32 protein-coding genes are annotated in these 41,282 nt (G+C 40.8%); 24 read left to right on the top strand and 8 right to left on the bottom strand.

The features are described from left to right. The first annotated feature begins 58 nt into the window (after positions 1-58). The 4 genes from H5158_RS16615 (at position 59) to H5158_RS16600 (ending at position 6,705) form a co-directional block, all read left to right on the top strand. On the top strand, positions 59-427 hold the full coding sequence (locus H5158_RS16615; protein ID WP_182740453.1) for a hypothetical protein: 369 nt from the start codon (positions 59-61) through the stop codon (positions 425-427). 86 nt (positions 428-513) lie between these two features. Beyond that, positions 514-1,839, top strand: coding sequence for a TolC family protein (locus H5158_RS16610; RefSeq protein ID WP_182740452.1), 1,326 nt, complete (start codon positions 514-516; stop codon positions 1,837-1,839). Then, a complete protein-coding gene (locus H5158_RS16605) occupies positions 1,829-3,574 on the top strand; it encodes an efflux RND transporter periplasmic adaptor subunit (protein WP_182740451.1) in 1,746 nt (581 codons plus the stop codon). The genes H5158_RS16610 and H5158_RS16605 overlap by 11 nt, the downstream gene beginning before the upstream one ends. Positions 3,575-3,582: 8 nt before the next feature. Then, positions 3,583-6,705, top strand: coding sequence for an efflux RND transporter permease subunit (locus H5158_RS16600; protein WP_182740450.1), 3,123 nt, complete (start codon positions 3,583-3,585; stop codon positions 6,703-6,705). A gap of 134 nt (positions 6,706-6,839) precedes the next feature. Here the strand turns inward: H5158_RS16600 and H5158_RS16595 are convergent, their stop codons facing one another. Both H5158_RS16595 and H5158_RS16590 read right to left on the bottom strand, forming a co-directional pair. After that, the gene (locus H5158_RS16595; protein WP_182719196.1) at positions 6,840-7,895 is read right to left on the bottom strand and encodes a porin; all 1,056 of its coding nucleotides are present in this window, start codon (positions 7,893-7,895) and stop codon (positions 6,840-6,842) included. A 114-nt stretch (positions 7,896-8,009) separates the two neighbouring features. Further along, positions 8,010-9,830: a methyl-accepting chemotaxis protein gene (locus H5158_RS16590; RefSeq protein WP_259399454.1), complete on the bottom strand. Its 1,821-nt coding sequence runs from the start codon at positions 9,828-9,830 to the stop codon at positions 8,010-8,012. A 531-nt stretch (positions 9,831-10,361) separates the two neighbouring features. Between H5158_RS16590 and H5158_RS16585 the strand changes: the two genes are divergently transcribed. Continuing rightward, positions 10,362-10,817 (top strand): hypothetical protein, encoded by a 456-nt coding sequence (locus tag H5158_RS16585; RefSeq protein WP_182740449.1) that lies wholly within the window; start codon positions 10,362-10,364, stop codon positions 10,815-10,817. A gap of 54 nt (positions 10,818-10,871) precedes the next feature. Here the strand turns inward: H5158_RS16585 and H5158_RS16580 are convergent, their stop codons facing one another. The 3 genes from H5158_RS16580 to H5158_RS16570 all read right to left on the bottom strand — a co-directional run bounded on the left by H5158_RS16580 (position 10,872) and on the right by H5158_RS16570 (position 15,066). Then, on the bottom strand, positions 10,872-12,359 hold the full coding sequence (locus tag H5158_RS16580) for an exopolyphosphatase (RefSeq protein WP_182719198.1): 1,488 nt from the start codon (positions 12,357-12,359) through the stop codon (positions 10,872-10,874). Next, a complete protein-coding gene (ppk1, locus tag H5158_RS16575; protein WP_182740448.1) occupies positions 12,352-14,439 on the bottom strand; it encodes a polyphosphate kinase 1 in 2,088 nt (695 codons plus the stop codon). The genes H5158_RS16580 and ppk1 overlap by 8 nt, the downstream gene beginning before the upstream one ends. 120 nt (positions 14,440-14,559) lie before the next feature. Beyond that, positions 14,560-15,066: a glycine cleavage system protein R gene (locus tag H5158_RS16570; protein WP_149980525.1), complete on the bottom strand. Its 507-nt coding sequence runs from the start codon at positions 15,064-15,066 to the stop codon at positions 14,560-14,562. Positions 15,067-15,425: 359 nt separating this feature from the next. Between H5158_RS16570 and H5158_RS16565 the strand changes: the two genes are divergently transcribed. From H5158_RS16565 to H5158_RS16520, 10 genes are all read left to right on the top strand, one after another. Further along, positions 15,426-17,660 carry an ABC transporter permease subunit gene (locus tag H5158_RS16565; protein ID WP_149980526.1) on the top strand — a complete coding sequence of 745 codons (2,235 nt, stop codon included), beginning with the start codon at positions 15,426-15,428 and terminating at the stop codon, positions 17,658-17,660. A gap of 14 nt (positions 17,661-17,674) precedes the next feature. Beyond that, positions 17,675-19,324, top strand: coding sequence for a phosphate ABC transporter permease PstA (gene pstA, locus H5158_RS16560; protein WP_149980527.1), 1,650 nt, complete (start codon positions 17,675-17,677; stop codon positions 19,322-19,324). A 27-nt stretch (positions 19,325-19,351) separates the two neighbouring features. Beyond that, positions 19,352-20,179 carry a phosphate ABC transporter ATP-binding protein PstB gene (pstB, locus tag H5158_RS16555; RefSeq protein WP_145238219.1) on the top strand — a complete coding sequence of 276 codons (828 nt, stop codon included), beginning with the start codon at positions 19,352-19,354 and terminating at the stop codon, positions 20,177-20,179. Between the two features lie 54 nt (positions 20,180-20,233). Continuing rightward, positions 20,234-20,935: a phosphate signaling complex protein PhoU gene (phoU, locus tag H5158_RS16550; protein WP_064668157.1), complete on the top strand. Its 702-nt coding sequence runs from the start codon at positions 20,234-20,236 to the stop codon at positions 20,933-20,935. A gap of 171 nt (positions 20,936-21,106) precedes the next feature. After that, positions 21,107-21,784, top strand: a complete 678-nt coding sequence (locus H5158_RS16545) for a TIGR00153 family protein (RefSeq protein ID WP_145238222.1) — start codon at positions 21,107-21,109, stop codon at positions 21,782-21,784. Between the two features lie 39 nt (positions 21,785-21,823). Further along, complete coding sequence (locus H5158_RS16540) at positions 21,824-23,092, top strand: inorganic phosphate transporter (protein WP_182719201.1); 1,269 nt, start codon at positions 21,824-21,826, stop codon at positions 23,090-23,092. A 92-nt stretch (positions 23,093-23,184) separates the two neighbouring features. Further along, on the top strand, positions 23,185-24,105 hold the full coding sequence (locus tag H5158_RS16535; protein ID WP_182719202.1) for a hydrogen peroxide-inducible genes activator: 921 nt from the start codon (positions 23,185-23,187) through the stop codon (positions 24,103-24,105). A 111-nt stretch (positions 24,106-24,216) separates the two neighbouring features. Continuing rightward, positions 24,217-24,759 (top strand): RNA polymerase sigma factor, encoded by a 543-nt coding sequence (locus H5158_RS16530; RefSeq protein ID WP_182719203.1) that lies wholly within the window; start codon positions 24,217-24,219, stop codon positions 24,757-24,759. Next, the gene (locus H5158_RS16525) at positions 24,752-25,342 is read left to right on the top strand and encodes a hypothetical protein (RefSeq protein ID WP_182719204.1); all 591 of its coding nucleotides are present in this window, start codon (positions 24,752-24,754) and stop codon (positions 25,340-25,342) included. The genes H5158_RS16530 and H5158_RS16525 overlap by 8 nt, the downstream gene beginning before the upstream one ends. 11 nt (positions 25,343-25,353) lie before the next feature. Then, a complete protein-coding gene (locus H5158_RS16520; RefSeq protein ID WP_182719205.1) occupies positions 25,354-26,265 on the top strand; it encodes a hypothetical protein in 912 nt (303 codons plus the stop codon). Positions 26,266-26,328: 63 nt separating this feature from the next. Here the strand turns inward: H5158_RS16520 and H5158_RS16515 are convergent, their stop codons facing one another. Next, positions 26,329-26,553: a hypothetical protein gene (locus H5158_RS16515; RefSeq protein WP_145238241.1), complete on the bottom strand. Its 225-nt coding sequence runs from the start codon at positions 26,551-26,553 to the stop codon at positions 26,329-26,331. A 203-nt stretch (positions 26,554-26,756) separates the two neighbouring features. Next, the gene (locus H5158_RS16510; protein ID WP_182719206.1) at positions 26,757-29,282 is read right to left on the bottom strand and encodes an EAL domain-containing protein; all 2,526 of its coding nucleotides are present in this window, start codon (positions 29,280-29,282) and stop codon (positions 26,757-26,759) included. 168 nt (positions 29,283-29,450) lie between these two features. On the opposite strand from H5158_RS16510, the gene queA reads away from it, so the two are divergent. From queA to H5158_RS16470, 8 genes are all read left to right on the top strand, one after another. Beyond that, positions 29,451-30,482 (top strand): tRNA preQ1(34) S-adenosylmethionine ribosyltransferase-isomerase QueA, encoded by a 1,032-nt coding sequence (queA, locus tag H5158_RS16505; protein WP_182719211.1) that lies wholly within the window; start codon positions 29,451-29,453, stop codon positions 30,480-30,482. A 174-nt stretch (positions 30,483-30,656) separates the two neighbouring features. Further along, entirely contained in the window at positions 30,657-31,784 is a 1,128-nt protein-coding gene (gene tgt, locus H5158_RS16500) for a tRNA guanosine(34) transglycosylase Tgt (RefSeq protein ID WP_145238250.1), read from the top strand. Positions 31,785-31,809: 25 nt separating this feature from the next. Then, entirely contained in the window at positions 31,810-32,148 is a 339-nt protein-coding gene (gene yajC / locus H5158_RS16495) for a preprotein translocase subunit YajC (protein WP_016709184.1), read from the top strand. A gap of 16 nt (positions 32,149-32,164) precedes the next feature. Beyond that, positions 32,165-34,024, top strand: coding sequence for a protein translocase subunit SecD (gene secD / locus H5158_RS16490; protein ID WP_145238253.1), 1,860 nt, complete (start codon positions 32,165-32,167; stop codon positions 34,022-34,024). A gap of 9 nt (positions 34,025-34,033) precedes the next feature. After that, positions 34,034-34,981, top strand: a complete 948-nt coding sequence (secF, locus tag H5158_RS16485; RefSeq protein WP_149980534.1) for a protein translocase subunit SecF — start codon at positions 34,034-34,036, stop codon at positions 34,979-34,981. 936 nt (positions 34,982-35,917) lie between these two features. Next, positions 35,918-36,445, top strand: a complete 528-nt coding sequence (locus tag H5158_RS16480; protein WP_182719208.1) for a hypothetical protein — start codon at positions 35,918-35,920, stop codon at positions 36,443-36,445. Positions 36,446-36,529: 84 nt separating this feature from the next. Further along, entirely contained in the window at positions 36,530-38,317 is a 1,788-nt protein-coding gene (locus H5158_RS16475) for a bifunctional diguanylate cyclase/phosphodiesterase (protein ID WP_182740447.1), read from the top strand. 81 nt (positions 38,318-38,398) lie between these two features. Then, positions 38,399-39,226 (top strand): ABC transporter substrate-binding protein, encoded by an 828-nt coding sequence (locus H5158_RS16470; RefSeq protein ID WP_182740446.1) that lies wholly within the window; start codon positions 38,399-38,401, stop codon positions 39,224-39,226. Positions 39,227-39,274: 48 nt separating this feature from the next. Here H5158_RS16470 and suhB read toward each other — a convergent pair whose 3' ends face one another. Further along, positions 39,275-40,078 carry an inositol-1-monophosphatase gene (gene suhB / locus H5158_RS16465; protein WP_145236520.1) on the bottom strand — a complete coding sequence of 268 codons (804 nt, stop codon included), beginning with the start codon at positions 40,076-40,078 and terminating at the stop codon, positions 39,275-39,277. Between the two features lie 290 nt (positions 40,079-40,368). Here suhB and trmJ point away from each other — a divergent pair, with 290 nt between their 5' ends. Further along, positions 40,369-41,091, top strand: coding sequence for a tRNA (cytosine(32)/uridine(32)-2'-O)-methyltransferase TrmJ (trmJ, locus tag H5158_RS16460; protein ID WP_145236524.1), 723 nt, complete (start codon positions 40,369-40,371; stop codon positions 41,089-41,091). Positions 41,092-41,282 lie beyond the last annotated feature (191 nt).

Raw genomic sequence — 41,282 nt, 5'->3', positions numbered from 1 at the left:
CCTAGAACCTAGAACCTAGAACCTAGAACCTAGAACCTAATTTATAAAAGGCACTTTTTTGCAACGCATTTATATTAGTTTATTCACAGTCGTTTTATTGCTCACTTTAGTGTGTCAAGCGGTTGCGTCTGTAACTATGAGTTGTGATATGCCACACATGAGTCAACCGCATGCAACTATGGCTGATAGTAGTGATATGCATCACGACATGTCTGCGGGTATGATGAACATGGATTGTTGTGACGATGACGCAACCGCTAATCAAGAGTGTGGTTGTCCAATGAGCGCCTGCAGTACCCACTCAATGTTAAACATGAGTGTGTTAGTTACCGTTATACTGACGACGTCTGAAAAAGTACAACTTTATATCCCGCAAAATCAACATCGTATAGCCAGTTCACTGTATCGCCCCCCTATGCCTGCTTAATTGCAGGATAGGTGCGTCTAAAATTTACCTAAATCACCTTTTCTGCCCCTAAATTTAGTTGTCTTTTAATTTTAGTGGAGTAAGTGATGAATCACTTCGCAGTATTTAAAGTCAGTTTTTTAGCGCTTATGCTAACAACTGCAATTCCAGCACACAGTAATGAATTAAGCCTTGATGAAGCGCTCAGCTATGCACTTGATAATGAGCCATGGCTAACCGCCAGCAAATATCAACAAGCTGCTATACAAGCACAAAGTTTAGCGGCAGGCACACTGCCGGATCCAGTATTAACGGTGGGCTTAATGAATTTACCTACCGACGGTTTTGCTTTTGACCAAGAAGGCATGACCCAATTAAAAGTTGGCGTGAGCCAAATGTTTAGCCGTGGCGATAGCTTAGCGCTTAAGCAGCATGCGTTAGCGCAGTCAGCGCAGCAATATCCTTGGCTACGAGCCGACAGACTCGCTCAAGTAAAAACCATTGTTATTGAATCTTGGCTCAATGCGTATCGTGCCCAGCAAAGTATTGCGTTAATTGAGCAAGATAAAGCATTGTTCTCGCAACTTATTGATATTACTGAATCGAGTTATGCCAGCTCAGTAGGTAACACCCGCCAACAAGATATCATCCGAGCACAGCTAGAGTTAACCCGCCTTGAAGATAAATTAGTGATGTTAGAGCAGCAGTTCGAAAGCGCGAAAAAGCGTTTATCGCAATGGTTACCAATCAACATGTTAACTCAGCCTGTCAGCGCAAAACGTCATGATATAGCGCCTTTAGTTGATTTTGCGCAGCTTGAATTTGCACAGTTGATGCCATTATTAATGGCGCACCCAGCGATTGTCGCGCTTGATAAAACAGTAGCGGCTAAACAAACAGAGGTTGAGGTGGCAAAACAAGGCTATAAACCGCAGTTTGGGGTAAATATGGGCTATGGTTATCGCGATGATACGCAAATGGGGGATTCCCGAGCGGATCTATTTTCAGTTGGTGTGAGTGTTGATTTACCACTATTTACTGATAACCGCCAAGACCAACAAGTTAATGCGGCGATAGCTATGGCTGAGGCGGTGAAAACTCAAAAACTAATTGCATTACAAAAGCTACAAGGGATGTATTTTAAAGAGTTTAGTCAGTTGCCCCAATTAGCAAAGCGTGATGCACTTTATCAAACTAAATTATTGCCACAAATGGCAGAGCAAGCACAAGCTACATTAAATGCTTATACCCGTGATGATGGTGACTTTTCAGAAGTAATGCGCGCCCGAATTAGCGAACTGAATGCCAAAATTGATGCGTTAAACATAGAGATTGATCAACAAATTATTATTGCTCGCCTGAATTATTACGCTAGTAGCAAAGATGCTGCTGTGATGGTTGAGCAATTAGCAGGAGAGCACCGTGAACACTAATTTAAAATTGCTTATCGCAGTACTTATAGGTGCAGGAATATCTGCTAGTGGCTTGTATTTTTTCGGTAATAGTACAGAGCCTGAGGTGATCAGCGCAGAGAAAAAACCATTATATTGGGTTGCGCCTATGGATAGTAATTATCGCCGTGATGCACCAGGGCTTTCACCAATGGGGATGGACTTAGTACCTGTGTATAGTGAAGTAGCTGACAACAATCAAGATGGTCCCAGTGCTGTGACAATTTCCCCTGCTGTTGTTAATAATTTAGGGGTTAGAACGGCTAAAGTACAGCTCAAGGCACTGCAAAGTGAAGTAAAAACGGTGGGCTACGTACAATACAATCAAGATCAGTTAGTGCATATTCACCCGCGTGTAGAAGGCTGGATAGAAACGCTGTACGTTAAAGCCGCTGGCGATCAGGTAAAACAAGGGGAACCGCTGTATACCTTATACTCTCCGCAACTGGTAAATGCTCAAGAAGAATTTGTACTGGCTGTTGATCGTAATAACACCGTACTTATTCGTGCAGCCAAAGCGCGCTTAAAAGCATTGAATGTGTCGGATGGTTTTGTCGAGCGCCTACAAGTTAATAAAAAGGTGATGCAAAATATTACCTTCTATGCTCGCCAAAGTGGTGTGGTTGATGAACTTAATGTGCGCGAAGGTTTTTATGTCAAGCCAGGCACCTCAATGATGAGTATTGCTCAACTTGATGAAGTTTGGGTAGAAGCCGAGGTATTCGAGCGGCAAGCGCAGCTTATTGAAGTCGGTTTACCGGTGACTATGACTCTAGATTATATTGCCGGACAAAGCTGGCGCGGTAAGGTCGATTATATTTACCCAACATTGGATGCCAAAAACCGTACTTTGCGGGTGCGTTTACGCTTTAATAATCAAGATCACCAACTAAAACCGAATATGTTTGCGCAAGTAAGCATTCATGCTAAAGCTGCTGAGCAACAACTTATAGTACCTAAAGAAGCGGTGATCCGCACCGGTTCCCAAGACCGTGTTGTTATCGCTTTAGGCGAAGGACGCTTTAAATCGGTGGCAGTCGAACTGGGCCGCAGTGATAGCCATAACGCCGTTATTTTAGCGGGCGTTAAAGCCGATGATGAAGTGGTGACTTCAGCGCAATTCTTGTTAGATTCAGAATCCAGCAAAAGCTCTGATTTTAAGCGCATGCAAACACCAGAAGCTACCACTAGCGTGTGGGGCAAAGGAGTCGTTAATAGTGTAATGGCAGATCGCCGTATGGTGAATATCAGCCATGACCCTATTGAAGAGCTCGATTGGCCTAGTATGAAAATGGACTTTACGGTTGCCGATAGCGTTGATTTTCAAGCGCTGCAAGCTGGGCAAACACTGCATTTTGAGTTGACTAAAAAAGCCGATAGCAGTTATATGATTAGCGGCATTCATATTATGGATTCCACCCATATGATGAGCGAAGCGCAAAATATGGCGACCGTAACCGGTACTATCAACAGCATTAATAAAGCCCAGCGCACTGCCAATATTAGCCGTGGTGCAATTGAGAAATGGCACCGAGATCCGGCCACTATGGACTTTATGTTTGCTGAACATATTGATTTAAGTAGCCTTGAGCCGAAGCAACAGCTGACATTTACTTTTAGTGTGCAAGATGGTGAGTTCGTGATCCAGCGTATCGATACTGAATCAAGCATGCGAACTAGTGACAATAGCGCCATGTCATCGCATGACGGACATTAGGAGGCTTTATGATAGCAGCAGTTATTCGTTGGTCCGTTACCAATCGCTTTTTTGTATTATTGCTAACAGCAATACTCATTGGCAGTGGTTTATTTGCGGTAAAAAATACCCCAGTTGATGCCTTACCTGATTTATCCGATGTGCAGGTGATTGTAAAAACCTCATACCCAGGGCAAGCGCCACAGGTGGTGCAAGATCAGGTTACTTTCCCACTTACCACCGCGATGCTCTCAGTACCCGGGGCGCAAACAGTACGTGGTTTTTCATTTTTTGGTGATTCCTACGTATATGTCATCTTTGATGAAAACACCGATCTTTACTGGGCTAGAAGTCGAGTGCAAGAGTATTTAAGTCAAGTAGCAAGCCGCTTGCCCGACAGCGCAACTGCAGAGCTGGGCCCAGATGCTACCGGTGTAGGTTGGATTTATTTATACGCGCTGGTGGATAAAACCAATCAGCACGACATTAGCCAGTTACGCAGCTTGCAAGATTGGTTTTTAAAGTTTGAATTGCAAACCGTACCAGGGGTGTCAGAAGTGGCCTCAGTGGGCGGTATGGTGAAGCAATATCAAGTCAATGTAGAGCCAGATAAACTGCGTGCTTATGGTATACCACTGAGTTTAATTCAAACCGCAATTAAGCAAGGTAACCAAGAAATGGGCGCTTCGGTGGTGGAAATGGCCGAAGCCGAATACATGGTAACCAGCACCGGTTATATAAAAAGCGTCGCTGATTTAGAGGCAATTCCACTTGGGGTGAATGCCAACGGCACACCGCTGCAATTACGCGATGTAGCCGATATTCGCCTTGGGCCACAAATGCGCCGTGGCATTGCTGAGCTAAACGGCGAGGGCGAAGTAGCTGGTGGCGTAGTGGTGATGCGCTATGGCGAAAACGCACAAAAAACCATAGAGCTGGTGAAAGCAAAACTTGAATCACTTAGCAAAGGCTTACCCGATGGGGTAGAAATTGTGCCTGTGTATGACCGCTCTAATCTGATCAAAAATGCAGTGGATAACCTCACCAGCAAACTATTTGAAGAGCTAGTGGTAGTGGCGCTTATCTGCATCGTATTTTTGTTCCATGTACGCTCGTCCTTGGTGGCAATTATCACTTTACCGCTGGGAATATTAACGGCATTTATCATCATGTATTGGCAAGGCATAAACGCCAATATAATGTCGCTCGGTGGTATTGCTATCGCCATTGGTGCGATGACCGACGGCGCGATTGTAATGATCGAAAACATGCATAAACACATGGAAAAAACGCCACTAACCGATGAAAACCGCTGGCAAGTTGTCACCGATGCTGCCAGTGAAGTCGGTCCAGCGCTGTTTTTTAGCTTAATGATTATTACCGTGAGCTTTATGCCAGTGTTTATTTTAGAAGCCCAAGAAGGCCGGATGTTTGCTCCGTTAGCGTACACTAAAACCTATGCCATGGCCGCATCTGCGGGCTTGGCAATAACTTTAGTACCGGTATTAATGGGTTACTTTATACGCGGCAAAGTTATTTCTGAGCAAAACAACCCTGTAAACCGCTTGCTAGTGAATGCTTACAAGCCGCTGCTGAACACGGTTTTGCGGTTCCCTAAAATGACTTTAGTACTGGCTGTGGTGGTCGCTGTTATTGGCTTTTATCCGGTCAATAAAATTGGCAGTGAGTTTATTCCACCGCTGGATGAAGGCGATTTAATGTATATGCCGACGACTTATCCTGGTTTATCGATTGGGAAAGCACGAGAGATTTTACAACAAACCGATAAGCTCATCGCCACAGTGCCAGAGGTGTTAACTGTGTTTGGTAAAGTCGGCCGGGCAGAAACAGCAACCGATCCTGCGCCACTGACCATGATCGAAACCTTTATTCAGCTCAAGCCAAAAGATCAGTGGCGCGAAGGCATGACCTTAGACAAGTTGAAAAAAGAACTCGACGGCTTAGTGAAGTTTCCAGGCCTGACTAATGCATGGGTGATGCCAATAAAAACTCGGATTGATATGCTGGCAACTGGGATTAAAACCCCTGTGGGCATTAAAGTTGCGGGACCAAATTTGAGCGAGATTCAAAAAATTGGCCAGCAGATTGAAGTGTTACTTAAAGATGTACCCGGCACGGCTTCCGTTTACTCTGAGCGAGTAGCTGGTGGGCGTTATATCAAGGTCGATATCAACCGTGAAAAAGCTGCCCGTTATAGTTTAAATATTGCTGATGTGCAGCAAGTGGTCGCCACTGCCATTGGCGGCATGAATGTAACCGAAACGGTCGAAGGGCAAGAGCGTTACCCGGTAAACTTACGTTATCCGCAAGACTACCGGGATTCCCCCGAAGAACTGATGCTATTGCCAATAGTCACCCCTGCAGGGCAACGCATTGCTCTTGCCGATGTGGCTGACGTATTTATTGAAGATGGTCCGCCGGGCATAAAAAGCGAAAATGCCCGCTTAAACGGCTGGAGCTTTATTGATATTGATGGCATTGATATTGGTAGTTATGTCGACAATGCGCGCAAAGTGCTTGACGAAAAACTAGTGCTACCAGCAGGTTATTCAATAACCTGGGCAGGGCAATATGAATACATGGAGCGCGCCAAAGAAAAGCTCGCCTATGTATTACCACTGACCTTAGCGATTATAATTGTGTTGTTGTACCTCAACTTTAGAAGCTTTGTAGAAGTGGCAATTATAATAGCAACCTTACCGCTGGCGATGATCGGAGGCATCTGGTTAATGTACTTAGAGGGCTTTAACTTCTCAGTCGCCGTGGGGGTGGGCTTTATTGCCCTTGCCGGGGTCGCGGTGGAAATTGGCGTGATTATGCTGGTGTACTTAAATCAAGCCTACCAAGAAAAGTGTGCTCAAGCCAAGCTAGCAGGTACAACGCTTAGTTTTGCGGAGCTTAAACAAGCCATAGTCGAAGGCGCAGGCCTGCGAGTACGCCCAGTGATGATGACAGTCGCCACTATTATAATCGGTTTGCTCCCCGTACTTTACGGCACAGGCACCGGCAGTGAAGTAATGAGCCGCATTGCCGCTCCTATGGTCGGCGGCATGTTCAGCGCGATTGTATTAACATTGTTGGTACTGCCAGCCGTATATTTGTTATGGCGAAAGCGGGGCCTAAATTCGTAAGTTGAATTAAAAATACAGAGCCCATCAAACTTTGTTTGACCAGAGTCGCAGAACCTCGTAAAACGGGTACTGCGACGATTCAATGTTGATATACTTTTGAAAGTAATCGATAGGTAATGTGTAGATTTGCTTGTTTAAAAATCAAATCTAACGCCAGCTTGTAATTGAGACATGTCTTTGCCGGAGCTAGTAGTAGGTTTGCGTTGTTCATCGTTACTTAAGTCTTCGTATGCTACCCAAGCCCTTAAAGCTTTACTCAAATAACGTATATATTCGATTTTAACGGAATCTACATCACCTGATATATCACAACTGTCTATAGCATAACGAGTATGGATTTTATTTTTACCGAATAGGTAACTGGCATATAAACCACTACTTGTTCTATCTTCAGAGCTACATGCGTTAATTGCATTCTTATTACCCTCTACATCAGCATCTTTCAATCGAACCGTTCCAGTACTACTTCCCCCATAAATATCGTAGATGTTGGTTGCTTTATGTACAAAAGCTGACAATGTCACAGCATCATTAACATCCCACCAACCACGCAACCCATATAGGTTACCTTTATTATCGCCTTGGTTATCTTTAGACCAAGCCGCTTGCACTTTATAAGGTCCAGACTTATATTCTCCACCTAATTGCATTTGATCAACAGAGCTTCCATCTTGCCCTTTAAATTGTAACCCAGCACCAAAGTTCCAATTACCTTGTTTATAAAAATACTGTAGTAAATCATCGTCTCGTACATTACCTTGTCGAATAGTATCTATACCATCTGAAAAATAAGCGCTTCTAACATAGGTATTCCATAATAAAGTTTGAGACCCGAAATAAACTTCACCAAAATCACCTTTCAAACCAACGTAGGCTTGACGAAGAGTCGGGCCATTATTTTGAGTTAAATCAACTGCATTCTCTTCTCTCAGGCCATATTCAACTCTCGTGACTGCTGTTAAATTGTCATCTATTTTGATACTCGCTTTAGCACCTATACGACTCAAAAAGTCGCGGCCATTAGCCCCATCATCAGATGTACCTGCGTCAATATTATCTACACCTAAACGTATAGAAGCATAAAAATCTATATCCTTGATACTTGGCTCAGCTGCTTTTACATTACTAGTAATAGTAAGAAAAGACGTTAGAATAACCCCTACAAAAAGTGGACTAAGTTCTGATTTCATATAAACCTCTAATTATTTTTGTTACTAAATTTGTTTTTATTCAGTTGCTTATTAAAATTTAATTTTTAAGCATTCAAAATTAAGTTTATTTTACTGATAATCTAAAGGTTCACTTCACAGTCTAAACTTACTCACTTCATTGTTAATCTGTCTTCCTAAGTCGTGTAATTTTTGAGCTTGTTCAGCAGCTAATTGGCTTGCTTCAAACATTTCATCACCGACCCCTCGGATTGTCTCAGTATTGCGACTGATTTCTAAGGTGACAGCTGATTGCTCTTCAGCGGCGGTGGCAATTTGTGCTGCCATGTCATTTATCACACTAACCGATTCTAATATTTTACCGAGACTTTGATTCGCTTTTTGAGCATCTTCAACACTTTGGTTGGCCATTCCTTTACCTTTATCAGTCGCATCTACCGCTTTTAGTGCTGCGCTTTGTAGTGACTCAATCATGCCTTGGATTTCTTGAGTCGAAGTATAAGTTCGTTGTGATAAAACCCTTACTTCATCGGCAACTACAGCAAAGCCACGCCCTTGCTCCCCAGCTCTTGCTGCTTCAATTGCTGCATTTAATGCCAGTAAATTTGTTTGCTCTGAAATACCGCTGATAGTAGATAAAATTGATGTTATTTCTTGCGCGTGTTTATTCAAATCACGAATAATTTCGCTCGCTTTTTCGACCTCATCAGCTAGGACTTTTGTAGATTTTTGACTTTGCTCAACGCCAAAACGGCCTTGCTCTGTAACGCTTACGCAGTTTTGTGATGATTGTGCAGTTTGTTCTGCATTAGCAGCGATTTCTTTTGTTGCCGCAGCCATTTCAGTTACCGCAGTTGCAACCATATGAATTTCACTTTGATGACGCTGTAATCTATCGTTTTGCTTATTTGTTGCTGTAGATACATCACCAGCTTCACTTAGCAATATTGTTGATGCGTCACTCAGTCGACTTATAATGCCATGTAATTGTTCAACAAAACGGTTAAAGCTCGATGCAAGTTGGCCTATTTCATCGCCACTATTCACTTCTAACCTAACTGTCAAATCGCCATTACCATTAGCAATAGCATCTAAATTTTGAGTGATAGAACTTAAGTTTTTGAGCATGATTTTTAACAAAAATGAGATGATAAACAGTACAAATATTAACATTGCAGTGCTGATGATCACTTGAGTAATAAGCTGGCTTCGTACAGGTGCAAATAAAGTATCTTTGTCCATTACTAAAATAATTGACCAGCTGGAGTTAGGAATAGCCTGTGCAAAAATAAGTCGCTCGCGATTATCTAAGGTCATTTCTTCTAAAGTATGCTTAGTCACTAGCTTTTCTAACAACTGACCCGTAAAGCTTTTATCGAGATCTGATGCTTTAGTACTTTGTTTTTTTGTATCAGGATGAGCAACAACTTGATCGCTTTTGTCAACAATGATGGCATATCCATCGCCAGGTACATCGAGAGCATTTATATATTTAGTTAATTGAGCTAAAGTTAAATTAGCGCCAACTGCACCAACTATCTCACCTTCCTTTCTCACTGGCTCTGAAAGAGTAACCACATATTCTTGGGTGCTTGCAGAAACAAAAGGAGCAGCTAAAAAACTACCATTTTCTTCTAATGCACCTTTGTACCAACTCCGTACTCTGGGATCATAATTTGGTGGATTAAGGTTAGGGTCGTTACGGTACATTTCTCCTTGTTCATTACCATAGTAAACAAGCGAAAAACCTAAACTTTCTTTTACTTGGTCAAGCAAAATATAAGGTTTTACTTCAGGATGGTCAGCAATAACTTTAGACAGTTTAATAACAGCCTGACGCCTGTCATACATCCAATCACCAACCCCATTTGTAAATACATCTGAGACTAAATTTATTTCTTCTCGTAATGCGGAATCTATATTTTTTTGTAATGCATTTAAGCTCTGTATTAGCATCGCTATAAAAAATATAAAAAAGCAAAAAAAAGTAATAATTAATATTTTTTTTCGAAGGGAATACTTATCCATAAAGCGTTAACCACCAATAAAAAGAGCATATGCTCAAGCTGAAATAATTTACTGTTTTCATCAATCAACAAATGAATATTAGTAAACATTAGAAATTACACCAGCATAGCGATGTAAAATTTATTTATGATTCCCAGCTAAGGGTTGTAGAGATTTCACATTGTCAGCTAAGTTATCAGCAAACTTGGGATGTCATGTTTTGCATTTACTTATGCTTTAAGATGAAACGCTACTTGGCTACTAAGGTTAGAATTTGCGAGTGTTTTATGTCACATCAATTAGTCATAATTTAAATATGAGCCACCGTTTTTGTACCACCACTCTATAAAAATTACCCTATGACTTGTAACTTATACGAGTTTGGGTGATTTACTTTCAATATCTCTCTGTTTTAATTTAACTTTTTATTGGCACGTTTTACGCAAGAGTATGGTTACTAGGGTTAATTAAGGAACGCACATGCAAGTTAAAACAATACAAGAAGTGTACGACTGGACTGTACTATTTCATACCCAAATGGCGGCAAATTTTTTTAGTCTCAGAGACGATTTAGCAGAGCATAACCAAATGCTGGCAGACTATTTTGTTAAGTACGAAAAAAAGTTGGCTGAGGATTTAGTTGGTTTTAAAGCCATCACGGAGATCAATACCTTAGATACTTATTGTTACGAGTACTTTGCTGAAAACTCTGAACTGATTAATTTTACAGATTTAAACCGTGATACGCGTGTTGATGAGCAAGCCATGCAAGGTTATATATCAGATCAGCATCAAAAGGTGATCAATCTTTATCAATACTTACTTAGTCGTGCAGAAACGCCAACAGGTAAAGAGAAACTATCTCAATTGCTGGAGCTTGAACATCAAGGATTAAAGCAAATGATGCAAAGTACTAATCGCCATATGGATATGTAATAGAAGATCTAATTTGGGTAGCGCATGCTATCCAAATTCAGCCATGTCTGTAAATCACACAAAGTCGATTAAAAAGCCTACTTTCTTCAAATATTTTTGCTCTTGTTGTAAATCAGCATGAAGCAAGGTTTGTTCATTGAGCCAATCCGCTGGGAACTGCAATAGCATACTATTGCCTTTTACTGATACTGCTAACTCTTGATGTTGATCGTTAAGGCGTTTTTGATTTAATAATATAGCTAGTCTGAGTAATACAATTAATTGTAATATTTGAAAGTGCGGCACCGAGAGTAAAGTTGGAAATTCTTCTAAACGAATTTTTTTACGGTAAAACCGTATCATACAGCTTAATAATGTTTGCTGTTGTTGAGTAAATCCTGGCAGCTGACTATTTTCAACAACATAAGCACTATGTTTGTGTAAGCCTGATGAGTTAATACCTAAACCCACTTCGTGTAATTGCGCTGCCCACACTAATAATTGATGATTATCTAATGAGTCGAGCTGCCATTCTTTTTGTACTTGTAGGAATAACCAATCGGCAGTATTTGCAACACGTTGTGCATGTACTTTATCTATTGTGTTTCTTTCGCTTAAATTAGCTATGGTATTGGTGCGTATATCTTTAAGCGCTAACTTTTGCTGCATTTCATGCAGTAAACCTTCACGTAGTGAAAAGTCGCTGTAATCCATTTCGGTAATATTAAACAGCTGAAAAATCGCGAGTAAAATAGTTAAGCCACCGCAAATACTTACTTGACGCTCCGGGCTTAAACCTTCAATAAGTAAGTTATCGATAGTTTTAGCGGCTATAAACTGAGTTTTAAGTTCGAGCAATCGCTCCAGTGTGATATTTTTTTGTTCAGGGTCATTAGCGTTGATCATGGCTAATATTGATTTAATGGTGCCTGACGTCCCCACTACCGATTGCCAGCCTGCACTAATGTAATTGGCAAAAATAACCTCAAGTTCTTGCTCTGCTTTTATTTGTGCTTTGCTAAAGCGTTTATCATTAATAATACCATCGGCAAAAAATTGCTTGGTATAGCTTACGCAGCCCATATTGCGACTTGAGAGCAGCTTATGTTTAAAATGCTTGCCAATAATTAGCTCGGTACTACCGCCGCCAATATCAATAACTAAACGGTTTTCATCGTGATGAACATAATGAGCTACACCTTGATAGATTAAGCGCGCTTCTTCTTGACCTGAGATCACATCAATATGATAAGGAAAAACTCTATTTGCCTGAGTTAAAAATGAATTAATATTTTTAGCTCGTCGTAATGTATAAGTTGCAGCAATTTTTACATTGCTCGCAGGGAAGTCTTGTAGCGTAGTAGCAAACTGCTTTAATATCGTTAATGCTCTATCTATGGCAGTTTGACTTAATTGATTTTTGTCGTCTAAGCCATCGGCTAAGTAAACGCGTTGTTTTTCTTTGTGGAGAATTTGCAAAGAGCCATCCACTTCTCTTGCGACCACTAAATGAAAGCTGTTTGACCCTAAGTCAACCGCAGCAATTGAGGGATAATCATTCATTATTGTAATTGCCTTCCCATTTTTTTAAGTGATCATAAATAGCTATTTGCGAACGTATTTTTTTACGATTTCCGCGTCTAACATAATGATTTTTCTGTTCGCTATCAATGATTCTCGCTTTGGTACGATCTTTAAATTGCAGTTCAAGTACGTCAACAATGAGTTGTTTTAGTTTTTCATCATAAATAGGCACGCCAACTTCAACTCGATGATCAAGATTACGTGTCATCCAATCTGCAGATGAAATATAGACTTTTTCATCCCCATTATTACCAAAGATCATAACTCGCGGGTGCTCTAAAAAGCGATCGACGATACTAATTACCCGAATGTTGTCGCTAAAATTATTGAGTCCTGGCACTAAGGAACACATACCACGGACAATAATGCGAATTTTAACACCGCTACGAGCGGCCAAGTACAAACAATCAACCAGTTCTTTATCTACTAAGTTATTTATTTTTAATGTTATTTTACCGGTGTGACCATTTTCAACATGGGTTATTTCTTGGTGAATTAAACCAAGCAACAGCTGTCGAGCGTTCACTGGCGAAATCATCAAATGTTCGAACATAAACGGTTTATAACTGCTTTCAATAAACTTAAATACGCTATCACTTTCGTCACAAATACCTTGATGTTTAGTAAATAAACTAAAGTCTGTATAGATTTTGGCGGTTTTTTCGTGAAAATTACCAGTGCCAATGTGCGCGTACTTTACTATTTGACCTTTTTCACGACGATGAATAATACATAACTTACTGTGTACTTTGAGAGCTGGTATACCAAAAATAACTTTAATACCTGCGCCACTGAGTACTTTTGCCCACTCAATATTATTTTGTTCATCAAAGCGTGCTTTTAGCTCCACCATAACGGTGACTTTTTTGCCATTTTTTGCCGCGTTGATCAGTGATGAAATTAATCGAGATTTACTCGCAACACGATAAATGTTTACTTTAATTTGTGTTACTCGAGGGTCAAATGCTGCTTGGCGAACATATTCCAGTAGATGATTAAATGTATGATATGGATAATAAAGTAGAATATCTTGCTGACTAATTGCAGCAAACACACTGGCATGATTATTAAATGCTGTGCTTTGCAAAGCCGGTAATGATTTGTTTTCTAAATATTGCCGACCAACATTGGGAAAACCAATAAAGTCTCTAAAGTTACGATAGCGACCACCGGGGATCAACGCATCGTGATGAGTAACACCTAAGCGTTTTTTCATTACTTTGAGCATTGGCTCGGGCATCGCTTGGTCGTATACTAAGCGCACCGGCTCGGCATAAATACGCTGTTTTAGGCCCTTAGACATCTTATCTAAAATGCCTTCTTCTAGTTCGTCATCTAGGTTGTATTCTGCATCACGGGTCAGCTTGATTGCGTAGCCTTGGATCTCAGTAAAACTAAAAAAACTGCTAAATACGTCACTTAAAAAAAACAAAATAATGTCATCTAACATCACAATAGTTTTATGACGACGGGTTTTTTCGGGTGGTAAAATTACAAAGCGTGGTACGCGATCGGTAGGGACTTCTAACATCGCATAATGACTTTTGTCGTTAAACATTTCGACAAACAAGTACGTCATTGTATCGTTAATATGATCTGAGAAGTCTTTATTTTCATCCAGCATTATTGGCGATATATGCTGTAATACATTGTCGTGAAAAAATATTTTTAGCCAGTTAATATGAAATTCACTAAGCTGCTCGGGACGGTCAACATGAATGTTGTGGGTATTTAAATCATGGAGAATTTGCTGATGAATAACGTTAAATTTTTTACCAAGCTGCAAAACCTTTTGCTGAATTTGGGTCAGTAAAATTTCATCTTCATCAAAATTAGTATCTGGTAGTTTATTTAATAGAATGCGTCGTTTTACATCGGCAACCCGAACTCTGAAGAATTCATCTAAATTGTTTGAGAAGATCCCCAAAAAACGAATACGTTCAATAATCGGGTTATTTTTATCTTTAGCTTCTTGTAAAACACGATCGTTAAAAGACAGCCAACTTAACTCTGGGGCAAAATAATTAATCGTTTGAGACACATCAGCGCAGGCGTTCATATTCTATTCCTTGGATAGCAACTGAACAAAATATAGAACACTTAGATGACATAAAAATGACAAAAATGTCACTTTTGTGACATGTTTGTCTTGCTATAGAAGATGGCTGTGAGGTGTGACTTAAGCGTCTTCAATATCAACAATTAAGTCGGATGTAATTGCTTCGAGTGCAGCAACAACTTCGTCTTTATTCATGCCCGTTGGCAAAGCAACTGTTGCAACGGCGCTGAAAATTGGTACCCCCCAGTTTGGTGCGCTCTGCTGCTTAGAGTTTAGGTGGGTAATATTTGCTCCCTTGTGACGCAATACTCCGGCTAGTTCCTGGATAATACCTGGTCGATCATTGCCAGTTATTACAAAATTAAGCTGTTCAGCAGGTGTGTCTGGTAATTCATGCGCGCCTGTTTCAATCCGTACTTCTAATTGTGGTAAGCCATGCAATGCATCTTGTAATTCTTGCAGATGCTCTGCTGGCACTGCTACTTCAATGATGCCAGCAAAGTGACCGGCTAAATGGCTTAAGTTACTGGTTAACCAGTTACCATTATGATTTAAAATTGCAGATGAGATGTCTTCTACAAGTCCCGGACGATCTTGTCCCAAAATAGTTATAACCAATTGCTTCATATAGATAATTCCTAAAGAGTGCCGTAATTAAATAATAAATGCCCAGGCATGAAATTATTGAATGATTAAAAAGAACCGGATTGAGTATTGACTCAGTCCCCAAATTTGTCCAATTTTTTTGCCAATAGTTCAATTTAAAAACAGTAAAATAGTGTGAGTTTACAGTCTGAATTATCTAAACTTTTGTTTATCAATAATAAAGCACTAAGTTGAAAGTTTTTCAAGTTATTGAATATAAACATTGTTTGTTTTGTTATGATGAATACCACAACAAAGTCTTAGCAATTATGACGTTTGTAACAATACTGTCATCTTGGTGAAATATAATCTACCCAACGTTAAGATTTATAGGTGTTTTGATGACTTCCAATCCGAATAAACCGTCTTTTAATACGGATAGAAGCCGTCTATTTAAAGATCGGTTTGCCAAATTTAGCATTACCGCTGGCGGTATTATGGTATTGATAGCTTTGCTATTGATATTCTTCTATTTATTGTATGTTGTGCAACCTATTTTTGAATCAGCGAAAGTAGAAACGCGCGATAGCTTTGCGCTTAGTAATGCTGAACAAATTGTTGGCCTAGGTATTGAAGAGCAAACTGAAATTGCTTTTTTACTGAGCAAACAAGGTAAGGTTGATTATTACAGTGTTGAGAAAAAGGGCTTTGGTAAAAAGCTTGCTAGCTTAGTTGTGCCACTTGACAGCGAAGTGAGTAGTTTTGCATCCAGCGCGCCATTTCAAGGACATTACGCATACGGACTAGAAAATGGTTCGGTGATGATAGTGTCACCTAAATTCTTAGTTACCTTTCCTAATAACGAACGTAAATTAACCCCGCGTTTGGGTTATCCACTTGGTGAAAAAACATTGCTGGTTGACGACAATGGTGCTGCCATTAAACAATTTGCATTTAGCCATTATGAAGATAAAACCGCTGTTGTGGCACAAACGGCTGATAAGCGTGTAATTTTTAGCAGTTTTGTTGCTGAAGAAAACATGTTCAGCGGTGAAGTTGAATGGGTTGTTGAACGCACTGAACTTGATGTTGAAGGGCGCGTAGACCAACTACTAATGTCGCCAGATACCACCCGTACTTTTGTGCGCTCAGCAAATCAAATTTATGTTTACGATACTCGCAATCCAAGCGAGGTTGAGCTGATCCAAATGCTTGCGGCGAATGAAGAAAATGCCAACTTGGTTTCGGCGCAATTATTAGCCGGTGCTAACTCGCTGATGCTAGCGAATGATAATGGTGAAGTTTCGCAGTGGTTTGAAATTAATACTGACGATGGCCGTGAATATCAAAAAATACGTGCGTTTGAAACCTCAAAGCAGCCTAAGCTAGATATATTCACTGAGTTTTATCGTCGTACGTTCTTTACCACCAGTTCTAATGGTGAGTTAGGCGTGTATTACACCACCAGTGAAGCAAAACTATGGCAAGGTAAAATCAGTGAAGGTCCGATTGAAAACTTTGCTATTGCACCACGCTCAAATGCGGCACTTATTCTAGCTGATGACAAATTAACTGTGATTGAAATTCACAATGAACACCCTGAGGTGACATGGTCAGCCTTGTGGCAAGAAGTGTGGTATGAGGGTTATCCAGAGCCGGGTTATATTTGGCAATCAACGTCTGCCGGTGATGACTTTGAAGCTAAGTTTTCTTTAGTGCCAATTTCATTTGGTACTATAAAAGCTGCTTTATATGCGATGCTATTTGCAGTGCCGATTGCGCTCTCTGCAGCAATCTACACCGCTTATTTTATGTCAGGTCCATTACGTAAAGTAGTCAAACCAACAGTTGAAATTATGGAAGCATTACCAACCGTAATTTTAGGATTTTTAGCAGGCTTATGGCTTGCGCCGTTGATAGAAGAGCATTTACCTGCGATTGTTGGCTTGCTGTTTATGCTGCCGCTGGGGATTTTAGCGACCGCATTTGCGTGGACTAAATTACCAGAAAGCTTTCGTCACCGAGTTCCTGAAGGGGCCCACTCAATCTTACTAATACCAGTATTGTTACTGATTGGTTGGTTAGCCTTTGCGATGAGCGGGGTGGTTGAGTTGTGGATGTTTGACGGTAATGTTCGCCAGTATTTGACTAACGAATTGGGTCTGACTTTCGATCAACGTAATTCACTGGTAGTCGGTATTGCGATGGGTTTTGCGGTTATTCCGACTATTTTCTCTATCGCAGAAGATGCTGTATTTAGTGTGCCTAAGCATTTATCAAACGGTTCATTGGCGCTAGGCGCAACACAATGGCAAACCTTGGTTAGTGTGGTGTTATTAACCGCCAGCCCTGGTATTTTCTCTGCTGTGATGATGGGCTTAGGCCGCGCCGTAGGTGAAACGATGATTGTACTAATGGCAACAGGTAATACGCCAATAATGGATTGGAGCATTTTCCAAGGTATGCGTACCTTAGCCGCTAATATCGCAGTAGAAATGCCAGAATCGGAAGTGGGTAGTTCACACTATCGGATCTTATTCTTAGCCGCTTTTGTATTGTTCATATTCACCTTTATTTTCAACACAATTGCTGAGTTTGTGCGTCAGCAGTTGCGTGATAAATACAGCTCGATGTAAGTGGGAGACACGACATGTTAAAGCAGTGGTTTAAGTCAGGTTCTCCTTGGATATGGATGACAGGTGGTGCAGTAAGTATCAGTTTGATTTCTGTCTTAGGGTTATTAGCAATGATTGCTTGGAAAGGGTTAAGCTTTTTCTGGCCATCACAAGTAGTGCAATTAGAGCTACAGGGCTCGGTTGCGCAGCAAACTGTAATTGGTGAAATATACGACCGTGAAATGGTGCCTAAATCGCGCCTTGAGGCAACCGGTGTTGATTTATCTGGTTATGATAAAGAGCAACTAGAGCGTTATTTAATTAAAACCGGTAACCGTGAATACGTTGATTTAGATTTTCGTTGGGTAATAGAAACTGACATAAAATCAAATACCATGCCTGCGGCTATAGCGGTGTTTGAACGCAGTAAAAACGGTAATTTTTATGGCTACGTCGAACAAGTAATAAAAGACGGCCAAGTGATCACCGATAATAAAACTGAAGTATTAGAAGAATTAGTTGAACGTGCCGTTGAGCTTAATGAGCAAGCGCTTGATTTGCAAAACGGTGACATTGGTCATATTAACTATCAATTAGAGCGTTTACGTTTACAAGAGAAGTCGTATTTACTCGATGATGCACTGACCGATGAACGAGTGGCTGAGCTTGCGCAACAGCGTGCAGATCTAAGAGCCGAGTATGGCGTACTTGAAAAGCAATTGTTTGCACTGCGCAAACAAGCTAAGCGTGATCAGGTAACCGTAAAAGATATGCGCGGTGAAATTGTTACTTTGCCTTTATATCAGGTTTTGGATTTTTGGTTTCCTAATGACATGAGCTTTGTTGCAAAGCTAGGTCACTACTTTGTACAACTAGGTAAATTTGTTTCAGATGATCCGCGTGAAGCTAATACTGAAGGTGGTGTATTCCCGGCAATCTTTGGTACTGTTTTTATGGTAATGTTGATGGCTGTAATTGTAACGCCGTTTGGGGTTGTAGCAGCTATATACTTACATGAATATGCGGCTAAAAATGCGGTTACCAAGATGATCCGTATCGCGGTCATTAACTTGGCTGGTGTTCCTTCAATTGTTTACGGTGTATTCGGTTTAGGATTCTTTGTTTATGTATTAGGTGGCAGTTTGGATCAATTGTTTTATCCAGAAGCCTCACCTAGTCCAGTATTTGGTACTCCAGGGGTACTTTGGTCTGCTTTAACGCTTGCTATTTTAACGCTGCCTGTGGTGATTGTATCAACAGAAGAAGGCTTATCACGTATCCCAAGTACGGTTCGTCATGGCTCTTTAGCACTGGGCGCAACGCAAGCTGAAACGTTATGGCGTATTATCGTGCCAATGGCCAGTCCTGCGATTATGACCGGTTTAATATTAGCGGTGGCGCGTGCTGCTGGCGAAGTTGCACCATTGATGCTAGTGGGTGTGGTGAAAATGGCACCGACATTACCGCTCGATGGTAACTTCCCGTATTTTCATCTAGATCGAAAGTTCATGCATTTAGGTTTTCATATATACGACGTTGGCTTCCAAAGCCCAAATGTTGAAGCGGCACGTCCGCTAGTGTATGCCACCGCATTCTTATTGGTATCAGTAATTATTACACTGAATATCACCGCGATAGGCATACGTAACCATTTACGTGAAAAATTTAGATCGCTTGATCAATAATTAGTAAAGATTCTATAGGTAACAAACATGATTACAGTCGCTCCACAAGTAAACCAATCAAGCACGAGTTTGAAATTGGACTTAGACAATTTAAGCACCGAGCAAACGGCACTCGAGATCAAAAACTTAGATCTTTACTATGGTGAAAAACAAGCGCTTAGCTCAGTGAATATGAATATTCCAAAAGGCCAAGTAACCGCATTTATCGGACCATCAGGGTGTGGTAAATCTACGTTGTTGCGCTGTATTAACCGTATGAATGATCTGGTTGATATTTGCCGTATTGAAGGTGAAATTTTACTACACGGACAAAACATCTATGACAAAAAGGTAGATGTTGCAGCGCTGCGTCGTAATGTTGGTATGGTATTCCAGCGTCCGAACCCGTTTCCTAAATCAATCTACGAAAATGTGGTTTATGGCCTACGCTTACAAGGTATCAAAGAAAAACGTAAATTAGACGAGGTGGTTGAACAGTCACTGCGAGGCGCGGCACTGTGGGATGAAGTAAAAGATCGGCTTCACGATAGTGCATTTGGTTTGTCAGGTGGTCAGCAGCAACGTTTAGTGATTGCACGCTCTATCGCCATTGAGCCTGAAGTATTATTACTCGATGAGCCAACATCAGCATTGGATCCTATTTCAACACTGGTAATTGAAGAGCTTATCAACGATTTAAAAAATAAGTTTACCGTTGTTATCGTAACCCACAACATGCAACAAGCAGCGCGGGTTTCTGATCAAACGGCCTTTATGTACATGGGTGAATTAATAGAGTACTCAGATACCAATACGTTATTTACTACCCCAACGAAAAAGAAAACGGAAGATTATATCACCGGTCGTTACGGCTAGGCTGAGTCAAACTGTTTTTGGGTGACGTTAGCGATTTTGATAAGAAGGTAAACAATGGAACACAATATTAATAAGCATATTTCTGGCCGCTTTAACCAAGAGCTAGAAAACGTTCGCAACCATGTATTAAGCATGGGTGGCTTAGTTGAGCAGCAACTTAATAGCGCGCTTGATGCGGTAAGTAATGGCGATGCTGAGTTAGCGCGTAAAGTGCGTGAAAACGACTATAAAGTAAACGCCATGGAAGTAAATATTGATGAGGAATGTACCCGTATCATTGCTCGTCGTCAGCCAGCTGCAAGTGATTTACGCTTAGTAGTCGCGATTGCTAAAACCATTGCCGATTTAGAGCGTATTGGCGATGAAGCTGAGCGTATTGCTAAAGTTGCGCTAGATTCATTTACTAAAGATCAGCAAGATTTATTAGTTAACATCGAAAATATGGGTCGCCAAGTTTCAAAAATGCTGCATGATGTACTCGATGCTTTTGCACGTATGGATGTACAAAAAGCATTTGAAGTACATAAAGAAGATGCCAAGGTTGACCGTGAGTATGAAGCAATTACTCGTCAAATTATGACCTATATGATGGAAGATCCACGTTCAATTCCAAAAATTATGGATTTAGTTTGGTCGGTACGTTCATTGGAACGAATTGGCGACCGTTGTCAAAACATCTCTGAATACATTATTTACTTTGTTAATGGCAAAGATATTCGTCATACATCTCAAGAGGATATAGAAAAATCGTTATAGATTTTTTGATACCGTCTTGTTTTATTAAAGCGGCCAATGGTCGCTTTTCATGTTTTCGTTATAATTATAATGCTGTAGCGGCAGCTGTGATGTAATAAAAGCATTCACAATCGCGGTGAATGCTGTAAAATTCACGCCGCAAAGCATACTAATTTGATTTAAGGGTCAGTTATGCCTACAAACGCATTTTTAGGGGTATTCGCAAAATCTCCTATAAAGCCAATGGAAGATCACATCAAGAAGGTACATCAAGCAAGTAAAGCTTTGATCCCTTTTTTCAATCATGTATTTAAAGAAGAGTGGCAACAAGCAGAAGAGATTCGCTTGAACATTCGTACTTTAGAACGTGAAGCCGACGACATGAAAAGAAATATACGTTTACAGTTACCGCGCGGTTTATTTATGCCGGTAGAGCGTACAGATCTGCTTGAACTCGTCACCCAGCAAGATAAAATTGCTAATAAAGCAAAAGACATTGCTGGTCGTGTAATTGGTCGTGAGATGACCATTCCAAAAGAAATTCAAGTTAACTTTTTAGCCTATGTAACTCGCTGTGTTGATGCAACTAAACAAGCATCAAACGCAATCAATGAGTTAGATGAGTTACTAGAAACTGGTTTTAAAGGTCGTGAAGTGACCTTAGTAGAAAAAATGCTCGTTGAATTGGATGCAATTGAACAAGACACGGATGATATGCAAATCATAATACGTCGCCAATTACGTGACGTCGAAGATGAACTCAATCCTGTAGATGTAATGTTTTTATATAAAATCATCGAATGGGTCGGCGAGCTTGCGGATATCGCAGAACGCGTTGGTTCGCGTCTTGAGCTGATGTTAGCTCGGTAATTTACACTCAGTTCAATAACGAAAGATTAGGGTTACACAATGGATATCATTGCATCTTATGGCACGGTATTAATTTTAATTGCCGCAGCAGTCGGTTTTTTTATGGCTTATGGTATTGGCGCGAATGACGTTGCTAATGCGATGGGCACATCGGTAGGTTCAAAAGCATTAACTATTAAACAAGCTATTTTTATAGCGATGATTTTTGAATTTGCAGGCGCCTACTTAGCTGGCGGCGAAGTAACATCGACAATTCGTAAAGGCATTATCGATTCTACGCCGTTTTTAGACCTGCCAGAACTTATGGTATTAGGGATGATCTCGGCATTATTTGCAGCGGGTAGTTGGTTGCTAATAGCTTCATTCTTAGGTTGGCCGGTATCAACCACGCATTCAATTATTGGTGCTATCATCGGATTTGCTTTAGTTGCAGTTGGCAGCGAAGCGATTCAATGGGACAAAGTTGCAGGTATTGTGGGGAGTTGGATTGTTACCCCGGCGATTTCAGGGTTTATTGCCTACTTAATATTTATGAGTGCGCAAAAGTTAATTTTTGACACCGAGGCACCACTTAATAATGCCAAACGCTATGTGCCTATTTACATGGGTTTAGCCGGTTTTATCATGTCTTTAGTAACCATCAAGAAAGGTTTAAAGCACATTGGTATTAATTTAGGTGCTGTTGAAGGTTATGCATTAGCAATCGGTATTGCTGTTATTGTTGGTATTATTGGTAAAATCGTTATTTCTCGGTTAAAGATTGATCCAAAAGCCGATAAGAAAATGCAATTTAATAACGTTGAGAAAGTGTTTGCTATCTTAATGGTATTAACCGCATGTTGTATGGCATTTGCTCATGGTTCTAATGACGTGGCTAACGCTATTGGTCCGTTGGCTGCAGTTGTAAACATTGTTGAAAATAACGGTGAGATAGCTAAGCAAGCGACAATCGCATGGTGGATTTTACCACTGGGTGGTTTCGGTATTGTTGCAGGCCTTGCAATTTTAGGCAAAAAAGTAATTAAAACGATTGGTGAAGGCATTACGCATTTAACACCAAGTCGTGGTTTTGCTGCTGAATTAGCTGCTGCTTCTACAGTTGTAATTGCATCGGGAACAGGCTTGCCAATTTCTACTACACAAACCTTAGTTGGCGCGGTATTAGGGGTAGGTATGGCACGTGGAATTGCTGCACTTAATATGGGTGTGATCAGAAACATTGTAGTTTCTTGGGTAATTACATTGCCAGTTGGCGCTGCCCTTGCTATTGTTATTTTCTACATACTGAGAACTGCCTTTGGAGTTTAAATCCAGCAGTCTTTAAGTATTACAGACTTTTAGCTTGAAAAGATCTCAACGCCCTTGGTGTTGGGGTCTTTTTATTTGTGGGTACAAAAAGTATGACGAACTTACCAAGTATTAAACAGCTGCAGTATTTATTGGCAGTTCATCAGCATCAACATTTTGGCCGCGCCGCAAGTGCGTGTTTTATTGGTCAATCAACACTCAGCAGTGCAATTCAAACCCTTGAAGAAACACTCGGTTGCCAACTCATAGAGCGTGAAAATCGTAGTTTGATGTTCACAGCCATCGGCGAAGAAGTGGTAGAGCGGGCACGCAAAATTATTGACGATACGCTAAGTGTTAGAGAGCTGACTAAAAGCCATTTAACACCGCTAAGCGGTACGCTCACCCTCGGAGTTATTCCAACGATTGCTAGTTTTATTGCGGCACCTCTCTACCACCTTTGTCAGCAACAGTTTGCCGATTTAGAGTTGGTACTGGTTGAAGACACCAGTGATAGCTTGTTAGATAAACTCGAGCATGGCCATATCGATATGGCGCTGTTGGCACTACCTTACGATACTGATAAATTTCATACTCAAGTACTCGCGCAAGATCACTTTTGCTTAGTACATCATAAAGACTATTTACCTGCTAAGAATATAGAAGATTTTAACTTGTTACCGGAAGCCAGCGTGTTCTTATTAGAGCGAGAACATTGTATGACAGGGCACGCATTAAGTGCTTGTCATTTAAATCGTTCAAGCTGTATCAATCCGTTTGAAGCGGCGAGCTTACACACCTTACTTAGCATGGTTGAGCACCAGTTCGGTGTGACTTTCTTACCGCAAATGGCGATTAACGCGGGTATTTTAGCGAACAAAAATATGCTTGCCACTCCTTCACAAAGTGACGCATACCGCGATATTGGCATTCTGTGGCGCAAAACAACCGGTCGTATTCGAGATTTTCGTTTATTTAGCCAAATGCTAGAAAGCTTTTTAAAGCAACAATGCCGTTTAATGACGGATGAATAGCTCATTTAGGTGAGCTTTTTTATTTATTTTCATTTATTTTTATCTTTTCCAAACTATCTGCTTCACTCTATCGACTAACCTCATAAGTAAAATAACTAAGCATCGAGAATCGTGTTTTTTCAATCAATAGAAACATTAATCGCCAAAGCACAACAAGGAAATAAGCGCGCCTGGCTTAAGCTGGTTAAGCAGCATGAAAGCCAAGTTTATAACTATTGTTTGCGGATGCTAAGTAACCCAGATGATGCCATGGACTTAATGCAAGAGGTGTTTATTTCGGTGTATAAAAGTCTGCCGAACTTTCGTGGTGAGTCGAGTTTTAATACTTGGGTATTTCAAATTGTGCATCGGCGTAGCGTTGAATACTACCGCCGTCGCAAGCATTATCAGAGCTTAGATGATGTGCCAGAACAGGCCTGTGAACACAGTGAATTAGAAGGCAATAGTGTAGCTCAGGCCCAGCATCAGCAATTAAAAAGTATGTTGAATAAGTTACCGTGGGAGCAGCGTTTAGTGGTGGAGTTGAAATTTTTCCAGCATTGCACCTTTGAAGAGATTGCTGAGCAATTAGATATTTCAACTAATACTGCTAAGTCGCGGTTATACAGTGCATTAGGAAAATTAAAAGTTCATTTGGAGGCCGTAGATGGCTAGTTTAGAGTCGCTTTTTGAGCAATGGTTAGATGGTAAAGTTTTGAGCGATAAACAATTGCAGCAGCTCGAAAATGCTCCCGAATATGCAGCGTTGATGAGCCAAGCGCAAGTATGGCAACAGCATAGCCGTGACTATAAGGCTGTACCTGTACCAATCTGGGATCGCCAATCAACAATATCGCAGTTCTCTGCTGTGCGTGTGTTTAGCGTCGCTGGAGCGTGGGCTGTTGCAGCATCAGTATTGGTTTGTTCGTTAATCTTTTTAGTTATACCGCAATCAGATACGCAGGGGTTACTTGCACAAGTAACGAAACAAACACATTTATTGCAGTCTCAACAAAAGCAAATTGACCAAATGCAAAAAATTATTACTGCGCAAAATCAATTGCAGCTACAGCAGATGTATCAATTAGCAAAAGAGGCCATTGCAACAGGACGAGTTGAACGCCAAGAAGATATTGCCAGTTTAATCACTTACATCAAAACCCAGCGAGCTCAAGATCAAGCGTATCTACGGATGCAATTAAATGATTTAGCCGAACAAGTACAAGAGCAGCCAACAGCCGCGATTGCGAAAAATTAGGAGTATAGAGCATGAATAAAAAACTTATCAGCAGCGCCATAATGGCCATACTTGGGTGTTTAAGTGCTAATGTATCTGCGCAAGCCCCAGCGGAGTTGGCATCAATACAGCGTGAAGTAGCAATAATGGAAAACATTTTAAGCAGCGCGTTAAAGCAAGATACCAATAAAAGGATCCGTGCGATTCAAGCCAACTATTTTGTTAAGCAGGGAGTGGTATTTGAGCTGGACGTAAGAGGCTCTAGCCGCTGGCAGACTATTTTTAGTAACGCACCTAATGCGCCGTTACCACCACTGCCTGAAATTGATTTTGCTAATATGGATATTGAAATTATCAGTGATCAAGTAGAGTTTATTACCGAAGATGTTGTTGAATCATCACGAGAAGCTTATCAACAAGCGATGGAGCTAATGCGTGAAGGCGCAGAACAAGTGCGCGAAATTGCAGAGCAAGAGCGTGATGTGGGCCGAAAGTTGCGAGATTTAGAGCGTGAAAAGCGCGATTTAGAGTTTGCCAGCCGCCATGATAATAGCGCCGAAGAGAAACAGCTTGAACAACGCAAAAAAGCGTTAGAAAAAGATATCGCGAAGCTGGAAAAACAACAAACTAGACTCACTAAACAGCAGCAACAGCTACGGCAAAATATCAATGCAAAGCATGCAGAGCGTGAGCAACAACAAGCCGCAGAGCAACAACAGTTACTGGAGCAAGTAAGCACAAGTATCAGTCTTACGTTATGTGATTACGGTAGTGGTTTACGTAGTCTGCCAAACGACGAGCATGTGAGTTTTGTTCTCAAAGGGCTCGGCGATAAAAATACGAGTTTAATAAAAGTATTTAATAAATCAGATATTAAAAAGTGTGTCGCCGGCGATATCAAAGCCAGCGAACTGACTAAAAAAGCTATTAGCTACCAATTTTAATTAGCCGAGCTCATATTAACTGAGCTCAATTAATAACTTATCCCTGACCAACAAGCAGCCGTATTATAAAGGCTGCTTTTCGTTATGCCCTTCATATTCAAACTGTTTATTGAATGGCGTAATATCTGGTAAAAATAACAAATAAACCCACACCACTAAGTTAAAGTAGGGGATCAAACCTAAGCAGGTAAAAGTTACAACCGGGTAACCTTTGATACTGGCATATCGATAGCATTGGTAAGTTATCCCTAAGTTTACCGCTAATAGTAACACTATTAATTGCATCATAATTCACTCCATAAATTGACAATGATACTAATAACAACATGTTAGTTTGTAAGTGATATGTTGCTATGATTTAACGATGTCATGTGAAATTTTGATTATCATCATAATCACAAGACATTTATCGCCCGATGAGCAAAGTATAGATGAGTTATCACAAGATGGAAGTAAAAAAATGCGTAGATTTGTATGAAAAGTTCGCTATTTTAGCTAGGTGGTTGTTCGTAAAAAGTTTTGTTTTGATAAATTTTTTGTAACTGATGTTTGATTTTTTCTACGGGCACCGGGCGTGAAATAAAGTAGCCTTGGCCATAATCAACACCTATTTCTTTTAGTGCTAAAAAGATCTCTTCATTTTCAACATATTCAGCAACTGAACGCTTATTGAGCGAGCGACTAATATCATTTATTGCTTTAACTAACGCCAAGTCGATTGGATCATTGAGCATATCGCGAACAAACGAACCGTCTATTTTTACATGTTGAGCTGGCAGCTGTTTAAGATAATTAAAGGTGCTAAAGCCAGTGCCAAAGTCATCAATTGAAAAATGACAGCCCAAGCGATTGAGCTTTTCGATCATCGCACGAGTGGCAGTTAAATTATTGATACTGGCGGACTCGGTGATCTCAAAAATAACCCGGGTAGGGCTGATATCGCACTTTTCAAGGGTCGATTCGATATGTGGCAATAGGCGTTCATCTAAAAACGATTGCGCAGATAGGTTTATCGCAACTTGATTTAGTTCAGGGTTAGCGGCAATGGCAGAAATTGCATTGCTGATCACACATTGATCCATTAAGTAAGTGTCGTTCAATAATTCAAGTGACGGAATAAATTGGTTTGGATAAACCAGTTCACCGTCGAGTTTTAAGCGTAACAGTGCTTCAAAATAAGCGACACCACCATGTTTAAAGTCCCAAATCGGCTGGTAATGTAATTCAATTTGGTTTTGTTGTAATGCTTGGCGAATGCTGTGTCCCCACTCTAATCCAGCTTGCAAGGTGTTATGGCTGGCATCTTCTTTAGAGTAACAATGAACCAAATTACGGCCTAAGCTTTTAGCAACGTACAAGGCAATATCAGCTTGTTTTAAGCATTCACTCGGATCATGGTTCGCTGCTGTTATTTGCGTTAAGCCAATTGAGCAGCTAATTGAATAAACTTGTTCTTCAGATTTAAACTGGTGACCTTCAATAGCCATACAAATACTTTCAGCTATCAAGTGTGCATCAAGCAGATTCATATTATTTAAGATCACCGCAAATTCATCACCACCAATGCGACACACTAAGTGTTCATCACTGATATTGGCGTTAAATAGTTGCGCAACTTCTTTAAGAACTATATCGCCTTGTTGATGACCTTTACTGTCATTAATTATTTTAAAATGATCGAGGTCAATATAAATTAAAGCGTGTTCTATGTCGCCATTAGTGCGTTGCGGCTGGCAAATTCGATTGAGTTGTTGATCAAAATAATAGCGGTTATGTAAGCCGGTTAAGGTGTCATGAAGCGCTAAATGGCGCAGCTGTAATTCAGCTTGTTTGCGCTCATGAATATTATCTATTGTGGCGGTGATCGTGGCAGCATTACTGCTGTTTTTGATTAGTTGTAAGCGGCACTCAACCCAAATAGCTTGACCATCTTTATGAATAATTTGCACTTCAACCTGCTGTTGCAAGGCACCGCCATGCAAAATACTGCTAATTGTTTGCAGTAGTTTATCTTTGCAATCATTGATACAAAAGTCAGAGAGTGCTTTGCTCAAGGTTTGTTTTATGCCAAACCCACTGAGTGCTTCCCACGCAGGGTTGATAAAACGAATGCGGCCTTGTTGATCAAATTCAAGCACCACAGTATTAAGATGTAATAGTATCCGCTGATGGGCTGAAAATAGCTCCTTATAGCGGCTTTGACTTTGACTTAGCTGTTCTACTTTTTGTGCAAACTCTGCATAACTGACCATAAAATCTTCACGGCGCGCAGCATGGTCGCATACTTTACTTAACAAGGTTTGTTCATACGGTGCACGAATAAAATCAGTAACCCCTGAAAGCAATAGTTGTTCAGCATGATCGGCATCTTTTGTATCAATAATAGTTACAATGGCTTGTTTTGGGTTGTGTTGTAAAATCTCTTCAACTAATTGACTGGCAGCTCCTGCGTGTGCTGCGGTTGCATCAAGTAACACAATGGCAAACTTTTGCTGCAAATAGATTGATAATGCTTGTTTATTACTAGAAACATGGGTGCAGGCAAAGTTTAGCTGTAGTTGTTGCGTTATTTCGGCGGCTTTACTACTGTCGGTTTCGAGCAGCAACAAATCTAAGCGACTGCTTTTTTCTAAATGCGTTGATAATACATTTGCCAGTACCTGTGGCAGCATATCTTGGCGTTCAAATGGTAATACCGCATCTATGCCATAACTGCGTGCTGTCGTTTCGGCTATTCGCTCACAATAGATAGGCGGAGTAAGCACAATTGGTGTGTTTTTTGGGGTTTTTAATAACCCTGAACGGATCATCCGAGAAAATCGCCAGCCATCGATTTTACCAACATTTAGACCGGTAATAATGACATCGACCGCTTGAGATTTAAGAATTTCGAGGGCTTGTTGGCTATCGGCCACTTCAAGGAAAGTAAATACATTGAGCCGATTTAAGGTTGACTTAACAGCCTGACGCTCAGCGACACTGGCGTTTAAGATCAGCAAAGTTAGCTGCTTAGCCATTTATGTCACACCTCTTATCAACCTAGCTCTAATCAAGTTGAGTAGAATAATGCCATTTGTCTCGAACCACAAGAGAACATTCCATTGTATTTTAATTAAAGCCGTTGGTTGAGCTAATAGCACGATACAGTTAAACTTGGCGCGACTTTTTTGATCTGGATATATCCTATGCGCGTGGCTGATTTTAGCTTTGACTTACCTGATGAATTAATTGCTCGTTTTCCTAAACAGGATCGAACCAGCAGTCGCTTATTAACCTTAGATGGCCCAAGTGGCGCTGTAGAACATAAAATATTTAGCGATATTCTTGATTTAGTAAATGAAAATGACTTGTTGGTATTTAATAATACCAAAGTGATCCCTGCTCGTATGTATGGCCAAAAAGCATCTGGCGGTAAACTTGAAGTGCTGGTAGAGCGCGTGCTTGATGAGCATCGCGTGCTGGCTCATGTACGCGCCAGTAAATCACCAAAACCAGGTACAGAACTTATTCTCGAAGGTAAAGCGCAGGCGACTATGGTGGGTCGTCATGGCGAATTGTTTGAACTAGAGTTTACAGGTGAGCAAAACGTTCTGGAAATTTTAAACGATATTGGTCATATGCCACTGCCGCCTTATATTGACCGTCCAGATACTGACGAAGACCGCAAACGCTATCAAACAGTCTACGGTGAAAAACCTGGCGCGGTTGCAGCGCCAACTGCCGGTCTACATTTTGACGATACGCTCATGGCTGCATTAAAAGCCAAGGGTGTAAACATGGCATTTGTTACCTTGCATGTTGGCGCTGGCACATTCCAGCCGGTGCGCGTAGACTCGGTTAATGATCATATAATGCACTCCGAATACATTGAAGTGCCTGATGATGTTGTTGCAGCAGTCGCTGCAACCAAAGCTAACGGCGGCAGAGTGATTGCGGTAGGCACAACTTCGGTACGTTCATTGGAATCAGCAGCTAAGATACATGGCGGCCAATTAGCCAGTTACTTTGGTGACACCGATATTTTTATTTACCCAGGTTATCAATTTAACGTAGTTGATGCCATGGTCACTAATTTTCACTTGTCAGAATCGACATTGATCATGTTGGTTAGTGCATTTGCTGGGCAAGATAATATTATGAGTGCATACCAAACTGCAATTGCACAAAAATACCGCTTTTTTAGCTACGGCGATGCGATGTTTTTAACCCGTAAATAGTTTTTTCTATAAAAGCACTTAAAGCCCAGCATTGCGTTGGGCTTTTTAGTTTTGATTTTTGCACTTTTAATTTCAGCTTTGAGCCCAATTAATAGTAATGGTTTTACAAAAAGGGTAGAATCGAGCGGTTAAATTATAGCTTGTTGGACTGTTTTTCTGACATTTGAGGATGATATGAAGTTTGAATTAGACCGTACAGACGGTAAAGCCCGCCGCGGCCGCTTGATTTTTGATAGAGGCGTAGTCGAAACGCCAGCATTTATGCCAGTAGGTACTTACGGTACTGTCAAAGGTATGACCCCAGATGAAGTCAAAGACACTGGTGCGCATATTTGCCTAGGTAACACCTTCCATTTAATGCTTCGCCCTGGTACTGAAATCATCAAGCAGCATGGTGGATTACATGGTTTTATGAATTGGGATAAACCAATTTTAACCGACTCAGGCGGTTTTCAAGTGTTTAGCTTAGGCGCAATGCGTAAAATTACCGAAGAAGGTGTATTGTTTAGCTCGCCTGTTAACGGTGAAAAAATTATGCTTTCACCAGAAAAAGCCATGCAAGTGCAGCGTGATTTAGGTTCAGACATCGTAATGATTTTTGACGAATGTACGCCTTATCCTGCCACCGAAAAAGAAGCTAAAGATTCAATGGAGTTATCACTTCGTTGGGCTAAGCGTTCAAAAGAAGGTCACGGTGACAATCCATCAGCTTTATTTGGTATTATCCAAGGTGGTATGTATCCGGAGTTGCGTGCTCAGTCACAACAAGGTCTTGAAGAAATTGGTTTTGATGGCTACGCACTCGGTGGTTTATCGGTCGGTGAGCCAAAAAATGAGATGATTAACATTCTTGATCACTGTGCTTATAAAATGCCAGAGAACAAACCCCGTTACCTTATGGGTGTAGGTAAACCTGAAGACTTAGTTGAAGCCGTTCGTCGCGGTATCGATATGTTTGACTGTGTAATGCCAACTCGTAATGCGCGTAATGGACATTTATTTATAACTGGTGGCATTGTGAAAATTCGTAATGCTGTGCACAAAACAGATACCGGCCCACTTGATCCTGAGTGTGATTGCCATACTTGTAAGAATTATTCGCGCGCGTACCTACATCATCTTGATAAATGTAACGAAATTTTAGGTGCACGACTAAACACAATTCATAACTTACGTTACTATCAGCGCGTTATGGAAGGTTTACGTAATGCGATCGGTGACGGTAAGTTAGATGAATTCGTAAATGATTTTTATGCACGCCGCGGCCAAGAAGTGCCAGAGCTTGCAGATACCACAAATTAAATTTAAAAATTAAAGAGGAAGTGTTATGAGTTTATTTATTTCAAACGCCCACGCAAGTGCGGCAGGTGCAGCGCCAGCCGGTGGTGGTTATGAGATGTTGATCATGCTAGCTATCTTTGGCTTAGTATTTTACTTCTTGATTTACCGTCCACAAGCTAAGCGTGTAAAAGAGCATAAAGCGCTGATGAATGCGATGGCAAAAGGCGACGAAGTTCTTACTCAAGGTGGTTTAGTGGGTAAAATCGCTAAAATCTCTGAAGATAAAGATTTCATCGTTATTTCACTTAACGATCAAGCTGAAGTAACTGTACAAAAATCAGCAGTGTCAGCAGTATTGCCTAAAGGCACAATGAAGTCGCTATAATAATAAGGACGCCCACGTGTTAAACAAGTTTCCATTATGGAAGTATTTACTTGTTCTAGCTGTGATTGCGGTAGGTCTTTTATACGCCTCTCCTAATTTGTATGGTCGTGATCCGGCCATACAAATTTCAGGTACTAAAGGAACTGATGCAGATCTAGCTGTAGTAGACAAAGTAAATGCGACCCTCAAAGAGCACAATGTTACCGTAAAATCAGTTAAGTTCGAAAACGGTCAAGTGTTGATCCGCTTTAAAAATGTTGAAGAGCAGCTTAAAGCGCAAGATTTATTGCGTGATTCATTGAGCGACGATTACATCTCAGCCATTAACATGGCCCCGGCGCAACCTCATTGGTTAAAAGCCCTTGGCGGCAATCCAATGAAATTGGGCTTGGATTTAAGTGGCGGTGTTCACTTTACGATGGAAATTGACATGGTGACAGCGGTTGATAACGCGCTGGAACAAATGGATCAAGACTATAAAAGTGATTTACGTGAAGAAAAACTACGCTATCGCACGGTACGTCGTGTAGCTGGTACTGAACGTATTCGTGTGGAGATGCGCAGCGCAGAAGATAAAGATGCGGCAGAGCGTTTTTTACAGTCACGCTACCCATTACACAACTACATTGATGATAGCTCTAACGATAACGCGTTTTATGCCACCATCAGCGAGCAAAAACTCAAAGAAATTCGTGACTATGCTATCAAGCAAAACGAAACCATTATCCGTAACCGTATTAACCAAATCGGTGTTGCTGAGCCTAACGTACAACGTCAAGGTGCAGAGCGCATTATTGTGCAGTTACCTGGTGTGCAAGATACTGCGCGTGCGAAAGAGATTTTGGGTGCTACAGCAACGCTTGAGTTTCGTGAAGTAGACGAAAATGCCGATCCAACGGCAGCAGCGCAAGGGCGTATTCCGCCTGGTACTGAAATGATCATGAGCCGTGATGGCTACCCAGTGGTACTTAAAAAACGCATTATTCTCGAAGGTAGTCACATTACTGGTGCGCAATCGGGTGCCGATGAATACCAACGTCCGCAAGTAAGTATTAGCCTTGATAGCAAAGGCGGCGCGAAAATGAATGCTTTCACTAAGCGTGCTATTGGCAAGCGTATGGCGACGGTATTTATAGAGTATAAGCCCTCTGGTAAAACAGACGAAAACGGTAAAGCGCTACCACCAATTAAGGTGGAAGAAGTGATCAACGTTGCAACTATACAAGCGCGTCTTGATCGTTCGTTCCGAATCACCGGCATTGATAACCCTGCAGAAGCACATAACTTAAGTTTATTACTACGTGCTGGAGCACTTGTTGCGCCAATTCAAATTGTTGAAGAGCGCACGGTAGGGCCAAGCTTAGGTCAAGAAAATATCGAAGCAGGTATGACGGCGGTTGCTTTAGGCTTCTTGTTTGTACTGATCTTTATGTTAGTTTATTACAAAGGTTTTGGCTTAGTCGCTAATATTGCCTTAGCAGCTAACTTAGTATTGATTGTGGGTGTTATGTCGTTGATCCCAGGCGCTGCACTAACACTGCCAGGTATTGCTGGTATCGTACTAACGGTAGGTATGGCAGTTGATGCCAACGTACTAATATTTGAGCGTATTCGCGAAGAGCTGGCCGATGGACGTAGTCCGCAACAGGCTGTTCATCATGGTTATGATAGTGCTTTTAGTACGATTTTTGATGCCAATATTACCACCTTAATTGCTGCGATTATCTTGTTCGCAGTGGGTACAGGCCCAATTGCTGGTTTCGCAGTGACACTTGCGATAGGTATTATCACCTCAATGTTTACAGCCATTGTTGGTACCCGTGCGGTAATCAACTTATGTATTGGTGGTAAGCGCATTGATAAGCTGTCAATTTAAGGAGCAGATATGCAAATTTTAAAATTAGGCGGCAGAACTTTAGGGTTTATGTCGCTGCGCAAAGTTGCTATGAGCATCTCAACGCTACTTATTTTGGCATCGTTCGCATCGTTCTTCGTTAAAGGTTTAAACTTTGGCTTAGATTTTACGGGCGGTACTGCTGTAGAAGTAGGTTTTGCACAACCAGCAGACTTAAAGAAAGTACGTTCAGTGTTAGCTGAAAATGGTTTTGCAGATGCATCAGTACAATTGTTCGGTTCAAGCCAAGAGATTTTGGTTCGCTTAGCACCGCGTGGTGATGATGTTAAAGCCGAAGTAATTGGTAACCAAGTAATCGATGCACTTAAAAAAGCCGATGATAGCGTAGTAATGCGTCGAATTGAGTTTGTTGGCCCAAGTGTAGGTGAAGATTTAAAAGAGCAGGGTGGCCTTGCCATGTTAACTGCGCTTATTTGTATCTTGATCTATGTGGCATTTCGCTTTGAGTGGCGTTTTGCGGTAGGCGCAGTGTCGGCACTTTTACACGATGTAATCATTACTTTAGGTTTGTTTTCAGTATTAGGGTTAGAGTTCGACTTAACCATATTGGCGGCAATACTGGCGGTAATAGGTTACTCTCTTAATGATACTATCGTTGTATCTGACCGTATTCGTGAGAACTTCCGCAAAGTGCGTATCGACGATACTGTTGAGATCATTGATATTTCATTAACGCAAACACTTAACCGTACTCTAGTAACTTCAATTACCACTATTTTAGTATTAATCGCCTTGTTTGCTTGGGGTGGTCAAACTATTCATGGTTTTGCTACAGCGCTGTTATTTGGTGTGTTTATTGGTACTTATTCTTCGATTTATGTTGCTAGTGCCGTTGCGATTGCGATGGGCGTAAGTAAAGAAGACTTAATACCAGAAGTTATCGAAAAAGAAGGCGCAGATTTAGACGCTATGCCATAGGTATAAATCTAAGTTTACGTTTAAAAAACCGCTCATTGAGCGGTTTTTTGCTTTTAAGTGTTTGTGTCGCCTACGAGAGTATAGAGTTACTTTGGTGCTTAATAACTTGTAGGCGAGTGGCTTGCCACCGCGCTGTTAAAAATATTCTAATGTCTTCTCTTTGTGCAAAATATTTTTAGTTATTCATTCGCAAAGAGGTTAAGAGACGCGCGTCAGCAAGCTTAACGCCTACGGGAGTTTAAAGTTACTTTGGTGCTTAATAACTTGTAGGCGAGTGGCTTGCCACCGCGCTATTAAAAATATTCTAATGTCTTCTCTTTGTGCAAAATATTTTTAGTTATTCATATTCGCAAAGAGGTTAAAAGACGCGCGTCAGCAAGCTTAATGCCTACGGGAGTTTAAAGTTACTTTGGTGCTTAATAACTTGTAGGCGAGTGGCTTGCCTACGCGAAAGGTTTTTCACAACTCTCTGTCTAACTGGTGAATTTAAAATTGCGCGATGTACCTTGGTCAAGTAATTCCGCCTACGGGTTTGCTGCGGTGTTTGAATTTACGTAGGCGCGGGTTTATGCCGCGTGACTCAAATGTCTTCTCTTTGTGAAAAATATTTTAAGTTTTTCATTCACAAAGAGGTAAAGGAAGGTAATAGGGTTGGGCTTAACCTTACTTTCTCTGTGTTGCGCGAAGCGCCTCGGTGTCCTCTGTGGTGCAAATTGTTTAAATGATTAATTCACCACAGAGGGCACAGAGCTCACAGAGGAAGAGATTAAAGAGATAAAGTTAAAGGTGCTAGGGTTTTGGAAGCCTGCGGGTTGGCTCGGTGTAAGGCTATATGTAAGCGGGGCTTTATCATGGCGAATTTTAATTATTGCTATTTATGAAATTAAATATTTCCTATAATAGTAATTATTGATTAAGTATTGATGTAACCAACTAATGTTAAAGCAACTTGTAGTCGCTAGTAGTCTAATTATTGTTAGCGGATGTGATGACAACGTTAAACCTAAGCAATCAAAGGCTGCTGTACAACCTTATCAATTAACAACACTTGAGCATTACCAGCATCAAGCTAACAACTTACTTCGCAGTATTAGAGTGCAAAAAGATGCGGCTAATTTAGAAACTCAATCTGCTGATTTAGTCGCGCTATCGCAGACTATCCTCAGTGACTTGATAGTTGATTATCCACAATGTGCTGAATACTTAAATGCGCTTATTGCTGTTGCTGATTTGCTCCCGTCATTGCCCCTAGAAGAAATTGAAAGTGGTTATCATAGCGATGGTAAGCTACCTAAGTTTGACGAGCCCATCTGTTATCACGGTAAGGATTTATTGGTTCATCCTGCGACTGTACAAGCGATTGCTCGTTCAGGATTTGTTGATCAACAAGCTTATGAATATGCGGAACTTGAGATTATTGAGGTAATTGCTCATTTTGATCAGGTTGAACAAGTATTAAAGTAAATAGCTTAAACTCAATTGCCATAAAATTGTCATACCAGCTTGCTACTTTAACTGCCTCTTAATGAAGTAATGGGTTATTGATAAGTGAGTGCTCAGCTAAGTATATTAGACAATATATTGCGAAATAGTGAAATAACGACACTGTTTCAACCCATCTTTGATATCGCTGGGCAGCAAATATTAGGTTACGAAGCATTAAGTCGCGGTCCTAAAAATTGTGCATTAGAGATGCCAAATACGCTTTTTAGTGCTGCAATTGTGCACGATAAAATCTCAGAGCTTGAGTTGCTATGCCGTTCAAAAGCGATCGAAAATTTTGTAAGGTTAAAACTACAAGGCAAATTATTCTTAAATGTAAGCCCTAAAACCTTACTGGATCCTTGTCATCCGAAAGGCGAAACATTACACCTAATTAAGCAGTTTGGTTTGGCCGCTAATAGAGTGGTGATTGAAGTTACCGAACAAGAAAAGGTCGATGATGGCTTTTTATTGCTGAAAACAATTGCTCATTATCGCCAGCTCGGTTTTTCGATTGCCATCGATGATTTAGGTGCAGGCTACTCAGGATTAAAGCAATGGTCAGAATTATGTCCTGACTATGTGAAAATTGATCGTTATTTTATTGACCATTGTGATGAAAGCGTGGTTAAAAAAGAATTTTTAAAATCAATTATAGAGTTAGCGAAAGTTACCAAAACAGCCGTGATAGCAGAGGGCATAGAGCGGGTTGAAGAACTAAGTTTACTTGAAGGGCTAGGCATTGTGAATGCGCAAGGCTTTTTGCTGGAACGACCAAGTTTAAAGCCTAGTTTAGCGTTTGACTCAGCTCAATTACAGCAATTAAGTTTTACTCCACTTACCAATCAGTTTGAGCAATCAATGGCGATAGGTTGGCTAGCAATCGAACAAGCCTCCATCGACAGTCATACCCGTTGTAAAGATGCGCATAATATTTTTGAAAAAGATAAATCGATTATCAGTCTTGCGGTTGTAGACGAAAACTTACAGCCGATAGGCTTATTACACAAAGATCAACTGACAGAAGTATTTGCGGCTCCTTATGGCCATGCTTTATACGACAAACAACCGGTTACGGCACTAATGCATAAGCAACCCTTGGTAGTTGATGAAAATCAGCTACTTGATACTGTTAGTCAGCAAATTACCGAAAATGATTTTGATATTCGCCGTCATATTGTGATCACTCGCACTGAGCAGTACTTAGGGCTCGCGCCACTGCGGGATATTTTAAAACATATTACGGAAGAGAAAATTCGTCATGCTCAGCATGCTAATCCACTTACGATGCTGCCGGGGAATGTTGCAATTAACGAAGCAATTGAGCATAGATTAAGAGCCAAACACAGCTTTGCATTAGCCTATATTGATTTAAACCACTTTAAGCAGTTCAACGATTTATATGGTTACGCCAGTGGTGATAGTGTCATCAAATTATTGGCCGATGTCACCACCCAAGCTTGTAGTAATGTGCCCAGTTTTGTTGGTCATATTGGTGGCGATGATTTTATGGTGGTCTTTGATGGTGATGATGCGGCTACAGTATGTAACAACATAATAACTGAGTTTGAGCTGAAATCTCGTGCATTCTTTACGCCAGAGCATATTGCCAGTGGTGGTTATTGGGCAACTAATCGTGAAGGTGAAAAGCAATTTGTACCTTTACTTACTTTATCGATTGGCGTTGTTGAACCCGATCTAGAGCAGTGTACTAACAGTCATCAAATTGCTGCATTGGCAACAGATGCTAAAAAAGAAGCAAAACGTTATCGCCACAGCTATCTATTTTTATGTAAACGACGTGGCCCTGCTTTGGCGGTTGTACGTTTAACTCCTGAGAAACAAGTCATATAAAATAACGTTAAGTAGGGCTGTTTTTCTTGAGTATTTATTGCTCAGCGTGTAGCTTTACTAAAACACTAGAAAATAATAAATATGACTAGGTATTTCTTTTCACTCATCTCGCTCTCGGTACTTATTGTTAGTACCGTATACAGTGCTAAAACTGCAGCAAAAGAAACGGTCACAATCGCTCAAGAACCTCGAACATTATATAAACGAGATGCATACTTAAAAGAGTTACTGCAACGTGCGCTTGATGCCGCTAATTATTCAGCCCAGTTAGAATCTGTCGTGGTACACCCTCACCAACAGCGAGCGCTCATATCCCTTGCCGATAATAGCGTTGACCTATATTGGAGTATGACCAGCCCCGAACGCGAAACCTTAGCAATACCGATAAAAGTGCCGTTATTTAAAGGTTATATTGGTAAGCGAGCCTTAGTAACTAGGCAGTCGTTTCTTAATCGCTTTGTTGATATCAAGAGCAAAGAGCAACTAAAAGGGTTTACTGCAATTCAAGGGCATGACTGGCCAGATACCAAAATATTGGCACATAATGATTTATCAGTACGGCCGTTTGCAAATTATCAAGCGATGTTTAATATCGTTTTGACCGGACGAGTTGATTACTTTCCTCGCTCCTTCATAGAAGTAAGCTCAGAGTTAAAAGAAGTTAATAAGCAAGCGCTGGTTATTGTGCCAAATTTATATATTAGCTACCCGAGTGCTTTTTATTACTTTGTGGCCAAACACAAGCCAGAACTGGCAAAAACGCTCAGCGATGGCTTAGCTATTATGCAAAAGAACGGTAGTTTTGATGAGCTATTTAATCAGTATTTTGGCGATGATTTAAAGGCCTTGCCATTTGATCCGCAGAACACTGTTGAGATCAAATTAGAGAACCCTTATTTTAATCATTAAAAAAGGAGCCTAGGCTCCTTTTAGTATCGATCTGAGTATAACTTGCTATTAGCGAAGTAACGCTTCAGTTAATACTGGGCGAATTTCACGGATCATCGCTTGTGTTAATTTCGGTGCGCCACAGATAATATTACCGCTGTGAGCGTAATTATTACCACCGGCAAAATCTACAACCATACCGCCAGCTTCTTTAACCATTAGTTCACCTGCAGCTGAGTTCCATGGTTTCAAACCAATTTCAAAGAAACCATCAACACGGCCAGCTGCCACGTATGCCATGTCTAGTGCAGAACAACCGGCACGGCGAATATCAGCAGTGTGAACAAACAATGCTTTGAATGCTTCAGTATACGCATCCATATGGTGTTTGTTTTTGAATGGGAAACCAGTGGCAAGAACAGTACCAGAAAGAACGGTAGTTTTACTTACACGAAGACGTTTGCTATTTAGCTGTGCGCCTTGACCACGAGAAGCGGTGAAAAGCTCGCCACGAATTGGATCGTAGATAACAGCTTGGTCTAGACGACCTTTAACTTTAAGTGCGATAGAAACCGCGTAATGAGGGATGCCTTTGATGAAGTTTGTAGTGCCATCAATAGGATCAACAATCCATTGGTAATCTGCATCTTTACCTACGTGCTCACCTAGCTCTTCACCAACAATAGAGTGAGTAGGGTAAGATTGTAAAATAGTGTCGCGAATTACGGCTTCGGCTTCTTTATCAATATTCGTTACTAAATCATTAGTGCCTTTTTGTTGCACTTCAACTTTTGATAAATCTTCGCCAGCGCGAAGTAAAATTTTGCCTGCGTTACGCGCAGCGCGAACCGCAATGTTTAACATTGGATGCATGGTATTACCTTTGGGTTGTAAAAGAACGTGTATATATTTCTATATATTTCAGCCGGCGTATTCTAGCGATTTTTGACACAAAGTAAACAATAAACCCCAAAAATTTTTGAGTGTTTTTTGTACTGGATTGAGTTGCAAGGTAAAAATTACAAGACAAAAGCCAGCATTGATCGTTGATACATAAAACTTCCCATATTTATTACCTAGAACCTAGAACCTAGAATCTTTGCTGCTTACAGCTTTTCTCTATGTTATAATTCGCGCAATTTTTTGGTATGAGTTAAACAGTAATGATCTTAGATGACATCCGCATTGTTTTAGTAAACACCTCGCATTCAGGTAACATCGGCTCAGCGGCGCGCGCGATGAAAACCATGGGCTTATCAAAACTGTATTTAGTTGATCCAGCGTGTGAAGTTGATAGCCACGCCAGCGCATTAGCGGCCGGTGCAACTGATGTGCTAGGTAATGCGGTAATCGTTGACACAGTTGCTGAAGCGATTGCAGGTTGTGCTCTAACTATTGGTACTAGCGCCCGTTCACGTACTTTATCGTGGCCTATGGTGGAACCACGTGAATGTGGTGAGAAGCTAGTTGCCGAAGCTGTTACTGGTCCTGTAGCATTAGTTTTTGGCCGCGAAAACAGTGGTTTAAGTAATGAAGAACTGCAACTGTGCAACTACCATGTGTGTATTCCGGCTAATCCTGAATATAGCTCGCTTAATTTAGCAATGGCTGTGCAGACCTTATGTTACGAAACGCGTATGGCATTTTTAAATCAACAACCAAAAGCCACGCCAGTAGATGATGCTGTGTATCCAAGCTCAAAACAAACCGAGTTATTTTACGAACACTTAGAACAAACCTTACTGGAAACAGGCTTTATTATTAAGCAGCATCCGGGCATGGTAATGACTAAGCTACGTCGTTTATTTAACCGTGCACGCCCAGAAGATGCAGAGCTAAATATCTTGCGCGGTATTTTAACCTCAATAAATAAGTCTACTAAATAAGCGAAAGTTATAAGACTATTTGCCGCTAATACTTGACTAAATTACTCAGGTAATTACAATGAACACAGTACTTGACTAAAACAGTCGGGTATTGAAGTTAATTGAGGGGCTAGGAAGATATAGGCACTAGGAATAGCTTGACTAGAATCGAGCTATATAAACTTTGTAGAACCTAGAACCTAGAACCTAGA

Origin of the sequence: Pseudoalteromonas sp. SR45-6, from assembly GCF_014163545.1 — a bacterium.
Taxonomy (GTDB): domain Bacteria; phylum Pseudomonadota; class Gammaproteobacteria; order Enterobacterales; family Alteromonadaceae; genus Pseudoalteromonas; species Pseudoalteromonas rhizosphaerae.
This window is presented reverse-complemented; position numbering and strand designations above follow the sequence as displayed.

What these genes read in the sequence shown, in the direction of transcription:
- H5158_RS16610 (WP_182740452.1), top strand. Translation starts at nt 514, where the DNA reads ATGAATCACTTCGCAGTATTTAAAGTCAGTTTTTTAGCGCTTATGCTA.
- H5158_RS16600 (WP_182740450.1), top strand. Translation starts at nt 3,583, where the DNA reads ATGATAGCAGCAGTTATTCGTTGGTCCGTTACCAATCGCTTTTTTGTA.
- H5158_RS16595 (WP_182719196.1), bottom strand. Translation starts at nt 7,895, where the DNA reads ATGAAATCAGAACTTAGTCCACTTTTTGTAGGGGTTATTCTAACGTCT.
- H5158_RS16590 (WP_259399454.1), bottom strand. Translation starts at nt 9,830, where the DNA reads ATGCTAATACAGAGCTTAAATGCATTACAAAAAAATATAGATTCCGCA.
- H5158_RS16585 (WP_182740449.1), top strand. Translation starts at nt 10,362, where the DNA reads ATGCAAGTTAAAACAATACAAGAAGTGTACGACTGGACTGTACTATTT.
- H5158_RS16580 (WP_182719198.1), bottom strand. Translation starts at nt 12,359, where the DNA reads ATGAATGATTATCCCTCAATTGCTGCGGTTGACTTAGGGTCAAACAGC.
- ppk1 (WP_182740448.1), bottom strand. Translation starts at nt 14,439, where the DNA reads ATGAACGCCTGCGCTGATGTGTCTCAAACGATTAATTATTTTGCCCCA.
- H5158_RS16570 (WP_149980525.1), bottom strand. Translation starts at nt 15,066, where the DNA reads ATGAAGCAATTGGTTATAACTATTTTGGGACAAGATCGTCCGGGACTT.
- H5158_RS16565 (WP_149980526.1), top strand. Translation starts at nt 15,426, where the DNA reads ATGACTTCCAATCCGAATAAACCGTCTTTTAATACGGATAGAAGCCGT.
- pstA (WP_149980527.1), top strand. Translation starts at nt 17,675, where the DNA reads ATGTTAAAGCAGTGGTTTAAGTCAGGTTCTCCTTGGATATGGATGACA.
- pstB (WP_145238219.1), top strand. Translation starts at nt 19,352, where the DNA reads ATGATTACAGTCGCTCCACAAGTAAACCAATCAAGCACGAGTTTGAAA.
- phoU (WP_064668157.1), top strand. Translation starts at nt 20,234, where the DNA reads ATGGAACACAATATTAATAAGCATATTTCTGGCCGCTTTAACCAAGAG.
- H5158_RS16545 (WP_145238222.1), top strand. Translation starts at nt 21,107, where the DNA reads ATGCCTACAAACGCATTTTTAGGGGTATTCGCAAAATCTCCTATAAAG.
- H5158_RS16540 (WP_182719201.1), top strand. Translation starts at nt 21,824, where the DNA reads ATGGATATCATTGCATCTTATGGCACGGTATTAATTTTAATTGCCGCA.
- H5158_RS16535 (WP_182719202.1), top strand. Translation starts at nt 23,185, where the DNA reads ATGACGAACTTACCAAGTATTAAACAGCTGCAGTATTTATTGGCAGTT.
- H5158_RS16525 (WP_182719204.1), top strand. Translation starts at nt 24,752, where the DNA reads ATGGCTAGTTTAGAGTCGCTTTTTGAGCAATGGTTAGATGGTAAAGTT.
- H5158_RS16520 (WP_182719205.1), top strand. Translation starts at nt 25,354, where the DNA reads ATGAATAAAAAACTTATCAGCAGCGCCATAATGGCCATACTTGGGTGT.
- H5158_RS16515 (WP_145238241.1), bottom strand. Translation starts at nt 26,553, where the DNA reads ATGATGCAATTAATAGTGTTACTATTAGCGGTAAACTTAGGGATAACT.
- H5158_RS16510 (WP_182719206.1), bottom strand. Translation starts at nt 29,282, where the DNA reads ATGGCTAAGCAGCTAACTTTGCTGATCTTAAACGCCAGTGTCGCTGAG.
- queA (WP_182719211.1), top strand. Translation starts at nt 29,451, where the DNA reads ATGCGCGTGGCTGATTTTAGCTTTGACTTACCTGATGAATTAATTGCT.
- tgt (WP_145238250.1), top strand. Translation starts at nt 30,657, where the DNA reads ATGAAGTTTGAATTAGACCGTACAGACGGTAAAGCCCGCCGCGGCCGC.
- yajC (WP_016709184.1), top strand. Translation starts at nt 31,810, where the DNA reads ATGAGTTTATTTATTTCAAACGCCCACGCAAGTGCGGCAGGTGCAGCG.
- secF (WP_149980534.1), top strand. Translation starts at nt 34,034, where the DNA reads ATGCAAATTTTAAAATTAGGCGGCAGAACTTTAGGGTTTATGTCGCTG.
- H5158_RS16480 (WP_182719208.1), top strand. Translation starts at nt 35,918, where the DNA reads ATGTTAAAGCAACTTGTAGTCGCTAGTAGTCTAATTATTGTTAGCGGA.
- H5158_RS16470 (WP_182740446.1), top strand. Translation starts at nt 38,399, where the DNA reads ATGACTAGGTATTTCTTTTCACTCATCTCGCTCTCGGTACTTATTGTT.
- suhB (WP_145236520.1), bottom strand. Translation starts at nt 40,078, where the DNA reads ATGCATCCAATGTTAAACATTGCGGTTCGCGCTGCGCGTAACGCAGGC.
- trmJ (WP_145236524.1), top strand. Translation starts at nt 40,369, where the DNA reads ATGATCTTAGATGACATCCGCATTGTTTTAGTAAACACCTCGCATTCA.